Raw genomic sequence first — 57,065 nt, 5'->3', positions numbered from 1 at the left:
AAAAAAAATCGGACGCTATGAGAAATTTGGCAGCGGGGAAGAAACTTATAAAAAGTTAGAAGCCGCGATTGGAATCTTACCGATTTTAAATGTGGATTTGATTTTTAATTTTCCCAATCAAACACAAGAAATGCTTGCAAAAGATTTGGAAATTATTCGCTCACTTAAACCTAATCAGCTTACTACATATCCTTTAATGTCCTCTCCATCTGTAAAGAGCCTCATTAAACGTTCTATTGGGGAAGTGGATTTGCAAAATGAAGCAAGACTTTATGCACAGATTTTAGAAACTCTCTCTAGCGATTTTATTCCTTTATCTAGCTGGGCATTCTCGCATAAAGGCAGTGAAATTTTTGATGAATATGTTGTCAATAATGATGAATATGTTGGGATTGGTTCAGGCTCATTTAGCTTTATTGGTGGCACATTATATGTCAATACCTTTTCTCTCAAAACTTATGCGCAGAGAATCCAAAGCGGGAAAATGGGTGTAGTTAGAGAGCGCAAATATTCTAAAAAGGCGCAATTGCAATATCGTTTGATGGTAGAGCTTTTTGGGGGTGAGGCAAATATTGAGCGATTCTGGACGCTTTATGGTGTGAATTTAGAAAAAGCCTTATTTAAAGAAATTACTTTTTTATGCCTAAGTGGTAATATTTTTAAAAAAAATAATGCTTATTATCCGACACAAAAAGGAAAATATTTGTTTTTGTCTATGATGAAAGAGTTTTATATTGGAATGGATAGAGTGCGTGAAGAATCTCGCGCTATGCTAAAAGAAGAAGATATGTAAGCACACACAAGGAGACGCTTTGAAGACACTTTCACATCTTATACAAACCTTTCACACGCATTTAGATAATGGGCTAACCACAAAGCAAGCAGAAGACAATAAACAGCAATTTGGCGAAAATATCTTTAGCAAAACTCCGCCACCAACGCTTTTTAAAGAACTTCTTGAAGCTTTTAAAGAACCCATGATGCTATTGCTGCTTCTTGCGGCATTTTTGGCACTAGGCATTAACACTTATGAATACCTAACTCACAATCAAGCAAACTTTTTAGAATGTGTTGGAATCTTTATTGCGATTTTTCTCTCCATTGGAATCACATTGCTTATGGAAAGACGCAGTCAAAAAGCTTTTGAAACACTCAATGCAATCACACAAGGCAATAAAGTGCGGCTTTTGCGTGATGGCAAAATTGTGCAGATTCCACAAGAAGAAGTCGTCGTAGGAGATATTATTTTTTTAGAAAGCGGGGATAAGATTCCAAGTGATTGTGTGATTCTCCACGACCAAAGTCTTTTAAGTGATGAATCTAGCCTAAGTGGTGAGAGCGTGCCAAGCCTAAAGCATTCTTTGCAAGAAAATGAAGAAATAACAAACACAACAATGCTTTATAGGGGTTGCTTCATCACACAAGGCAACGCAAAAGTCCTATGTATTGCCACAGGCGATAACACAGAATTTGGCAAAATCGCGGCTGCTTTGGATTCTAAGCAAAAATCCACCACCCCTTTACAAGAAAAGTTAAAAGTCTTAAGCGGCAAAATCACGCTTTTTGGCGCTAGTGCTGCAATGCTTGCCTTTTTTATTCAAATAGGATTCTTTATTTTTAGGGGAGAAGTTGCATTCCAAAACATAACACAAGCTTTTATTTCTAGCATTGTTTTAATCGTCGCTTCTGTGCCAGAGGGCTTACCCACAATTGTAGCAATCTCACTTGCGCTTAATATTATCAAAATGTCCAAGCAAAACGCACTTGTCAAAAAACTTGTAGCCTGCGAAACTATCGGCTGTGTGAATATTATTTGTAGCGATAAAACAGGCACACTTACGCAAAATAAAATGACTTTAGAACATTGCTTTTTGTATAACCAAATCATCACCCCTGCTTCAAATTTCACAAACACGTCTTTAGAGATTCCATTGCAACATTTCTTAGAAAACTGCGCGCTAAATTCTACTGCTGACCTTGCGCAAAACCAGCAATTTATCGGCAACCCAACAGAATGTGCCTTGCTCGTGTATGCCCAAAAATTAGGATTTGATTATAAGCTTTTCCGCGCAGAAGCAGAGATTCTACACTCCTTTCCTTTTTCTTCACAAACAAAAAATATGACCACAATAGCGCGATTCCAAGATAGGCTAATGTGCTATTCTAAAGGCTCACCAGAGAAGATTTTGCAACAATGTATTTTGCAAGATAACCAAGATTTGCAAAGCATAAAAGAACAGATTAAATCCTATCAAGCCCAAGCTTATCGCGTGATTGCCTTTGCGCAAAAAGTGATTCCACAAAACACAGATTCTACAACTTTGGAGCGCGAAGAGTTAGAATCTAAAATGCAGTTTTGCGGATTTGTCGCGATTGCAGACCCATTGCGTGAAGATGCTTATGCGGCAATTATGGAATGCAAAAATGCAGGAATCAGCCTTAAGATTCTAACAGGGGATAACCTAGAAACCGCAAAAGCAATAGGCAATCAGCTGCATTTGCTTCATGAAAATTCTATTGCGATTGAAGCACAAGAGATTGAAAAACTAAGCCAAGATGAGCTTTTAGAGATTCTGCCAAATATTACGATTATTGCACGTTCAACGCCAAGCATTAAAATGCAAATTGTCAATGCCTTAAAAGCGCAAGGAAATGTCGTCGCACTAACAGGAGATGGAATCAATGATGCCCCTGCTTTAAAGCACGCTGATGTTGGAATTGCTATGGGGATTAATGGCACAGAAGTGTCCAAAGAAGCAAGTGATATTATCTTATTAAATGATAGTTTTGCAACGATTGTAAAAGCCGTAGAATGGGGGCGCGGAATCTATCAGAACTTTCAACGCTTTATCCAATTCCAGCTTACCGTTAATCTAAGCTCTGTGCTTATCGTGTTGGCTGCTGTTGTTTGCGGATTTACCGCGCCTTTTAGCGCATTGCAACTTTTATGGGTTAATCTCATTATGGACGGACCACCCGCACTTACATTAGGCTTAGAACCCGTCTCTAAAGATGTGTTAAACCAAAAGCCTATTAAGCGCAATTCTAATATTATCACGCGCAATATGCTATGGCTTATTATAGGCAGTGGAATCTTTATCGCAGTCATTTGTTTATTGCAATATTTTACGAATTTTTTAGGTGCGCAGGAGACGCAAAAAGGAAGCGTGCTTTTTACACTTTTTGTTGTTTTTCAGCTTTTTAACGCCTTTAATGCAAGAGAATTAAGAGAGCAAAGCATTTTTAAAAATTTCTTAAATAATCGCTTAATGCTAGGAACTTTTGTGCTAACTTTTGCCTTGCAAGTGCTTATTGTAGAATTTGGCGGAGAGGCGTTTAAAACAGAGCCTTTGGAATTGCTATTATGGTGCAAAATCATTTGTGTAGGATTTAGCGTGATTCTTTTAGGAGAGATTCTGCGCTTTTTTATGCGCTTTGGTGATAAATAAATTACACTTTGGTAACATATCCGCTTAGAATCTCGCGCACTAATCCTCCAAAATTAATTTTTAGTTTAAGCTCCTTTCCGCTTTTGCTAACTTCTAAGATTCTGCCTGCGCCAAAAATTTTATGCATAACACAATCCCCTCTTTTAAAGGAATCTGCGCTTGATTCTTCTTTTGCTTTTTCTTTAAAACGCCTAAACTCACTCACACCACTTTCACCTAAAAAGCGTGAAGGAAGCAAGCTTGCACGATTTCCGCGATAAAACCTAGAATCAACATAACTTAAAAATAACTCTTTTTTAGCGCGTGTAAAAGCGACATATCCGAGTCTTCGCTCTTCTTCAATATTGCTATCTTCTCTTACAAGTGGAAAAAAACCCTCTTCAAGCCCGATAATAAAGAGATAATCAAACTCTAACCCCTTGCTAGAATGCACACTCATACAAGAAACGCCTTCCACCCCCTTACTCTCTTTGCGCATTTCTACATCTTCTTGGTCGCTTCTTAAAGCAAGCTCATTTAAAAAATCTTCTAATTCCATTAAGGGATTTTGCTTGATAAACTCTTTATACACTCCATAAAATTCCTCAATATTACTCACTCTATCTATTGCTTCATTGCTTTGATTAAATGCTTCACAAAGCCCGATTTTTTGCTCAAATGCGTCAATAAAATGCAAACTTGATTGTTTTAAATCTTCTTGCAAACTTAGTATGATGGAGAAAAACTCTTTAATGCTATCATAGGCTTTTTTGCTAATTGCTCCCTTTAGGATTCCGCTTAACTCCCCTTGCGCAGAATCTTCGACAAAAAGACTATAAATGCTTGTTTCGTGCTTTTGTGCAAGTTGTGCAATTTTATCAAGCGTTGTTTTTCCAATTCCACGTTTTGGCTTGTTAATAATGCGCATAAGCGAGAAATCATCGTCAAGATTTATAAGCAAGCGAAAATAACTTAGCACATCTTTAATTTCACTTCTTTCATAAAAACGAATCGCCCCCACTAAAATATAGGGAATCCCAGCGCGATTAAACCCTTCTTCAAGGGAGCGCGAAAGTGCGTTTAAGCGAAATAAAATCGCAATATCTTTAGGGCTTACTCCAGAATCTAAAAGCTTTTGAATGTTTTTAACAATCTTTTGCACTTCTTCTTGCTCATCACTTGCATGCAAAATCTCTATCTTTTTGCCTTTGCTTAATGTGCTTTTTAGCTCTTTACCCAAACGCTCTTTATTGTGCGCGATGAGTTTATTTGCTGCTTCTAAAATTGTATGTGTGGAGCGATAGTTTTCTTGGAGTTTGATAATTTTTGCACCCTTAAAATGCTCGCTAAATTGCAAAATATTTTGGATATTTGCCCCACGCCAACTATAAATGCTTTGGTCATCATCACCCACAACACAAAGATTTTGATGTGTCAAACATAGGCATTTTAGCAGCAAATATTGCAAAGGGTTTGTATCTTGGTATTCATCAACCATTATGTATTGGTATTTTTGGCTCACTTCTTTTGCGATTTCTGGATTTTGCTGCATAATCTCTAAAGGCAACAACAGCAAATCATCAAAATCTACCATATTTTTTTGCAACAAAAACTCCGTATAGCGTCCATAAACTTTGGCAATATGTTTATACGTATCATTATGTGCATTTTTTAGCGCGTCATTTGGAGAGATTTGAGAATTTTTATAACGCGAAATTTCGCTAAGCACTAATGCAAGGGGAGCTAAATCTCCATTTAACTCTTTAACAATCCGCTTAGTATCATCGCTATCTGCTAAAATAAAATTTGCTTTGCGCCCTAAATGTGTGATATAAAATTTCAAAAACAATAATCCAAACTTATGAAAAGTGCAAAGCAATGGTGGGTGCATTGTCGTGCTTTTAATCATTCCCAAAGCGCGTTTTTGCATTTCGCTTGCGGCTTTGTTGGTAAAGGTAAGTGTTAGAGTATTGCTAGGTGGAATCCCAACTGTGTCAATTAAATAGGCAAGGCGCGCAGTAATCGTCTTTGTTTTACCGCTTCCAGCTCCTGCTAAGATTAAAAGTGCGCCTTCAATAGTCGTTGCTGCTTCATATTGACTAGGATTTAAATCCTTTAAAAAATCTTGCATATCTTACCTTTAAAACACAAATTATATCTAATAAATCCTATACATCACACGAATACGGATTTTAGTTTTCTCGCTTGGATAAGGATAATCTTTGTATGCGATTCTAACAGTATGCAAAGAATTATCATCAAGTAGCGTATAACCGCTTGAATGCAAGAGTTTTAAATCTGTAATATCGCCATTTGGGTGCAAATAAAATTCCAAAACATTATCCCCCTCTTGCCCGATTCTCCCGGAGATTGCAGGATATTTTAAATACCTTTGTGTAATTTTTCCAATTTTATCTAAATTGCTTCTAATAAACTTTTGCGCACTTGGGCTAAGAGAACCAAACTCGATTCCATATAAATCCTTAATCTGCTGTGTTTGCTCACTCACTCCAAAATCATAAATTGAAGGCGATGAAAGATTTTTTTCTAACGCGCTTAAACTTGCTTTGGAAGCCTTTGAAGCTTTGCTTGCTTTAGACGCTTTAGAATCTTGGCTTTGTTTTTGAGCTTGTATTACTTTTGTAGCTTCTTTAGCGGGTTTGGGGATATTTTTAGATTCCATTTTGGATTCTGCTTTTTGGGTAATGCGCGGTTTATCTTGCTGTTGTGGCTTATTTTGTTGCTCTTGCTTAGCGACTTCTTGTGTTTTAGGCTGTGGAATCTCTTTTTGCGCGTCTTGCCTTTTTTGTTCTTTTTGCCTTTTAGATTCTATGCTTGCTAGAGATTCTACACTTTCTTTAGAATCTTTTTGGGATTGTGCTTCTGCATTTTGAGACATTCTCCCTTCATGGAATCTAAAATGCTTCAAACTCACGCGCTCTCCGCTTTCGCTTCCCATTGGAGGAGGATTATAAATATTTTCAAGTTTTTCTTCAAAACGCAAAAAAACAAGCAAAAAAAGAATAAAATGTATCAGTAAAGAAAGAAAAAGGGCAACTAAATTATTTCGCATTGTTAGGGTTATCTTGCTCTAGCATATCCTTAAATGCACTTTTAATTTCATAAGAATCAATCAAAGTCGTATCATTAGAATTTAAAATGACTAAATAGCGTTTGTTATACGCTTCAAAAACAATCAATTTACTTTGCACATTAAGTGTTGTTACAGACTGCACTTCTACACTATCTTCGGATTTTTCTAAAGTTTCTTTGTTAAAGAATCTCAAAGGATTTGCGCCGTCTTTTAATCTTGGAGTATTTAGGCGATTTTTCACAAACCATAAAAAAACAAGCAACCCTAATAAAACTAAAATGACGCCAAAATATTGAACTCCATTGATTCCTTCAAGCGGAGATTTTCCTGTTTCAAAGGGGAACATTTTTTGCGATTCCTCTAAAGGTGGCAATAATAAAGAATCTTGTAGCAATGTCGCATTATTTGCAAATGCAAAGATTCCACAAAAGATTAACAAAAGATACAAAAAAATCTTCATACTGTGCTAATACTCTCTCTTGTAAGGTAATAAATAATCGCATTAGAATCTAAAATTTCATTCACACGGATTGCAAGGTTTTTTTCATACACCATAACTTCGCCCTTGCCGATAATCCGCCCATTAATAAAAATCTCTACACTCTCGCCTGCTGGCTTTTGTAAATCAATAATAGAACCTTTTTCAAACTGCAAAATTTCAGAAAGAGGAATTTTTGCAGCACCTAGCTCAGAACGGAATACAACTTCCATATCTAAAAGCCCGCCATAGTTATTAATAATCCCTTCTAAGTAACGTGCTAAATCCTCTTGTTTGGGTGCTTGTATTTTAGCAAGCGTAAATTCATCTGCTGGCATATTTTTCCTTTATAAGCGCATAAACAACGAGCAAGGCGCGCCCTCTAATGCAAAATTTAAGCAGCTATATTGTGCATCTTGAAATTCACCAAAACCAAAAACGCGCGGTGTTGTAATATTAAATTTCACATTTTCTTTCACAGCCAATACTTTTGCTAAACCAATCGTTAAATTTGCTAATTCCTGTGATAAATCACGAAGTTCCAAATCATCAGACACATTCTCTCCAAATAAACCAAACCCTAAAGATTCCAAAAATTCCTTAGATGTTACAAATGTAATAGTATTATGTGTGCCGTTTTCAAATGTAATATCAATATTTGAAAGATACCCTTTTAAAAGCTTACCTTCAACGCGCAAAGGTGTCGCGCCTACTGTATCTTGCAAAACTTGTACAAAAGCTTTTTCGATAATCAAATCCATTTTATTACCCCTTCTTTTGTAAAATTTTGCATTATAGCTAAAATTTATTAAGCTTTATGTGAGATATAGAATCTTTATTGATTTGTTTTGTAAAAATTCCACATTATTGCGTTTTTTTAATCTTATTTAGCTAGAATAAAATTTTTATTCTTTAGGAGAAAAAATGGCTTTAGATGAAAATAAGCAAAAAGCAATTGAACTCGCGATTAAGCAAATTGATAAAGCCTTTGGCAAAGGCGCGTTAATTAGACTTGGTGATAAGCCAGTCGAAAAGATTGATGCGATTAGCACGGGTTCTTTAGGATTAGATATTGCATTAGGAATTGGTGGAATCCCAAAAGGAAGAATTGTTGAGATATATGGACCAGAAAGCTCCGGAAAAACAACATTAGCACTTCAAGTTGTAGCAGAATGCCAAAGAGCTGGTGGAATTTGTGCATTTATTGACGCTGAACACGCACTAGATGTTACTTATGCCAAACGACTAGGTGTAGATGTAGAAAATTTACTTGTTTCCCAACCAGATTTTGGAGAACAAGCATTAGAAATTTTAGAAACACTTACAAGAAGCGGTGGTGTAGATTTAATCGTGATTGATTCCGTAGCAGCACTGACACCAAAAAGTGAGATTGATGGCGATATGGGTGACCAACATGTCGGACTTCAAGCACGCTTAATGAGCCAAGCTCTCCGCAAAGTAACCGGTGTAATCCACAAAATGAATACCACCGTGATTTTCATCAATCAAATTCGTATGAAAATTGGAGTAATGGGTTATGGAAGCCCAGAAACAACAACAGGAGGAAATGCACTCAAATTCTATGCAAGTGTTAGGATTGATGTGCGCAGAATCGCATCACTCAAACAAGGTGAGCAAAATATCGGGAATCGCGTCAAAGCTAAAGTTGTCAAAAATAAAGTCGCACCACCTTTTAGGGGAGCGGAATTTGATATTATGTTTGGTGAAGGAATTAGCAAAGAAGGCGAATTAATTGATTATGGTGTCAAACTTGATATTGTTGATAAAAGCGGTGCTTGGTTAAGCTATGGAGATAAAAAACTTGGGCAAGGTAAAGAAAATGCGAAAGTATTTTTAAAAGAAAACCCAGAAATCGCACAAGAAATTGAAGAAAAAATTAAAGCTTCTATTTCTATCACTGATGATTTATCAAACGATGATACAGAAGAATAAATAAGGATAAAATATGATTTATATTGATGAATTAAGCGCGCAAGAAGTTTTAGATAGTCGTGGCAACCCAACAGTCAAAGCCACTGTTTTGCTAAGTGATGGAAGTATTGCAAGCGCGATTGTCCCAAGCGGTGCAAGCACGGGAAAACGAGAAGCTTTAGAATTGCGCGACAATGAGGAGCGATTCTTAGGCAAAGGTGTGTTAAAAGCATGCGAAAATGTGCAAACAAAAATTGCAGAAGAAGTTATTGGGCTAAGCCCTTATGATCAAGCTGCTGTTGATAATCTCCTTATCGCACTAGATGGCACAGAAAACTTCTCTAATCTTGGCGCAAATGCGACTTTAGGTGTCTCAATGGCAGTTGCTCGCGTAGCAGCAAAAAGCCTAAATCTACCACTTTATCGTTATTTAGGAGGAGCAAACGCACTTACACTTCCTGTGCCAATGCTAAATATCATTAATGGAGGAAGCCACGCAGATAACACAGTGGATTTTCAAGAATATATGATTATGCCTGTTGGCTTTGAATGTTTTAGCGAGGCAATGCGCGCAAGTGCAGAAATTTATCAACACCTTAAAAAGATTCTAAAAGATTCCAAACATATTACAAGTATCGGAGATGAGGGAGGATTTGCTCCTAATCTTAAAAGCAATGAAGAGCCTATTCAAGTGATTTTAGAAGCAGTAAAAAAAGCAGGCTATAAGGAAGGTGAGCAAATTGCGATTGCACTTGATGTCGCAAGTAGCGAATTTGTCAATGAAAAAGGAATCTATTGCTTAAAAGGCGAAAATAGAGAATTATGTGCAGAAGAACTGATTGAATATTATGAAAAACTTATCGCAAAATATCCGATTGTTTCTATTGAAGATGGATTAAGTGAAGATGATTGGAGCGGTTGGGAGAAACTCACGCAAAAACTTGGTAACAAAGTGCAACTTGTGGGCGATGATTTGTTTGTAACAAATGCTAAAATCCTAGAAGAAGGAATCGCAAAAAACATTGCAAATGCAGTTTTGATTAAACCTAATCAAATCGGCACGGTTAGCCAAACTATGCAAACGGTGCGCCTTGCACAACGCAACAATTATCGCTGCATTATGAGCCATCGCAGCGGAGAAAGTGAAGATACTTTCATCGCTGATTTTGCTGTGGCACTTAACACCGGAGAGATTAAAACAGGTTCTACTGCAAGAAGCGAAAGAATGGCAAAATATAATCGCCTTTTAGCAATTGAAAATGAATTAGGATTCCCTGTTTATTTGGGTAAAAAACTCTTTAGCAAATAATGGAATCGCTAGAGTTTAAAAGGGGAGGATTCTACAAGCTTCTACCCATTTTTAGCTTTATTTTGTTGATTTGTATTGTAGGTGTGTATATTGGGAATCTACTTTTTGGCAACAATTCCTTTAGCGTTCTTTTGAAAATCAACCAAAAGGAAATGCAAATGCGTCAAGAAGTAAATCGCCTAATGCACGAAAATGCAGCCTTACAAAAAGAACTTTTTGAATTGAAAGGATTGGAACCAAAATGAAATTTTTAGCCCTTATTTTAACACTTTTCTTAACGCTACTTAATGCAGAAGAAAATACGCAACCACAAAGCACTTTGCCAGAGATTCCAACTTTAAGCATAGACGCAAATAAACCCGCTCAAGATTCCACACAAACCCCACAAAATCAAGAGCAACTCAACCCATCTGCAAGTTCCATAGAACCAACAGGCATTATGGAAAATATGGCTACGCAAGAACTCATCAACACGCAAGAAAATAACATAACTAAAAAAGTGCGCGACCCTTTTACACCTATTATCACACCAAAAGATAGCGGGCAAATCACAAATACACCTCAACTTGATTTATTTACCAAAACTGAACTTATTTTGCCTTCCACCGCTAGAAAAATTAAGAAAATCACTTTAGAATATCAAAATTTAAATGGTTCTATCACGACATTAGAAAAAGAATTAGAAGGGGATATTGATTGGCATTTTCCACTCATTCTAAGCCAAGAAGTGCAACCAAAAACACCAAGCATTCCAAATAACGAAAGCTTTTCTTTGGAGGAGTATTTTAATTTTGACATCACAAAAAATAGCATCACATTAAAGACGCATTTAGCACTGATTAGAGATTTCACACTTGCTTCACCAACACGATTGATTTTGGATTTCAAAGCTCCAAACAAAAAACCTCTTAAGGCTTCTTTTGCGCCTAAGATTCCAACTATCCCACAAGTTAGCTTAGATACACATTTGGATTTTTATCGCATTACGCTAGATTTAGATGGGCAATACAAATACAATCTTACAAAAGACACAAAAATAGGAAACTATGCGATTGAACTCTACTAATTGCGTTTTAATAGGTTTTATGGGAAGCGGTAAAAGCACGATTGCAAGGACTCTTCATCAAGCAAGTGGCGCGCTTGCTTTAGATAGTGATTTATGTATTGCATATAATGAAAACCTAAGCATTACAGAAATATTTGCACAAAAAGGGGAATCCTATTTTAGAGAACTAGAAATGCAATTTTGCACCTTTGTCGCGCAAAATTTTCAGCATACTATTATTGCTACTGGGGGTGGTATGCCTATGTTTTGCAATGTTAAAGCAATGGGAAAGGTTTTTTATCTGCATTTGGAATTTGAAACAATTTTACAACGCCTAAGTGCAGAAGAAATTGCACAACGTCCGCTTTTTCAAGACAAAGATTCCGCGTTTAAGCTTTTTAATCAACGTTTAAAAATCTATCAAGATTCCGCACACCACTGCATTAACGCAAATCAAAGTGTCCAAAATATCACACAAGAAATTTTAAGTCTTTTATGAAGATTTTAATTAGAATCCCAAATTGGCTAGGTGATGCTGTTATGGCAACCTATGCGCTTGAAATTTTATTTGCTAATTTTAAAGACGCGCATTTTTATCTCGTAGGGAGTTCTGCGAGTGTCGCACTTTTCACGCATTATCCTAATGTTTCTACTTTTGAAGATACGAGCAAAAAAGGCAGATTTAGAATCTTAAATTTATACAAACTTGCAAAAAAGATTCCACCTTGCACACTTGGAATCACTCTCCAAAATAACTTTTTATCTGCATTGTTTTTATTCTTTAATGGTGCAAAATTGCGCGTAGGATTCTCCACAGAAATGCGTAGCTTTTTACTCCACCACCACCCCAAAAAACCAAAACAAATCCATGAAGCAATGCGCTTTGCCTTGCTCATTACCACAGCAATAAAACATTGCAATCAAGATTCCAACCTTATAGAAATCCCAAAAAAACTTTATCTCAAACCCCCATTTGCGCAAATATCTCTGCCACACACTTTTGCAAATTCCAAAATTGCAGGGATTAACGCAGGAGCAGCATTTGGGGCTGCAAAACGTTGGGAAGAAGCTTATTTTGCTAAGTGCATAGAATATTTAATTGCACAAAATTATAAGATTCTTTTATTTGGTGTAGAAAGCGAGAATCCTATTAATGCTACTATCTTAGAACTTCTACCACAAGAGCTACAACATAGCCAATCTATCATTAATCTAAGCGGCAAAACGGATATTCCAAACTTAATTGCTTACTTTTCCAAACTCAACTTTCTTTTAACAAACGATAGTGGTCCTATGCATATTGCAACAGCATTAAAGATTCCAACTCTTGCACTTTTTGGTCCCACAAATGCGCAAGAAACAGCACCATTTTGCTCTAGCAATGCGCACATAATTTCACTTGAAACTTTAGGAAAAAAACTTCCTTGTATGCCATGTATGCAACGCACTTGTCCCTTTCCTCAAAACTCTAAAGACTACCACAAATGTATGCACGACCTCACACCAAACCTAGTAATTAGCGAGATTCAATCCCTTATAAGCTAATTTTAAATAGAATCGCAAGCAAAACTTAGGAGATATTTATGAGAACCCTTCAAATTGGACATTCTCCAGATGCTGATGATTTGTTTATGTATTATGCGATTGCATTTGGGTGGGTGAACCATTCTAATCTCTCTTTTAAAAACTCTGCACTTGATATTCAAACACTTAATGAAAAAGCTCTTGAAGGCGTACTTGATATTTCTGCGATTTCTTTTGGCGTATATCCTTTAGTCGTGCTTGAACAAAGCTTATTAAGAACAGGGGTTAGCTTTGGAAATGGCTATGGACCAAAACTTATTAAGAAAAAGGGTAAGAATCTCAAAAAGAACTTCAAAGTCGCTCTAAGTGGAGCACACACAACAAATGCAATGCTTTTTAGAATTGCTTATCCAGAAGCTAGAATCATTTATAAAAATTTCTTAGAAATTGAAAATGCCGTTTTAAATGGGGAAGTAGATGCGGGTGTGCTAATTCACGAGTCTATTTTGCAATATGATGAAAGTTTGGAAGTGGAAAGAGAAATTTGGGAGATTTGGCAAGAATTAAACCAGCAAGATTTACCATTACCACTTGGTGGAATGTGTATTCGCCGCTCTCTTCCTTTAAGTGTCGCAATCACTTGTGAGCAAATGCTAACAAAAGCCGTCAAAGTCGCTCTAGAAAATAAGTCTCTCCTATCAAAAATGCTTCAAGAACGCAATCTCATTCGCGTGGATTCCAAAAAGCTTGAAACCTATCTTAATCTTTATGCAAATGAAGATTCTATAACACTTAGCCAAACGCAATTAAAGGCGATTAACACACTCTTTAAAATCGGTTATGACCACAAAATCTATTCACAAATTTTGGAAGTTGAAGATTGTTTGATTCCATTGGAATATGAAGAATTTCGCAATTCTTAAAAGGGAGAAACTCCCTTTTAATATCTAGGACAAGGGGCGCAATCTCTATGTGATCCTCCTGCTCCTCTGCCATAACCTCTACTATCTTTCCATCCATTTCTTTGGTGATGATAACCTCCTCTTAACAAGCCTTTTTCACGTGCTTCTTTAACACTCATAGTATCAATACGTTTTTGCATTTCTACCCTAATAGCATCACGATATTCTCTGCGTTCTTTCAGACTCATTGCATCATGTGCATTTCTTCTTGTTTGGTGCAATTTATCATAAAAAATCTCTGCATCTTTGACTTTCATCTCTTGTGTGCGTTTATGCACTTCCATTGTAAAATCTGGATAATCTTTTGGAGCAACATCACCTGACATTTCAATCAATTTTTCATTGCTAAGCTTTGAATAATCTGCGCCAAATGCACTCATACTTAACATACCTACTGCAATAACTGAAAGCAAAAATTTACTTTTCATTTTATCTCCTTAAATTTAAGATAACGCAATTATAAAACCTTAGTATGAAGTCAATCTAAAGTGTATATAAAGAGAATGTGAAGTTTTTAGCCTTCTACTTGCATTTTATAAAGCTTTTTACGGTCGCTTGAGCTTGCGATATTGAGTTGCGCACGATATTTTGCAATGGTTCTACGCACCATTGTAACTTTAAATTTCTCTGTTGCAAGCTTTAAAATCTTACTATCACTTAGTGGTTTTTGTTTGTTTTCATTGCGAATTAATTCTGCAACAAAGTCTTTGATTGTAGTATTTGAAGTATCTTCATCAATCGCAGTTGCAAAAAAGTTTTTAAGCGGAAAGATTCCGCGTGCGCATTCTAAATATTTATTTGAAATTGCCCTTGAAATCGTGCTTGTTGCATGTCCAAACTCATCTGCTAAATCCTTTAGCGTCATTGGTTTTATTTCTCCACCTTTAAAAAACTCATATTGATATTCCACAATCATAAGCCCAATTTTATACAAAGTTGCTTTGCGCATTTCAAGCGCATCTACAAGGTCTCGCGCTTCTTTAATTTTACTTTTAATAAACGCATCTTTTATGCTATTTTTATCATCTTTTTCTTGTTTTTGAATCATAATGCTAGGATAATATTTATCATTAATTTGCACTTGAATATTATCTTTATCTTCAAGCACTAAAATATCTGGAATCACAGCAACTTCTTTTTGAAAAAAATCTAAAGCTGGCGGATTCTTAAAACTTTGAATCGCTCGCATTGCTTTTGCATATAAAGGATTTTTCTTAAATTTTGTATGTTCTTGTAAATTTTGCAAAATCTCCAAACTAAGCTCATACACATCACTTGGAACATCTAAATGGTCAAGCTGGAATTTAAAAGATTCCACCACATCTAAAGCTGCAATTCCCGGTGGCTCTAAATAAGCAAAACGCAAACGAATTTTTTCGACTTCACTTGCTGTAATACTAACTCCTAATTCCTCGCTGCATTCTTGTGCGATACTCTCACAATCTCCATCAAAATATCCTTCATTATCAAGATTTTCAATAATTTTTTTGGCAATCTCTTGAGAGTTTTTTGTCGGAAACAATGGAGGTTCAATCTGATGTAATAGCACCACTTCAAGGCTTTCTTCTTGGATACAAAACTGCTCAATCCCATCTCCTTCAGTGCTTGTCCCTTTTGCGCCGCGCATTTTTTCTTGATAATTCTTTTTTTGTAATGCACTTTGATGACTCATTACATCTGCGATTCCAGATTTCACCTCAAAATAGGGATTTTCAACACCAAAAGCATTTAATGTTTCTTCTAAATCACTCATTCCACTTTGCAAAATAGGCAACCAGCTCTTTAGCGTTGAAGATAGTTTTGCTTTTAAAGTTGCAGAAGTCTGTGTGCGTAATTTCATACTTTAAAATGCTCTCCTAAATAATGTCTGCGCACAAGTTCATTTTGATAAATTGTGCCTGCATTTCCACTTGCTAGAAGCGCGCCTTTGTTGATGACATACGCTCTATCACATACACTTAGAGTTTCACGCACATTATGGTCAGTAATCAACACACCAATCCCAAATTCTAATAACTTTTTAATAATATTTTGAATATCAAGCACAGCAATAGGATCAACACCAGCAAAAGGTTCATCTAACAAAATAAACTTTGGCTGCTTGACTAGAGCGCGCGCAATCTCAACTCTTCTTCTCTCTCCTCCACTTAGATTTACACCCTTGCGACTACGAATAGGCTCAATATTAAATTCTTCTAATAACTCTTCAATGCGCTTTTCTTGTTCTTTTTCTTCATAAAAACAAGCTTCAGCAGCAATGCGCAAATTCTCTTCAACACTCAAATCTTTAAACACGCTAGATTCCTGTGGTAAATATCCAATTCCAAGTTGCGCACGTCTATGCAAACTTAGTTTTGTAATATCTTTTCCATCAAAATGCACACTTCCGCCACTTGCATCAAGAAGTCCACAAATAATATAAAATGTCGTAGTTTTTCCTGCGCCATTTGGACCAAGCAAACCTACAACTTCACCACTTTGCACACAGATTGAAATGTCTTTTATGATTTGTGTTTTTTTGATAATTTTATTTAAATGTTTTGCTTCTAATGTGTGCATTAATGTTCCTCTATGGTATATTTGCGCTTATTCCCTTGCGTGATGATTTTAATCTTCCAAAAGGACAAGCCAATATCTTTTAGTATTTTAGCTAAATTTTCATCACCCCATTCTATAAAATGCCAACCCTCTTTTTCAATTTCTTCTAAAAATCCTAAAGCAAAAAGTGTATTTAAATCTTTTTGATAAATATCATAATGATAGATTCCATTTCCATACTCAAGTGCGGTTAAATAAGTGGGCGAAGTTACATTTGCTTCTACTCCCAAAGATTGCACCATTTCCTTTACAAGTGTCGTTTTTCCGCTTGCTAAAGTTCCACTTAACAAATAGATTCCACGATTTTTTGGTAAATCTAGCATTTCTAACAAACATGGAATCTCATTTTGGGCTAAGATTAATTCCATCAGATTTCCTAATTAGATTCCATAGAAATTGGGCGCACTTTGACTTGTTTAATATCCAAGAGTTCTTGCGCACTTTGTAATAGCGGAGATTGCAAAGCCTCTGCAACTTCCTTTTTGGCTTGCTCTTGTGGAGTTATATTGCGCTCTTGTTGCACTGCATGTAACGCAACTTGTGGAGAAAGCTCTATCGTTGAATCTATCATCTTAGATTCCATAGTTTGTGGCTCTTGTATGGCTACTTGTGATGATTTTGTAGATTCTGTGCTTTGTGGAGTGCTAGGGTTGCTAATATTTTTAATTTGTGTTTGCATTCCAAAAACTTCTAACACATAATTTTTAATAATACTATATGCGTTAATCAAACGCTCGCGATTCTTATCAACCGCTAAAGTTTCCCAAGTTAGCACAGAATCTTCAAAACTCACAAAACGCACATCTTTGGCAAAAATCTCACCTAAGTCATAATTATGAGAAGAGATTTTTTGTCCAAGCAGTGTAAAAAGGGCTTTTGCATGTTCTTGTGAGGAATCTTTAGTTGTTTGATTGTTTGTTTCTGTTGTATGCTGCGATGCCTCCACTTTTGGAATCTCTTTGTGATTTGGAGTCCCTATTTGTTGCATTGTGGAATCTTGCAAGCTCTGCGATTCTGCAATTTTTGGTTGAACATTTTGCAAAGAATTTTCTAAAATTTTAGATTCTACCTTTTGGGATTCTGTTTTTAGCTCTTGTAGTTTTGGCAAACCTTCGAAAAAGCCTTTTTCTAAATTTTCAATCGCTTTATCAATACTTTCAACTTTCAAAGCCTCAAGCATCTTAAATGCACTTAATGTCAAAACAAACTCATTTTCACAGCCTAAAAACAACAATTCTTTAGCCTGTGTGATAATCCTAAAAAAGCGGTCTATGAGCAAACTTGAATAGCGCGTATCATCACCTTTTAAAAGCCTTTCTTTTAGAAAAATGCTCATTTCATCTAAAAGCATTCCGCATTCATATTCAAAAAAACCTTCTAATGTTTGCAAAAGTGCGTTTCTATCTTGGTTAAAAATACAATCAAAAAGCAGGCTTAAACTCTCCGCATTAATCAATCCTAGCATATTTGCGCAGACTTCTGCGGTTACATTATAGTTAGAATAAATAATAGCTTGGTCAAGCAAAGTAAGCGTATCACGCAAAGAACCTGCACCGCTTCTTATGAGCATTCCTAATGCTTCTTCTTGATAAGAAATCTGCTCGTGGTTTAGAATCTTTTTTAAATGCTCAAAAATGCTTCTATCTGAAATGCGTTTGAAACGAAAATGTTGTGTCCTACTTAGAATCGTAGCAGGCAATTTCAAAGGGTCTGTTGTCGCAAGAATAAATTTTACATACTCTGGTGGCTCTTCTAAAGTTTTTAATAGCGCGTTAAATGCTTCTCGCGTTAGCATATGCACTTCATCAATGATAAAAATCTTAAAATGCCCCATATTAGGATGATATTTGGTTTGCTCAATTAAATCTCTAATATCATCAATCTTACGATTAGACGCACCATCTAATTCCATAATATCAATATGACTCATTTTGTGAGGATTTGCAGCTAAGCAGTTTGCACACTCTCCGCAAGGTTTAGAACAAGGACCTTTTTCGCATTGTAAAGCTCTAGCAAAAATTCTAGCACTAGATGTTTTCCCGCTTCCGCGCAATCCTGAAAATAAATACGCATGCGATAAACGTTTGCTATCCAATGCTAAAGATAAAGTGCGACTCACTGCTTCTTGCCCAACCAACTCTTCAAAGCTCATTGGGCGATATTTTAAAGCCAATGCTTGCTGTTCCATTCCAAATCCTTAAAAGCGTAATTCTACACTAAGCAAGCCTAAATCTTTGTTAAGGTTTTATTCTTTGTATTGTGTAATATCAGATTGAAATTTGTAAATTTTGTTTTTTAAGCGCACCAATAACCCTGTATCAATGAGTTGTCGGAATGTTTTGACAACTGTTGGCTTGCTTACTCCCACTTCTTGCACAATATCTTCATACGAACCATAAAAAATACTTTCAGAATCGCTATGTTCAATGAGATATTTAATGATTTCTATCTTTTTTCCACCCACAAAAATAGAAATTGCATTGAGTAAAACATTTTGCATTTTTAACTCACTTGCTTGAAACTTTGGTAGCACTGCGCGCAATGTCGTTTTTAAAAGCTCTTCTACATCAATAGGCTTTAGAATATACCCATCTACACGTAGCTCAATACAATCAAGCAAATAGCGCGTTTCTGTATGTGCGGTTACGACAATGATTGCAACTTCTAAGAGAGGATTTTTGCGAATTTCTCTAATCAAATCGATTCCATTTAACTTTGGCATTAAAATATCAGTAATCACTAAATCAATGTTTTCTTGTTTTAAAACCTCTAAAGCTTCTCTACCATTGTGTGCAATAAAAAGTTTATCGACATAATCTTCAAGCACCATTGATGCAAATTTTAAAATATCTTCTTCATCTTCTACATATAAGACTTTAAGGTGTTTCAAAATTTTTTCATCATTTTTGCTAATCATTGTTTCTCCTTTTTAGCACTTAATGGAATCGTGATAATAAACTGCGCTCCACAAGTCCCATCTTTTTGCTTGCAATCTTGTGCGCATTCTTCCCCTTTGCACACAATATTAAACACATCATCATAGCGCACATTGCGCACTTCGATACTTCCTTGCATTTGTTTTTCTATAATCTGTTTAGACATATATAGTCCAATTCCTGTTCCTACAGATTTGTGTTTTGTCGTAAAGTAAGGTTCAAAAATCTTTTGAATATCATCAAGTTTAATCCCGCCGCCATTGTCCATAAACAGAATCTTAACACAATCTTTTGTGCTTTCATTTTTACTTTCACTTTCTTGTGCAATTTCTACTGCAATTCTAATTCTAGCAGGCATTACCTCACGTTCTTTTAGCACATCTTCAGAATTTTTTATAAGATTTAAAATCGCTTGAGAAAACGCATTCTTATAGCCAAACAACATAATATCATCTGCGCAATCTATTGTAATTGTAATTTCATTTTGCTTTAAAAACGCATCGACTAAAGAAATAGAATCTTGGAGATTTTCTTTAAGGTTGAAAAATTCTTTATCACTTGAAGAATTAAAAAAATTTCTAAAATCTTCAATCGTTTGAGACATTCTCTTAGCGATTTTTAGCCCATCTTCTACTTGAAGTTCAATAAATTCTTGTGTTAATTTACCATTTTGGGATTTAACTTTAAACGTTTGAATCAAAAGCATTAACGCATTTAAAGGTTGTCGCCATTGGTGTGCTATATTTCCTATCATTTCCCCCATACTTGCAAGACGTGCTTGCTGATACATAATTTGGTCTTTTTTGCGATTCTCTAGCACTTCATTATCAATCATCATTTGCAAAGAATCATTTAAGTTTTGTAGCTCTCTTGTTTTTTCATTGACTTTTTGTTCTAATGTTGCATGCAAATTTTTAATATTACGCAAAATCAAAAAGCTTAGCAATATAGTAACTAGCATAATTAAACACATAATCACCAAAATAGCTTTTTGTAGCATATTGTGCAAAGTGCTGTTGCGTTCCTTTTTGATTTCTGTAAATTGCAAATTTAAATGCAAAATCAAAGAAATTTTACGATTTAGTTCGCTAACGCTTTGTTGGATTTTATCACTAGAATACTCTAATGTTTTTGGTTGAAAAATCTCTAAATACGCATAAATTGCACTCTCTAAATCTTTTAGATGCTTTTCTAATTCCAACTTTTTATGCTCTATTACACCATCTTCAACAAAAAAGTAATAAGCATTAAACAAAAGATTTCCAGAATCACTAGAATCTAATAAACGACTTTGTGATTTTTCATAGAGATTCCATTGTGTAACAATATTATCCCTCGCCCCTAAAATCTCTGCACTATTTTGTGCAGTATGCAAAAGGGTTTGTGAAACATTAATAGCATCTCTTACTTTCTCTAAATTTACCAAAGATTGACTATGCTCCATAAACAATAAATCATAATCATACTTCAAACTAAAATGATACACAAAAGAAACAAATGCCAAAGACAGCAATCCAGAAGCAATATTAAATACTAAAATGCGTGCTTTATCCGCAAGCGTAGTCCCAAAAATATGAAATATATGCAAGTATTTTCCTAAAATTAATCGTTATGCTATTTTAGCCCTACAATTTTAACACCAAAAAATGATTATTCCAAAAATCTGCACAACAAACCCTCAATTTCTCTTAATGCTTTGTTGCAAATTTTTGCATGAGTTTGATTGTTTCTTCGTCCATTTTACCATTGCGATTCTTTAAATCTTGCACAATTTGTTCCCAATCCTCTGCTTTTAGATTCTGTCCAAACTTCGCTTTAGCACTTAAAGAAGAAATCAGCACTTTGCCGACAAAAGTCCCTCTCTCTTTGCCCACAAACTGCCCTTTTTCCATACTCATTGTTTGATTGTGTGGTTCGTATTTTTGCACCAAGCGCGTTAAAATATGCTTTTTCTCCTCCAAATCCTCAACCACGCAAAACTGCCCCTCTGCAAACACAGAAAAGAAAAATTGTGTAGGAATCATTGTGTGATTCAAAAAACTTGCAGGAATATACGCATAGGGCTTAGCACAGCTAAAAGAAACTTTAGGATTGTCTTTTAACAATGCATGTTTGCGCCCTGCTTTTGCGCCATGCAAATAAATCTTGGAATCCTCATAACAAAAACTAAGCGGAATCGCATAAGGAATCGTATCTGGGATTACAAGCGTGCCAAACTCAATTTGGTTTAAAAACTTCTCCACCACCGCCAAATCTTTACAATCAAAATCACTGCGCCGCATTTTAATCCTTCTAATCTCATTTTTAGGCTATCAAAGCCAAAAATTCACCAAAACTTTGAAAATTTACTTATTTTTCACTTTTTAGATTCCAAATCTCACTGCATTAAATGTTTGCAACAAACTATCACGCATACAAAAATGGAATCATAAAGCTTGATGAAGGGGAATAGCACCAAAGCCCCTCAAAACCTCAAAGTCTGCTTTGTGCTTTTTAAAAAACTTTGAGATTCTATTTCTAGCCCCTCTTAGCCTTTTACACCTTTTTGCAATTCTAAAGCTTAGGATTCTATATCTAAGAGGGATTTGGTTGTGATTTGGATAGAAACTTTGCTTTGCTTTTCATCTTGTTGTTTTTGCTCCTCTTTGGCTTTTTTCGCCTTAGCTTCCTGCTCTTTTTGTATTTTTTCTAGGTTTTCCATAAGTTTTTCCATAAATGATTTTTCCTCTTTTTTGCTTCCGCCCTCTACTATTGACCAAGCACTTAATCCACCATCTTCACCGATAATAAATCCACTCGCTTTGACTTTAGCACCTGTTAGCGTGGTGGTTGGTTGGCTTTTTATTGTTTCGTTAATATCGTAAATTAGGGCTTCATACTTCTCTTTTGTTTCTTTGTTTGTCGCCATTTGTTGTAAGATATTTGAGCTGATTGTGAGGTTGTTTGTGCCTTGTTGTCCGCCTCCATTGATATTTAAATCTTTAAACTTGCTTTGCAAATCTCTTAAAACTTCTGCTGCACTTTGTTTTTTAAATTCTTGAGTCTTAGCATAATCGTAAGCCGCGCTACTTACCCATTCCCCATGCAATGAAACCGCCATTTTATCTCCTTTTAAAGTTTATTCTAATATCGTCAAAAAAAGCTAAAAAATAATATTTACTTTTGCTTCCAACAAAAGCAAGTAAATGCAAAATTTCATCTAACAATCTGCACTTCTCTTTCAAGTGCGATTCCAAAAGTTTGTTGCACTTTTTCTTCTGCTAAGTCAATTAGCTCCAAAGCCTCTTCAAATGTGGAATCCCCAAGATTTACTAAGAAATTCGCGTGTTTTGGGCTAAACATTAAGCTTTTATTTTTGCCAAATCGGACTCCCTTTAGCCCCACTTCCTCAATCAATCTTCCTGCAAAATCCCCTTTAGGATTCTTAAAACAGCTCCCAAAACTAGGCTCTTTTGGCTGATTTTGGCGCATTTTGGCAAAGGATTCTACAAGCTCTTGTTTAAAACCTTCTTGTTTTTTGAAAATCCCAGCAAAAATTAACCCCTGAATTTCACTCTTGCGATAGCTTAAGTTTAAGTTTTTAACATCTACAAAACTAAGCTTAGAGGCGGAATCTAATTGCAAGATTCCAAGCAATGTGCTTTTAATCTCATAGTCTTTAAGCCCTGCATTCATTTTGATAATCCCGCCAATACTTCCGGGCAATTTAGAGAGAATCTCAAAACCTCCTAAATTGTGCGCTTTAGCATAAGAAAACAATCTCCCACTAGGCGTTGCAGCACCAACTTCTAAGCAATCGCCTAAATCCTTAATGTAATCAAACGCCTTGCTTAAAGCACAGAGATTCTGCGCATTAGGGCTTATTAAAAGGTTATTTGCTTTGCCGATGATTTGGGGGGTGGTTTGCTCTAAAATCTCTTGATAATCTAGCGGGGATTCTATGTAGGTTAGCGGAATCTCTGTGCCAATTTTCACACTTGAAAATTTTGAAAAATCTATCAGTTTTTGAAACATTAAAACAGAAAGCTAGGCATTAGATTAAAGATTCTTGTCGTAAAATCCATAAGCATATTTAGCATCCAAGGCATCGTAAAGATAATCACGACAATCACAGCTAGAATCTTTGGCACAAAAGTTAATGTCATTTCGTTAATTTGCGTGGTGGCTTGAAAAATACTAATCATAAGCCCCACAACAAGCCCAACAAGAAGCATAGGAAGCGACAAAGTCAAAGTGATTTTATAAGTTTCAATAGCTAAACCCATTAATTGCGATTCCAAAGTCGCCTCCTTAAATGTTACACACTATTTATAAGAATCCCACACCATAGTAGCTTTGCCATCTTTCTCTTCAACAGCTGCCATTCCCATAATGTTATAACCACAATCCACATAATGAATCTCACCGCTAACAGCACTTGCAAGCGGGGAAAGTAAATACATTGCAGAGTTTCCAACTTCTTCAATTCCAACATTTTTACGCAAAGGAGCGTTTGCTTCATTCCATTTTAAAATAAATCTAAAATCCCCGATTCCACTTGCTGCAAGTGTGCGGATAGGACCAGCAGAGATTGCATTGACGCGGATTCCTTTTGCACCCAAATCATGGGCAAGATAACGCACACTAGATTCCAAAGCAGCCTTAGCAACACCCATAACATTATAATGCGCGACATGCTTAACCGCACCCAAATAGCTAAGCGTCAAAATGGAAGCATTCGTATTTAGCACCGGCTCAAGCTCACGACAAAGTTCAATCAAAGAATACACAGAAACTTCCATTGCAATATTAAAAGCTTCTTTGCTTGTGTCTAAAAAACTGCCATCTAACGCTTCTTTTGGAGCAAAAGCCACGCTATGAACAAGAAAATCAAGCTTGCCAAAATCTCTTGCAATACTCTCTCTTAAAGCCGCAAAATGCTCTTTTTTGCTCACATCAAGTTCATACACAAACTTAGAATCCCCAATCTCTTCAGCAATCGGGCGCACGCGCTTTTCAATTTGCTCATTCATATAGGTAAGCGCAATCGTTGCACCTTGCTCTTTACACGCTTTTGTGATTCCATACGCGATAGATTTGTTATTTGCAACACCAACAATTAAGCCCTTTTTACCCTGCATAATCATCATTGATTCCTTTTATAGAGAATTTTCTAAAATTTGGCAAAAGCTTGAAATCTCCCAACTTGCACTTCCAACAAGCACTCCATCAACACCTTCTAAAGAGAGAATCTCACGCACATTTTGTGGCTTTACGCTTCCGCCATAAAGAAGCGGAATTTTACCTAATTTTTGCTTTAAATGCGTGTGGATTTGCGTAATTTCCTCCAAAGTCGCACTCACTCCACTGCCAATCGCCCAAATAGGTTCATATGCAATAACAAGATTAGAATAGTTTAAATCAATGCCTTCTAATTGCGATTCCAAAAACTCTAAAACCGCCTTGTTTCCTTGCTGTTTAATAGTTTGGGATTCGCCAATGCAATAATAAATTTTAAATCCAAGATTGCTAAAAAACTTAAATTTCTCTGCACAAAAACTTTGCGATTCTTTAAGAATCTCTCGTCTCTCACTATGCCCAATTAGGAGCGTTTGGATTCCAAATTCTGCTAATTGCTCCAAACCAATCTCCCCTGTATAAGAACCATTTTGTGTAGGATAGGCATTTTGTGCGCCGATTTGAAAGCTTTTAAAATGATTGTCTAAAAGTGCGCTTTGTGGAGGGAAAAGCGCAATCTGGTGTGCAAAAGACTGATTTTGCGCCTTTTTTTGTGTGATAAATTTTTCCAATTCTTCACAAAAACTTAGCGTGCTTTTTCTTGTATGATTTGTTTTAAAGTTGCTTGCGATAATTTTCATATTCCCTCTTAAAATCCTTTTTTGGTATTATAGCAAATCTTAAGGAATCGCAACTCTAATTTAATACCGCAAGCTTTGTGGGTTGCGCAGTTAATTTGCAACAAATTAAGCATTCATCGCATGTAACTGATTGCAAATTTCTTCACTTCTTTGCTCAAATTTATGGCAAAGTTCTTGTAGCTGCGCTTGATTATGTGTATAATCTGAAACTTGGATAAATTCCAAAAATTCTCGTATTGCTTCATCAAAGGCAAAAATACTTTGACAAATACTTTTATCAATCATAGAATCCTCACCTATATTGCATTGTGAAGTAATTTTTGGAATCTCATTTGTAATCACTGCAGAATAAGACGCAAATTTTTTCAAAATACAATCTAGCTCAAGCAATGCGCTATGCGACCTTTTGCTAGTGTGCAAAATAGATTCCAACAACAAAGAAGCTTGACTACCCATTTGCCCAAAAGTTTCATTAAAAGAAATCATCAAATCGTTAGAAGTATTTGTAATGGTATCAATCTCTTGAACATAATCTGAAATTTCATTCATTTCTTGATTGATAACTTGTGTCGTAGAAGTAATTTCAGATGCAGTTTTTGTCGCGCGTTCTGCGAGTTTTCGCACCTCATCGGCAACAACAGCAAATCCTCTTCCATGTTCTCCAGCTCTTGCTGCTTCAATCGCGGCATTAAGGGCTAGTAAGTTTGTTTGGTCTGTAATTTCTCTAATCAAAAAAACAAAGGAATCAATCTCTTTGATTCTCTTTGAAAAGACCTCAAAAGATTGCGAAGTCTGTGCCATCATAGCAGAGAGATTGGCAAAATTATCCACAATCACTTGCACGCTTTGCATTCCAGATTTAGAGGATTCCGAGATAGATTTGGTTTCTTTAGAAGTTGCGTCCATTGTCTGAATCATTGTATTTAAACTTGTAGAAATAGAATCTAAATCTTTTTTAAGACTTATGGAGCTTTGTTTGGAGATTTGATTCACAACAAGCCCTTTTGCGCTTAACTTATCTGCTTGCTTGATAGAATCAGAGGCTTTATTAATAAGAGTCCCAACATAAGAGAAACTTCCTTTTAAGCTTTTTGTGCTGACTTTTCTGCAACAACGCTTTTCACTCGCAGCAGTTATTACTGAAGCACTCCCTCTAACAAAAGATTCCACTTGGTCTGCTAAATCATTAATTGTCCAAGAAAGATTACCTAAAGCTCCATTATCTCTAATATTTGTGATTCTAGCTTCCAAGTTTCCAACAGAAAGTTGTTCAACACAATTTGTAATTTCTTTGATATACGCATCGCGTCTAAAACCAGCAATTAAAGTCATAGTGCAAGCAATTATACCTAGTGCGAAAATGAAAAATTCTAATAAAATATGAATATTAAGAAGTTCAATCACAAATAATAAAACAAAAATGGCGATAAAACAATAATTAAAATACCGCGAATATCTATAAAGATAATACGAATTCTTCATAACTTACTCCTTTTTGTGCTAGAATTTGCTCTAATTTTTCTTGGCTTTTTTGGATTCCCCCTTTGTGTTCAATCTCTAGCAATTCTTTATAAAGGGCTTGAATGGCTGCTTTAGCTTCTTCTGTTGGCTTAACCCTAATAGAATGATAGCCGACAATCTCTCCTTTGCCGTTAAATGATGGCGTAACAAATGCTTTCACCCAATAATACGAGCCATCTTTTGAAAGATTTTTCACATACGCGACAATTTCTTTTCCATTTTGGATAAAATCCCACAGAAATTTAAAAATGATTTTTGGCATATCTGGGTGTCGTATTATGTTGTGGGGCTTACCCAAAAGCTCTTTCTCTGTGAAACCCGAAAGTTTTATAAAGATTCTATTTCCATAAAGAATTTTTCCTTTTAAATCTGTTTTGGAAACAATGATTTTCCCCTCATTAAACTGCCTTTCAATTTGATTTGGTGTGATTATTTTTTTCATCATGCCATCCTAAAAACACTAAAGTAGCCAACGACAATAAATCTAAGATTCCTTAACCCAACCTAAAACTTTATCCCGTAATGCTATAAATGAAACAATAGTATATTCAAAAATTATTAATAAACATTAAATAGTAATGACAAAAATTGAAATATTAGAAATTTTAATACCATTCCTTTAAGAAGATTCCTAATTTTATGTTTGTATTTTCTAACAAAGTCTTAGAATAAACCTTATCTATAAAAAATTGCAGAGGGGTTTAAAAGCAAAAATGAGTTTTAGCAAGTGCTTGTATGCACTCAAAAATCTTATCAAAATCCACTCCATACGCACGCGTATCGCCAATAGTTGTAAAAAAGTTGGTATCACCAATATAACGCGGAACAAGATGTAAATGCAAATGCTCTGGAATCCCAGCTCCACCTGCACGCTCAATGTTCATTCCCATATTTACACCGCTTGCACCAAATTCCTTTAAAAGCGCGATTCCTTTTTGTGCAAACTTTTGTAAATGTAGCCAAATCTCTAAATCCAAAAACTCTGGAGAAGGTGTATGAATATGAGGGATAATCAAAAAATGTCCGGGAGTATAAGGAAATTTGTTCATTACACAAAAAATCTTATCATCGCGATAAAAAATACGATTTGCAAAATCAGCTTGCTCTATGGATTCTTGTGATTTTTGGGATTCTTGCGTATTTGTGCATAAATCAATCCCTTTAGAAATTGCACAAAAGACACAAATATCTTTCTTGCTACCAAAGTATTCGCTGCGCCATGGTGCATAAAGATAATCCATAACACTTCCTTTACATTCTTTTAAATATAGCTTGGTGCATCATTTGCAAAGAGAATTAAATCTCCACTGCTAGTAGTAGATTTTAAAATATGCTCAATATGTGTTTTATCTTTTAAAAGAATCTTTTGTGTGTTATGGATATTTTCGCGCAAGAGATTTGCATTAAGCTCACCTGTAATAATCGCCAAATCAAAAACTTCATCAATAGCTTCTGCAAGTTTTATATTAGATTCTTTTGAACTTTCTACAAGTCCGGGTGTAACAATAATTTTTTTACCCATATGTAAAGAAGAAAGTCGTATTGCTTCAAGCATACCATCAATATTTCCATTATAACTATCATCAAGAATAATTTTACCATTCACAACAATTTTACTCAGGCGATGATTAATAGGTTCGAGTTTCTGTATGCGTGCAACTAGACGCTTATTATCAATCCCCAAATCACTACCAACAGCAATAGCAGCACTCATATTAATCACATTAAAAGCACCTAAAATAAGTGTTTGAAACTCTAATTTCTCCCCTGCAACATCAAGAGAAAAGTTTGTTCCTTTAAGTGTTGCTTCGATTTTTCTTGCATTGTTTGGAAAATTAACAACAGGCGCAAAGCAATTTTGTGGCTGAATATTCTCCTTATAAATGTAGGCTCTACTTAAACGCTTACTCTCTAAAATTTCATATTTTGCTTGATAAATATTTTCAATGCTCTTAAAATATTCAATATGCGCTTCTCCAATCTTTCCAACCACAACAATTTGTGGCGCAAGTAATTCTACAATTTCTCTAATATCACCACTTCCTCTAGCTCCAGCTTCTACCACATAAATATCTGTCAAGGGGGAAAGATTTTGATTAATATCTGCGATGATTCCAGTTAGCGTATTAACACTACGAGGAGTGGAATATACCTTGAAACTCTCTTGCAACACTTGAGCGAGGAAGTTTTTAAGGCTCGTTTTACCATAGCTTCCAGTAATTGCAATAATCGTAAGATTTGACATGCTCTCTAGCTTATCTTGTGCTAGCTTTTTATAACGATTTAAAAGTATCTTTTCTGTCAAAGACGAAATAAAAATAGAAATAAAAAGCGGTAGCAAATAAATACTTTGTGTAATAATAGAATGCTCATCTACACTTAAAAGCAAAAGCTCGTTAAACACAATAAAAACAATATAAAATCCAAAGAATCGTAGAATCCTGCTTGTCAAAATTAGCTTTTTACTAAGATTAAAAATCCATATTCCAAGCCCTATAAGATAAACATAAATTCCAATATAAAAATAAACATCATTTGGAATCAAAACAAAATACAGTATAGGAAAAACAAAATAATATAAATGCCACCTTTGCTTATGATGCTTAAAAAGAACGCGAGAAATCTTGTAGTGATACCACTGAAGATTTGCCATTGCATAATATCCCAATGCGACAAGAAATATCCAGCGTGTTGCTATTACAAAAATATCAATATTTTGCAAAAATAAATCCTTGAAAGTAAAATTGCATAATTTTAACAAAAAAATCAATGAAATTATCTATATTTATATCCCAAGCCTAAAAACTTAAAATTTACAATCTATCTGACATCTTAGTTATTCAAAATGCACTATTTCAAACTCTTCAAAGAGAAACAATAACTTCAAAATTGTGGTTTTATTATAGAAAATACTTTATTAAATTAAGAAATTTTGCCATAAAATTTTAAAATTTGTAGCTCAAAACAAAAAATACAAAAGATTTAGAAGATAACACTTTACACCTCAATGTAAAGTGTTACAAAAACTAGAGGTTATTTTCTAGGAGATTTTGTTCTTGCATTGCCTTATAAATACTATCATAAGCTCTAAGCTCACTCTCTCCCACCTTAATCCACTGATTTAAGCCTTCCATCTGCATCATTTTTGCAATCACAGGATTATCTTTTTTGGCATTTTGACTAAGGAGCATTTGGCTAAAGGATTCCATAAGCCCTGTATCAAAATCTAGCAACACAGAAAAATTACAATGGCAATATCCGGGACTTGTCCAAAAACTTTCAATATCAGGATAACTCCCTTCTTCTAAGATTCGAATCCAAGTGCTAGAACCAATACTGCCTGCATCAAGATTTCCAGCCTTTATTTGCTCTAAAATATCAAATTCACTTCTTCCGGTATCTCCATGTTTGCCTACATCGCTATTATGACGCACAACAGATAAACTAGAATATTTTAGTGTATTACTCTTTCCCCTGCCACATGCATCCGGAGAATCAAATTCTTGTAACACAACATCTTGTGCGCATTCTTTTTGTAAATAATACAATCCCATAATCGCTGCTTGCGCAGAATCCATAGAACCCAAACCAAATTTTCTACCCTTTAAATCTGCAATATTTTGGATTCCACTCCCTTTTTTACATACGAATTTAGTTGTAAAATTTACATCTGTATCACGCATTATTAATGCCTTTGCTTTCCCGCTTGTTGCATACAAAGTGCGAATCCAAGCGACATTTGTATTCCAAGCAATATCAATATGTCCCTTTAAAAGCGCATCAACTTGCCTTTCATAGTTGCTAAAAAGCACATAGTCTAATTTACACCCAAAAGCTTCTGCATTTTCATTCGCATAATCCCTAATAATATCCCAAATAGGCACAACCTTAGGGTCATACGCGACTGCTCCTAGTAGTAATGTTTTCATCATTTTCCTTTATTTTGTAATTGCATCACCTAGCCAAATTTTTAACACATCAAGACTTGGTGCCATAACTTGTGAAGCAAGCGCATCACGCATATAACGTTCTAATGGCAAGAGCTTGCTATAAGCTTTTCCACCACCTAAACGCATTGCAAGCGTGCAAACATCTATCACATTATGTGTTGCATTAATGCGTGAAGCAAAAATTTTAGAAACAGCATCTTCGCAACTATTATCAAAACTCTTTGCCGCATCAAGAGCTAATGCGATTCCACTTTGCACCTTGGCATACATGTCCGCTAAATGAATTTTTACGAGTTCCACATCACTAAGAGAAGTTTTATTTGTGTATTGTCTTGTTTTTGTGTGATTAAGCGCACAATCATACGCAGCTTTTGCAAGCCCACTATACACTGCTGCAAGCCCTGTAACAAAATACATTAAAATAACACCTGCTGCACTCTCACCCTCACCCTCTTTTCCGATTCTTAAATCCTCACTAACATTCACGCCATTATATTGCACCGGTTTTGAAGCATTGCCGCGCATTCCTAAGCCATTCCATACATTTTCTTCATGAAAAAGATTTTTAGAATCCTTATGAACAAGCCAAATATTCTTTGTTCCCTTATTTTGACAAGAGTTTGTATAAGTGAGATAATAATCTGCGTTTTGCGCAGAAGTTACAAAACTTTTACGTCCTTTTAGGATTCTATTTTTCCCATCAATTTCTTCTGTAATATCTGGTTCGCCAAAATGCGTTCCAGAGCCACTTTCACTGAATGCAAGTGCTAATGCAATCTCTCCTTTGGAGATTTTTGGCAAAAATTCTTGTTTTAAGCTTTCAGAGCCTATTGCACAGAGTCCAGCCACAGAAGTATTGTGCATCATATAACAAAGTGCAGTTGTTGCACAATATTGTGCCAAAGCATAACAAACTTGTGTGTGTTCAAAATTTCCACCACCTAAACCCCCATATTCCTTTGGCACCAAAAGACCCATATAGCCTTCTTTACGCAATGCGTCATATGCGGCTTTTGGGAATTTCCCATGCTCATCAGCTTCTTTTGTCAAGGGTGCAACATATTCCTTGCCAAAGGAATATGCGGAATCTAAAATTGTTTCTTTGTTTAGCATTTAAGCTCCTTTTTTGTCGAATAATCATACAGATTTCAAGGATATAAATCCTTTGGGATAGCTCAATTTGCGCCATCACAAAAGATTTTAGATTCTACATAAAATTTGGCGTGTGTGATTTGCTTAGCTCTCTTGCAAGATCTTCATCAATTCCGCACTCTACTAGACGCTTAGTGCGATTTTCTTCCATTTTGTGTTTTAACTCTTCTAGGGCTTCAAAACCTTTTTTTATAGCATTTGGCATATCTCCTCCACCAGCAATTACTGCTAAAGATTCCAATAACAATGTAGACTCTCCACTTGACTCATCTAAATAGCGTCTACGCTCTAAAACAGAACGTTTTAATAAGAAGATTTTGTTGGGATTACTACTTAAGCTTTGCTTAATATGTGTCATTCCATAAGCCACATGACGCATCTCATCTTTTCTTGCAAGGCGCAAAAGCTTTTTTGTGGGCGCATCTAGGATATGCTCTTCTAAAAAATATAATAAATCTACAAAAGTTCCTTCACCCATAATATGCAACAAAAAGCTAGATACAAAATAATTTTCCTCACGAAAAAGCGTATAAAGGCTCTGCTGTGTTGTGAGAGTAGAGTATTGCAATCCTAAACCCGTTGCCTTTGCACGCTTAATAAAAACTTCGATATGCCTTGCTTTATCGCCAATAATACTAGAGAGAAGCAAAGGCACTTCTGTATAATAAGGAGAAATTTTTGACAAAAATTTTGAAGGCACATAAAGGGCAGAAAACTCGTTTTCTACAAGGTAAGTCATCACTTGCGCAATAGCAAATTCTAATGTCTTTTCATAAGTTGGAATCGCATTCCACTCAATCTCACTTGTTGCATTCCACTGTGCTCTCTTGGCATCTTCATAAAGTCGCGTTAGATTTTCACTCCAAATGCTTTCTTTGTTGTTTAATATAAAATCATATTCTGGGCTTGCCACTTGAGGCAAAGAATCTCTTGCAGTGAGTCCAAAGTTACTAGGAGAAGTGGATAATATGGAATCCGTTTTCAAAGGTTGAAAAGCATTTTGAGATTGTTTTAAAAGCAAGTAGGAAAAACAATGTTTTAAGGGGGCTTTTTGTAAAAATTTTTCACCTTTTAAACAGCACCACGCGCTAAGTTCAGATTCTAAATTATCAAAATCACTCACCACTTCAATGCTTGAGTTACTCTCAGCAAGCAAGAAAGCATTTTCAAGTCGCACAAAAAAGAGTTTTCCTAAAGGAATTTCTCCCATAAATATTGTATTTGTAGGCATTTTTGACATCTTAAGATAGATTGTAGCGCGAGCTATGGGGCTTTTCATACAGAAAACAACATGAGGCAAATGTAGCCAAATAGCCTGAATTATAGCATATTTTAATAAAATGTAAAATTTAACTAGTTATGGTTACAAATACAATCATTCCTTAGAATACTTATATTTCCTTGAAAATTATATTTTTTTTAGATATAATAAGAGCTTTTTAAGCTTAAATATTTATTTTAATTTGAGGTTGTTCCAAAATGAAAGTTTTTTATATCCTGCTTTGTTTCTTTACCTTTAGTTATGCACAATTCGATGATTTAGGCTATGACATGCGCAGCGAAGATGTGCTAAAAACCTTTGATGTTGAACCTGAATTTTTGAATAATACCTATTTTATTGATGTGAAAAATACTTTTTTTGGCGATAAACATCAAGATTATCTACTGACAAGATTTAAAAATGGACACGAGTTTATTCCAACACTTAAAGAAATGTTTTTAAAAGAAGGGATTCCACAAGAATTTTTATATCTTGCAATGATAGAATCAGGTTTTTCACTCACAGCAAGATCTAGCAAACGTGCAACTGGAATGTGGCAGTTTATGCCTAAAACAGCGCAATCTTTGGGACTATCCATCAATGCGCAAATTGATGAACGCAAAGACCCTATTAAATCCACACAAGCTGCTATTGCTTATTTAAAAGGTTTAAAGGCATCTTTTGGGAAATGGTATCTAGCTGCTATTGCTTATAATTGTGGTGATGGGCGCTTAAGAAAAGCAATAGAAAATGCAGGTAGCGACTCGCTAAGTGTGCTATTAGACCCAGAAGAAAAGTATATTCCGCTTGAAAGCCGCATGTATATCCGCAAAATTCTTTCTGTTTCTTTGCTTTTTCATAACATTGATACACTAAAAACAAATGATTATGATTATTTTTTAAATCGTGGAGCAAATTCCCTTTTGGCAACTATTGAAGTAGCTCCTGCTACACCGCTTAATCAAATCGCCTCCAAAGCTGGAATCTCTCTTAATGAGCTAAAACGTTATAATCCACAATTTAAACGCGCAATCACACCAACCTTTGCAAAAACTTATCATGTGCATTTGCCTTATCAATTCTTAGCGCAATATAAAGAAAACACTCAACATCAAGAGCTTAAAATTAAGCCTTATCTTGTGCATCGTGTCGGCAAAGGAGATACTATTTATTCTATTGCTAAGCGTTATGGCGTTCCAAGCAAACAAATCACACAATACAATGGAATCAAAAATACTAGCGCGCTTTCTATCAATCAAGAAATTATGATTCCGCTTAATAAGGGATAAAATGCAAATTTATGGAATCATTTTAGGAATTTTTACAGCACTTTTGCTGCTAAGTGGTTGTAGCTCCAAAGGGACAAATGTTACTTATAATGGAGGTGCTCCAAACTATGGCACAATGAATAATAGCGCACAATCACAAAAAGCCACAATGCGCCCTTATCAAATTAATGGCAAATGGTATTACCCTACAACAGTAACACTAGGGGAAAGCTATGATGGAATCGCAAGTTGGTATGGACCTAAATTTCATGGCAAAAAAACTTCTAATGGAGAAACTTATAGTATGCATGCACACACTGCTGCGCATAAAACTTTGCCAATGAATACAATCGTGCGTGTAACAAGCAAAGAAAATGGACGCTCGACAATTGTGCGTATTAATGATAGGGGTCCTTTTGTTGCAGGTAGAATTATTGACCTCTCCAAAAGTGCGGCGCAAGATATTGATATGATGGGAAAAGGAACAGCACGCGTGCGCGTGGAAGTTATTGGCTTTAATGGGACAATCTCAAATTCCCTTCCGCTCAATCAAGAAACTATTGCAAATAGTGAATACAAAATTGCCACGACACAAAAAACAATGCAGCTTTCACAATTTCTTGTCCAAATTGGCGCATTTAGGCGCAAAGAAGGCGCACAAAGCTATCAACAAAGCAATTCTGAAATTCATGGATACCCAGCAATCATTAAAGAATATATGCTAGATGGTGCGCCTATTTATCGTGTTATGTTAAGTGGGTTTAAGAGCGAAGCAGAAGCAAGAGATTTTATTGCTTTACAAAAAATTACCGGTGCGTTTATTACCACAGAATAGCTAAGGTGAGATTATGCAAACACTAACACGCAACACAAAAGAAACACAAATCACCGCTTCTTTGGAAATTTATGGGGACGGTAGCGGAGAGATTCAAAGCGAAATTGGCTTTTTTAACCATATGTTGCAATCTCTTTGCAAACACGCAAATTGGAATCTCAACCTTACTTGCAAAGGAGATTTAAAAGTAGATTTTCACCATAGCGTAGAAGATTGCGGAATCGTGATTGGAACATTGCTCAAGCAAGCACTTTTTCCTATTAGCAAAATAGAACGCTTTGGCAATGCAAGCATTGTTATGGACGAAACGTGTGTAGAATGTGATTTAGATATTAGCAATCGCCCTTTTTTGGTTTTTGAGATTCCACTTTGTGGAAAGGTTGGAGAATTTGACTGCGAGCTAGTCGAAGAGTTTTTTCGCGCAGTTGTATTTAATGCTGGACTCTCTGTGCATATTGTTGCAAAAAGAGGAAAGAATCAACACCATTTAATCGAAGCTACTTTTAAAGCTTTTGCAGTTGCATTACGTAGGGCTTGTGTAAAAAATAATGCACTTGGAATCCCTAGCACAAAAGGCATATTATGATAAAACTTATCGTGTTAGATGTTGATGGCACACTTAGCAATGGAAGTATTATTTATAGCGATGAAGGAACAGAAATTAAGGCATTTAATGTCAAAGATGGTTTAGGGATTGCTGCTTGGATTAAATTAGGAAGACAAGTTGCAATCATAACAGGCAGAAAATCCACGCTTGTAGAAAACCGCGCCAAAGAATTAAATATTACTTACCTTAAACAAGGGATTAAAAACAAAGCGCAAGCTTTAAAAGAGATTTTAACAGAAGCAAACATTACATTAGATGAAGTCGCAATTATTGGTGATGATTTAAATGATTTAAGTATGTTAAAACTTGTCAAACACTCTTACGCTCCAAAAGATGCAGTAAAACTTGTCAAACAAAATGTGCGCAAAGTTTTAAAACAAAAAGGGGGGGAAGGTGCAGTTAGAGCAATGATTGACAAGCTTATCAAAAAAGAAAATTTAGAAGTAAAACTCTATGAACTCTTTGCCTAATCCTTTAAAATCCTTTCAAAGCGCGCAATTAGTAACACTATTTTTCGTTGCTTTGTGTGGATTGAGCCTAACAATGGTTCTACTTCTTAGCGCAAAACAAGCAAAAATTGCTGATGCACAACAAAATATTACACGCTTTGAAATTTTTAATTTTGCATATTTTAAAATCACAGAAAATGGCGTAAGCACTATTGCAAATGGTGAAAAAGCACGCGAAAATGCAAACAAAGAAAATGAGTTGGAATCTATCCAAGTAAAAAATCTCAATAATAAAATACAAGAAAATTTACAAGCCGATTTTGCCCTATATAGCAACAACAATATTTTCTTTCCACAAGGAGTGGATTATAGTCATGGTAAAACTAAATTTTGGAGTCAGCAAGCTCGCTATTATTTAGATTCCAGAAACTTAGAAGGAATCGGAGAGTTTGTTATTTCAGACAAAAGTGCCTTCGTTCGTGGGAATAATGTTGTTTATAAAAATGAAAAAGTTTATGCTAAAAATATTCATGGGATTTTAAGGACAGAAAAATGAAACTCTTAATTGGAATCCTATTTTTTGGACTTTTTATGTTTGCTGATGAAATTGAAGTAAGCGCACAAGAATTTATTGGAGATGAGAAAAAAAGGCTAACGCAACTCAAGGGCAATGTAGAAATCAAACGTGCAGGAGATAGATTAACTGCTAATGAAGCCTTTGTTTATCTTGATGCAAATAATCGTCCAAACAAAATGCAAGCACTTGGCAATGTGCATTTTTGGTTTAATCTAAAAGATGGACGCAAGATTGAAGGAGAATCCAACGAAGCACTTTATTTTCCCGACACACAAGAATATCAGATTGTAGGCAATGCGATTGTCAAAGAAGAAGCAAAGAACAATGTTGTGCGTGGTGATAAAATCATAGTCCGACACAATGAAGGTTATATTAACATTATAGGCAATGAAAAAAAACCTGCACGCTTAATTTTTAAACTAGACAAAGAGGAATGATGCAAGCTTTTAACCTAAAGAGCGCAAACTTTCTAACTTCAGCGCAAAATCTCTCCCAATGCCCCCCTCCCATACTTTCAGAAGTGGCATTTCTAGGACGCAGCAACGTAGGAAAAAGCACGCTTATTAATCTTTTGTGTAATCAAAAAAATCTAGCAAAAAGCTCCTCCACTCCGGGAAAAACACAACTTATTAATTTTTTCTTAACACAATGGTGCAAAAATTTGCCACAAGACTCCACAAAACAGGAAGCTTTAAAGCTAATGTTTGTTGATTTACCCGGATTTGGTTATGCAAAAGTTGCCAAAAGTCAAAAGGAATTATGGAATCGCAATTTGGTAGAATTTTTACGCAAAAGGGATTGCATTAGATTATTTGTGCATTTAGTCGATAGCAGACACCCAAATTTAGAAATTGATTCTAATCTTGTCGCTTTTGTGGGACAATTTTTAAGAGGAGACCAAAGATTTGTGCAAATTTTTACAAAATTTGATAAACTCAATGCTAGCGAACAAAACAAGCTAAAAGCCACATTTCCTAACGCGCTATTTTCAAGCTCTTTAAAAAAGCAAAATACTCCAAAAATTGCAGATTTTATTATAGAAAATACTTTAGGATACACTCTATGATTATTACACGACCCGTATTAAGCGATATTGAAACAATGCGTGAAATCGTGCGTCCAGAAGTTGAACGCGGAATTATTTTAGAACGCAGCATAGATGTTATGGCAAATATGATTCGCTCTTACCGCATAGCATGGGAAGAAAAATCTTTATTAGAATCCACCCCTAAACCCAAAAAATTAACCCTAGAAAATAAGCCCTTAAGTGCATTAAAAAATCCTGTAATGCTCGGCTTTTGCGCCTTACATTTACATTCAATTACTCTAGCAGAGATTAGAAGCTTAATTGTTGCCCCTTTTGCGCAACGTTTAGGAGTCGCTTCTGCGCTTATTACAGATTGTCAAAGGGAGGGAAAAATGCTAGGTGTAAAAGAAATTTTAGTGCTAACCTATAAACGTGCACTTTTTGAAAAACTCAATTTTATAGAAATCAGTAAAGACAAGATTCCAAATCAAAAAATATGGGCGGATTGTATCTTATGCAAACATTTTCCACTATGCGAAGAAATAGCACTGATAAAAGAAATCTAAGAATCTTTTTCTTAGCAATTTTCTTTATTTTTTATGTTGCAACTACTGATATTTACTATTTTTTGCCACCCCTTTTTGGAATTGCTTATGTCATTGCACAAGAAAAATATGAAGAACAATCCTTTGGAATCTTTTATTTTTTAGTCCCATTTTTTCTCTATTTTGAAGCAAACAAAGGATTGCCGCTATTAAGCACTTTATTATTTATCGTCTTTTCCTTTAAGATTTTGCTTCCAAAATTCCGCAAATTCTTTGGATATAGCAAAATCTTTATTCCTCTTTTTATCTTCTATGCTTATTTTGGATATTTTGCATTTTTATACTTTTTTGGCTGGTTATTTGATGCCCCAACCCCACAATTTTCTTGGTTTTTGGCACTATATGCAGCAATAGAAGTCATTTTAATTTGGTTTTTCTTATGGATTTTATAGATGAATGCACGTATTATTTTAATTTTTAGTATTTTTATTCTCTTTTGGTTTGCACTCCTGATTAAAATCTTTAATATTAGCATATTAGAACACAGCAATTTTGAAGAGCAAGCAAGCAAAAATATATTACGTCAAGAGCCAATTATCCCTATTAGGGGACAAATCTTAGACCGCAATGGACTCCCCCTTGCTACAAATACTGTTGGTTTTGATATTTCTTTACCACCGCGTCTTTCTTTACGCACGAATTTACCATTGTTAGAGCAAGAAATAGAAAAACTTTTAGTCCTCTTTCCAAAATACTCTAAAGAAGAGCTCATCAAAAAATATCATCAAAAAGATTCTCCTTATAATCACGAATTTATCTCTGTAATTGACTTTGTAGAACATGATACGATTCTAAAACATTACCCAAAACTTAGTCAAAGTAGCTCATTACGCGTCATTCCACTTGCACGCCGCTTCTATCCTTACAAAACTACTGCTTCACATGTTATTGGCTATGTTAGTCGCGCCAACAAAACAGATATAGAACGACAACCCATCACAAAATATACAGGAAATATCGGAAAAGAAGGGCTAGAGAGACAATATGACACTTTTTTGCAAGGGGAGCTAGGCGAACGCGTTGTAAAAGTTACTGCGCTTAATCAAGAAATGGGGGTGCTCTCCCATAAAGAAGCTATTGAAAATCACAACCTTGTTACAACTCTTGATATTAGACTCCAAAGCGCAATGGATTCTATTTTTGAAGACAAAAATGGTGCTGCAATTGTTATGGACGCACACAATGGCGAGATTCTAGCAGCAGGGAGTTATCCAGAATATGATTTAAACCATTTTGTGGGTGGAATTTCTTACGAAAATTGGAATGCGCTACGTGATAATCCTTATAAACCACTCATTAACAAGTTTATTAATGGATTGTATCCGCCCGGCTCTGTAATAAAAATGGGAATGGGGCTAGCACTTTTAGAATATGCAGATATTAACGAAAAAACCGAAATTAAAACTCCCGCTTTTATTGAATTAGGCGGAAGAAAATTCCGTGATTGGAAAAAAGAAGGACATGGCAGCGCGGATTTATATAAGGCAATTAAACGCAGCGTAGATGTGTATTTTTATATTTTAGCCCAACGCACAGATTTTGAAAATATTGCTAATGTGCTAAGAAAAATGGGCTTAGGAGAAAAAACAGGCGTAGATTTACCCAACGAATTTATCGGTATTGTCCCAAGTCCAAGTTTTAAGAAAAAACGCTATAAACAAGATTGGTATGCAGGCGATAGCATCGTTAGCTCTATTGGACAAGGATTATTTCTAACGACACCTTTACAAATTGCAAATTACACCGCTTTAATCGCGAGTGGCAAACTTCCAATTCCACATTTTGTAAAAGATATAGGTCAAAATCCTATCAATAAAGAACCAAGAGACGTTTTAAACGCATTTGAACAAAGTAAGCTCCCTGCTTTACGCGAAGGAATGCGCCAAGTATGCAGCCAAGTTGGTGGCACAGCAAACTATGCAACAAGAGAATCGAGAGCTTATCTTGCTTGCAAAACCGGGACAGCACAAGTTATTGGAATCTCGCAAGAAGATAAAGCAAGAATCAAAGAAGCTGATATGGATTATTTTCACCGCTCTCAAGCATGGATTACAGGATTTTTACCTGCTGACAACCCCCGCTATGTTATTACAATAATGGTCGAACATGGTGGAAGCGGAAGTGGGACTGGCGGTCCTATCCTTGCAAAACTTTCTAACGCACTTATAGATTTAGGCTATGTCCAACCTTATAAAAAAGATTCCAAACCACTAAACGCAAATGATATGCAATTTGAACTAGAAGCAGAATAGGTGGAGAAAAAATGGAACAAACAATTCAAGCACTAGGGCAGCCCTTAAAAGACAAAAACATTGCTCTAGGCGTGTGTGGTAGCGTAGCAATTTACAAAAGCTTAGAACTTATAAGAATCCTGCAAAAGCTAGGAGCAAATGTGCGCGTGGTAATGAGCAAAGGCGCGCATAATTTTTTAACCCCCCTACTCTTTGAAGCACTCTCGCACCATAATGTGCTAACACAAGATACACAAAGTTGGGGAGAGATTCCACATAACCACATTGAGATTGCTACTTGGGCAGATTTATTTCTTATTACCCCTTGCACAGCTAATACACTTAACAAAATCGCTTATGGAATTGCTGATAATGTCTTGCTGGAGAGCTTTTTAGCTTTTGATAAACAAAAACTCATTGCCCTAGCAGCAAATACAAAAATGCTAGAAAATCCTGCAACTACAAAATCTTTAGAGATTCTACAAACAAGAGAAATCACGCTCATTGCTTCACAATGCAAAGAACTCGCTTGTCAAAGTATCGGCAATGGTGCGCTAGCTGAACCTTTGGAGATAAGTTTTGCTGTTATACGCGCATTTTACAAAAATCCTTTTTGGGAACAATGCCGCGTGTGTGTAAGTGGTGGAGGAAGCAAAGAATCCATTGATGCTGTGCGCTATCTTTCTAATTATTCTAGTGGAAAAATGGGAGCAAGCCTAGCATTAGCAGCATATTTTTTAGGAGCAGAAGTAGAGTTTATAAGCACGCAATTCCCCTTTATCTTGCCTTTAGAGATTCAAAAACAAAATGTGGAATCCACACAAGATTATTTACAAAAAATCATAGCTTGGCAAACAAAAAATCATGCAAAAAATGCGCAAGCTTTTTTATTTATGAGTGCTGCAATTAGTGATTATATCCCCAAAAACCCCTCAAGAGAGAAACTAAAAAAACAAGATATAGGAGCAAATTGGAATCTGTCTTTACAAGAAAATCAAGATATTTTAGCTACACTCAAAAAAACCCAAAAAACCATTGGCTTTAAATTAGAATCCAAAAATGGAATTGAACATGCAAAAAAAACTTTAAAGACAAAAGGATTAGATGCAATTTGTCTAAACACAATCACGCAAGACCATAATCCTTTAAACGCAGAAAATAATCAACTTTTATGGATCGCCAATACATTTGTCAAAGATTTAGGATTCTGTGATAAAGTAAGCTTAGCATTTAAAATCTTAGAAGAGGCACGCCATTTATGATAAAGCAATTGCACCAATTAGCCCAAGTGCAAAATACCTTACAAAACTCCTCAAAAACAACACAATTTAACGCTACATTGCCAATTAAACTTGAAGTAATGGAAAAGTTACAAGGAATCCGCTATATGCTAAAAGTGGGCAATACTGCAATGGAGACAAAAAGCCTAAAAGAGCTTCAAGTTGGCGGTAAATACTGGGCAATGATGGGGCGAGGAAGCACGGGTGCTATCACGCTTTCTAATCTCATCAAGCAACCCAATCTACTAAAAGATTCCAATGTGCCTTTAAAGCTTAATGAAAAAACATTAGAACAATTTTTGCGCAATAGTGATAATCCCTTTGATATTATGAAAGGTTTTTTAACAGACCGTCTTGCGAATGCAGAATCTAAATGGGAATTTGCTTTTCTTAGCCATATGCTAATGTCTTTAAAACACAAGGTTTTGACAATCCCACTTCATTATGATGATGAAAGTAAAAATGGCTTTATGCAGCTTCGCAAAAAACGTGTGCAAGAACAAGAGTGTTTAGAGTTTTATTCTGTATTTTCTAATCTTGGAGCAACTTGGGGCTTACTATGGGATTTTAAAGAAGGGGTGCGCTTAGATATTAGCGTTATGTATGAAAGTGTCGCAAATCTCTTACGCAGAAATTTAGATTCTCTCGCTTTTATCAAAGAAACGCATATCAACATCAATAGCAACATTGTGCCACTTTATGATTTTAGCGATTCTTTGTTGGATTTAGAGGGTTAAATGCCAAAACATTTAGCAATAATTATGGACGGAAATGGCAGATGGGCAAAACGCCATTTACAAGCAAGAACCTTTGGACATAAAGCAGGAGCGCAAAAGATTCAAGAAATCACAGAGTTTTGCGCCAAATATGGAATTACACACTTAAGCTTATACGCATTTTCTACGGAAAATTGGAAGCGCCCAAAAGCAGAAGTGAATTTTCTAATGCGCTTGCTTGAAGAATATTTGGATTCCAAATTTTCCACCTATTTGGAAAATAATATCATTTTTAAATCTATTGGCGATTTAAGCATTTTTAGCCAAAGCCTACAACAAAAAATCCAACATTTAGAGCAAGAAAGTCTAAAACAATGCAATGGTTTAACGCAAATTTTAGCTTTAAATTATGGGTCGCAAGATGAATTGCGCCGCGCATTTTTAAAACTCTCTAAAGAGATGCTTAGTATTGATGCGATTGAAAATGCACTTGATACAGCTGGGATTCCAAATGTTGATATGCTAATCCGCACAGGCGGAGAAATGCGCCTTTCTAATTTTTTGTTATGGCAGAGTGCTTATGCAGAATTATTTTTTACAAAAACACTATGGCCAGACTTTAGCAAAGAAGAATTAGAATCTATGCTTTTAGAGTTCAAAAACCGCAACCGCCGTTTTGGGGGATTATAAACCTACGCAAAAAGCATAAATTTTGCTACAATCACAAAAAAGGATTCCAAAATGCTTATAGACACTAAACTCCAATACAGATACACATCTAGTTCTATCCGCCCTTTACAAGTCCAAGAGTATTTTCCACTTCAAATTACACATAGCAAAACGCTTTTAAATCATCCTATAATTTGCCCCCCCCCCCCGCAGAACACAAAAAAAGCAAGATTTAAACAATCTCTTAAAATCTTTGAGAGATGATTTTAATAAACAATCCAAATCCCTCCACAAACAATTAAAACAACGTGGAATCCAAGAAGAGCTTGCTTTTTATCTCTATCTAAATGACTTTATCCACAAGACCAAACACTACACGCCAAGAAACACCACAGAAAATGTAATCTTTAAAAACCTATATGAATATTTTACTAAGCTAAAATATGGACATTGCGGACAAAAACCCTATGCACTTTATATGCTGCTAGAACATTTTGGTATGGAATCACGTGTGATTTCTTATAGTGATATTAGAGGCTGGGCGCATGCATTTTTGGAAGTCAAAACGCATAATCAATGGCAAATCCTAGACCCAACTTTTAATGTCTTTTTTAACATCGGTGTAGAAGATATTATCCAAAATCCCTATTGCGAACGCAAAATTCTAAGTCTATATTCTAATGAGTTTTACACAGATTCCACGCAAGATTATGAAGATTTCATACGCACAATTATTGATGAAAATACTCACACGACCATTAAATACAACAGAGAATGGTTTATGTTTATGGGATTTTACTCCTTTGTTCCTCCGATTTTTACATTTCATATTAACAAGCCAGAGCAACATTGCCTTTATGATATAAGGCAGGATAATCGCTACCAGTTCATCTAAAAAACTTAAGCTTTCAAAAAAAGAAATTTTTGCCAATTATAATTTTGCTTATGTTAAAATCCTCAGAATTTAATAGAAGGTTTAAAAATGCTACGATTTGCACCAAGCCCAACAGGTGATATGCACACGGGAAATTTGCGTGCTGCTATATTTAATTATATTCTCGCTAAACAACGCAATGAGAAGTTTTTACTTCGCATTGAAGATACGGATACAGCGCGCAATATTGAAGGCAAAGATAAAGATATTATGTTTTTGCTCACTCTTTTTGGAATGAGTTGGGATAATCTTGTCTATCAAAGTCATAATTTTGAACGCCACCGCCAACTTGCAGAATATCTACTCCAAAAGGGAGACGCATTTTATTGTTATTGCACTAAAGAATTTCTAGACAAAAAGCGTGAGATTGCGAAAGAAAATCACCAAGCATTTCGCTATGATGATGCGTGGGCAGAGCTTGAAAAAGACAAAAATCCACATCCTGTTGTGCGCTTAAGAGCACCAAAAGAAACAATGGGATTCCACGATGAAATCAAAGGTGATATTACCTTTGCTCCCAATGAAATTGATAGTTTTATTATTCTAAAAGAAGATGGAATCCCAACTTATAATTTTGCTTGTGCTGTTGATGATATGCTTTATGATATTGATTTTATCGTGCGCGGAGAAGACCATGTCAGCAATACACCAAAACAAATGCTAATCCACAAATATTTAAGTTATGAAAAGTCTGTTAAATTTGCACATTTACCGATTATTCTAAACGAAGAAGGAAAAAAAATGAGCAAACGCGATAATGCTTCTAGTGTGCAATGGTTGCTAGATTGCGGATTTTTGCCACAAGCTATTGTGAATTATCTCGTGCTAATGGGAAACAAAACACCTTGTGAAGTTTTTACCTTGCAAGATTGCTTTACGTGGTTTGATATTAGAAAAATTGCTAAAGCTCCGGCGCGTTTTGATATTGATAAATTAAAATTCCTAAATCGTGAGCATTTTAAACGCCTTAATGAACAAGACTTAGCAGTGCTTTTAGGCTATAAGGATTCCGCTATTGGCGCATTGGCTAAACTTTATTTACAAGAAGCAAGCACGCTTAATGAAATTCGAGAAAAAGTAGATTTTATTTTTGCCAAAAAAGCACTTTTGCTAGAAAATCTCCAAAATGATACAAAAGCAGAATCACTAGAGATTTTGGAATTTAAAGACGCGATACAAACACTTCAGCAAACACTTTTAGCAATGCTAAAAGAACAAGATTTTAGCAAAGCAGAATTTGAAACATTTAAATCTGAAGCAATGCAAAAAAGTGGCTTAAAAGGCAAAAGCTTCTTTAAACCCTTGCGCTTCTTGCTTACAGGACACACACATGGACCAGAACTTAGCGACTTATTTCCGATTCTGCGTTTATACTTAAATGATATTTTAAGGAACTAAAAATGGTTGTAAGCACCTTCATTCAAGCATTTGCACAAATCTTAAGTATGGCAATCAACATTTATATTTGGGTAATTATCATCGCTGCACTAATCTCTTGGGTGCGTCCAGATCCCTACAATCCAATTGTTCAGATTCTAGCTAGACTCACTGAACCACTCTATGCGAAGATTAGACGCATTATTCCAACGCTTATTGGCGGCGTAGATTTAACACCTATTATTGTTATTTTGGCACTAAAATTTATTGATTTATTTGCTGTGCAGTTGCTTTTTCAACTAGCACATAGCTTCTAAGGAGAAATGATGCAAAAACTTATTCTATTTTTAATCTGTCTGAATCTTGCCTTTGGAGCTCAAACACCTCCACAAGCTCAACACAAAAACCAACAAAATGTTACTATTGGTCAAAACATTACGCTAGATTATCTTAAACAACAACCTGCTGGAATCTCTCGTGATTTTTACATTTGGCTGTTTTTACAACAAGATATTAGCCCAAAAGAGGCAAAAGAAGCCTATAATCTCGCGACACGTAAAAATACAAAACTTTTTGGGCTTTATTTTAAAAAGGGAGACAATAAAACTCTCTCTCGTCAAACGATTTGCCAACGCATGAGCTTAGATAGACTCCTAAAAGAAGATGCAAAATGTATTGCTCTTGCCCTTACGACAAAAAAAGCAGAATCGCTAGATAAAAAAACTCTAAAAAGAATCTCGGATAATGTGAAACCTCACAATGCAAAACTCTCCAAAAATTTACAGATTCTAGCGTCTAAAAGCCCTTTCAAAACACTCATTACACAAGATGCACAAACATTTGCTAGCTTTTATTTTTCTATCTCACCAGCTTATCGCAACCACTTAAATTTTAAAATCCCAAATGAGACGATAATCAAGCTAATTCAAGAACGCAATAATAGTTTTAACCGCGCTCTTAAACATATCATTTTATCGCCAAATCTTAGCACTTTTAATGCTTCTTTAACAACGCTTGACCCACAAAGTATCATCAATACATTAGATGCAGAAACATCTTTTTATTTAGGGTTAAATGCAATGCATCACCACAAAAAAAATCAAGCACTCACTTATTTTCTCCATTCTAAAAAACTATCTAAATATTCTTTTAATAAAAATCGTGCAACTTTTTGGGCATTCCTAGCAAGCAACAATACACAATATTTACAAGAAATTACAAAATCCAAATCCGTAGATATTTATACATTAGCGAGTCTTGAAATGCTACAAGAAAATCCTAATTTTAATATCATCTATGATGTTCCAACAAGAGAAAAAAGCGCGGATTGGGATTTCAAGAATCCTTTTGAATGGGAGAGAATTAAAGATTCCTTTAAAAGCCTTAAAGCTTCTAATAAGGATTCTGCAAAACAGCTTTTATTAAAAACTAATAATGCCGAAACAAAAGCACATTATGTATGGTTATCACGTGATTTTAACAAAGAATATTTTTTAATGCCTTATAAAGAGGTATTTTCTAATTTTTCAAATGATAAACAAGCTCTACTTTATGCTCTTGCAAGACAAGAAAGCTTATTTATTCCAACAGCAATTTCTACTTCTTATGCGTTAGGACTTATGCAGCTTATGCCCTTTAATGTCAAAGCTATAGCAAAAGAACTTAACCAAGAACAAGAAGTAAGTTATTTAGATATGTTCAATCCTGCTATTAATGTGCCTTATGCGGAATATTTTACGCGCCCTCTCGTTAGGGAATTTAACCATCCCTTATTTATTTCTTACGCATATAATGGGGGACCGGGTTTTACTAGACGACTATTGGCAAAAAACTATCTCTTCAAAAAAAGCAATCCATTAGATCCTTGGTATAGTATGGAGATGATTCCCTATGAAGAATCACGTGTTTATGGGAAGAAAGTGCTTGTAAATTATGTGATTTATCAAAGACAACTAGGAAAGGAAATTAATATTTTAGACCTTTTGCATCAAACGCTAGTGTATTAATTATTGTCCATTAAATGCAAGAATCGCAGAACCCCAAGTTAGCCCTCCACCAAAAGCGTCCAAAAGAAGCTTTGAACCTTGTTTGATTCTGCCTTCTTCATAAAGTTCGTTGATTGCCATAGGAATAGAAGCTGCGGAAGTATTACCATATTTTTGCACAGTTAATGCAATTTTTTCCTTCGGGAATCCTAATGCCTCACCAACAGCAGAAATAATCCGCAAATTTGCTTGATGAGGAATAAAAAAATCAATAGAATCTTTACTCAACGCATTTTTTTCTAAAATCTCTACCACATCTTGTGTTAGGGTTTTTACAGCAAGCTTAAAAATCTCATTACCCTTCATTTTGATAAATTGCAAACGCTCTTGTAAAACTTTATCATTTGTAGGATTACGACTTCCACAGCCCGGAGTCATCAGGAAGTCTTGATATTGCCCATTTGAAGCACAATTTACATCTAAAATACTAAGATTCTTATCATCTGTTGTGCCAATCACTACTGCTCCTGCTCCATCACCAAATAAAATACAAGTGCTTCTATCTTGCATATCAGTAATACTTGAAAGCTTTTCTGCTCCAATAACCAAAATATTCTTATGCGCTCTTGATTCAATAAGAGATTTTGCTAAATAAATTAAATAAATAAATCCGCTGCATGCTGCCGAAATATCAAAAGCAGGTTTGCCAATAATCCCTAAATTATGCGCTACTACACAAGCAGTAGATGGCATACAAAAATAATCTGGAGAGATTGTAGCAACAATTATCGCATCAATATCACTAGGTTTTAAATTTGCACGAGCAATCGCTAGTTTTGCTGCTTTTGTTGCCAAATCACTTGTTGCTTCATTTTTTTCTGCGAAGCGGCGCTCCTTAATCCCTGTGCGTTTGGTAATCCATTCATCACTTGTATCTACAATTTTAGAAAGATCATCATTTGTAACAATTTTACTTGGAATATAAGCACCAATGGATTTAAGGCTTGCATATATAAGTTTTTCCATCGGTTTCCCCTTCTTAATTTCTAAGTTGCTCTAATGCAATTTCGATATTATGATTTACATTATTTTCAACTGCTGAAATTGCTTGAAATACAGCATTTTTCATCGCCTTTGCGTTACTCTTTCCATGACAAATGATAACACTTCCATTAACACCCAAAAGCGGTGCTCCACCATATTCAGCATAATCAATTTGCTTTTTAAGTTTTTTAAACACATTTTGCATAAATAATGCACCAAATATTCCAATAGGTGAAGCCTTGATATGTTTTTTTAGCAAAAAAGAAATAGAATTTGCAACTCCTTCACTTGCTTTAAGCACGGCATTTCCAACAAATCCATCACAAACAATAACTTCTACATTACCATCAAAAATATTATTTCCCTCTACGTTACCTATAAAATTTTCGTGCTTTTTTAGAAGCTCAAAAGCAGTTTTTGTTATTTCATTGCCTTTGCTTTCTTCCTCACCATTTGCCAAAAGTCCAATTCGCACTTTGGGATAATTTAAAATTGCTTTTGCATATTCATAACCCATAACACCAAATTCAAATAAGTTTTCAGGCTTGCAATCTACATTTGCTCCTGCATCTAACACTAAACTTTTGCTTCCATCAATGCGTGGCATTAACGTGCAAATCGCAGGACGCAAGACATTATTTAAACGTCCAATTTTAAGTGTCGCCAAACTCATCGTAGCCCCACTATGTCCAGCAGATACCACAGCATCTACTTCCTTATTTTTGAGCATTTCCATTGCAACATAAATAGAGCTTTTCTTACGCTTTAATGCGGAAGTTGCGCTGTCGTCCATCGCAATAAAATCATCACAATGGATAATTTCTATCTTCGAAAGAAAATTTGCAGGAATTAAGGGCTTAATCACTTGCGCATCACCTACAAGCACCAAAGTAAAATTACGCTCTTTTAACGCTTGCAAAGAGCCTTGCACAAGTGGCGCAGAACCAAAGTCTCCACCCATAGCATCTATGGCAATTTTCATCATTGCACCCTAGTTTTATTTGCTTTTATAATTTCCAGTAAATTTATTCATACGATGTGGCATTTTCCAAGTTCCATCTTTATCCTTTACAGGAACTGCCAATGTTAGCTTATAATGCGTTCTTCTTTTTGCCGCTCTTGTTTTACTCACGCGTCTCTTTGGTACTGCCATTTTTTACTCCTTAAAAATTAATCATCTTTTGTATGGTAATCACAGCGAATCATTTCTAACTCACCATGTAAAATTTCTTTGAAATTAATACTACTATTTTCACACTCAACTACATCTTCAAAATGCTCATTATCTAAATTAACAAAACCATCACTTAGATAAAATTCTAAAGGCTCATTGAGTGTTTTTTCATACTCTTCGCCACTAATATCACAAATTAAAGTAATACTTCCCTTTAGGATTCCGTTTAGTTTTAATAAATTAAAATGGCTATTATCATACGATAAAATGCCTTCTAATTGTGCTTTCCTATCATCACTTTCAACAAAAAATGGAATCTTTTCTCCATTTTTACAAGCTTGGAATACCTTTTGGAAAGCTAACTGCATTCAACTAGCAAATTTCTCTTGTTGCAAAGAAAAATGCAATTTCTCTTTGTGCATTCTCTAAACTATCACTTCCATGCACCGCATTTGCATCAATACTATCAGCAAAATCTGCACGAATTGTCCCAGCTGCTGCTTCTTTTGGATTTGTCGCACCCATTAATTCACGATTTTTAGCCACTGCATTTAATCCTTCAAGAACCATTACAACAACTGGACCGCTCACCATAAAATCTATCAAATCATTAAAGAAAGGACGTTCTTTATGCACAGCATAAAAGTCTTTTGCGTCATTTCTACTCAGTCGTATTTTCTTCATTGCAGCGATTCTTAAGCCATTACTCTCAAATCTATCAACAATTTTCCCAATCACATTTTTTTGCACTGCATCAGGTTTGATAATGGATAATGTTTGCTCCATTGCTACTCCTAAACCACGCTTTGTGGAATTTTTAAAATTTAAGGGCAACATTATATTAAATTAAACCTACATTTTAGTTTAAAACCACAAATTGTTAAAATTTTTAAAATCTGCTAGGAGGCTTGATTCCTAGAATACGCAATCTTCGGTAGAATCTCTCCACTCCAAATTGTGCTTTCTTATCTATCTTATAAGACAAAACTTTAAGATAATTTAAAATTTCTTGTTTTTTAATTCCACTTTTAAATTCTGCATTTTTCAATATATAATAAGGAATTTTAACGCGCTTTTTTGAAAATGCCTGCATCATTTTCTCATAGAACGTATAATTTTCTTTCACACATAACCTGCCAAATACAAAAGGCAAATGTTCATTTGCTACCCATTTTTCTCCCATATCAATATATGTTTTATCTCCAACTTTTTCTCGCTTTAATACTTCAAATAATGCTCTATCTCCAATTAATACACGACCTTTTAAGCCTAACACTTTTAAAAGCGCATTTGAAGTTGCAGATTGATAGTCTTCCCCTTGCTCTTTAGGCAGACAAATTACGCTAACCACTCTTTTGCGTGCTATGATTCCAACATTTGCTGCTTTAAACTTCTCTTTTTGCGCTCTAAGTGCTGTAATAGATGAGATAAATCCAGCATCAATGCGACCAAATAAAAATTCCTTATTCAAGCGCGCAGGATAAGATTTTTTCTTATTATAAAAACATTGAAATTGTGAAGGTTTCGGATAAGTGCGCACAAAGACTTCAAAAGGCAAAAGGTTTAAATAATCAATCTTTCCAAAACGCATAAAATAAAACTTCCTTATGAATTTGCGTTATTTTAACACAACTTCACTGATTTACTCAACGACTTTTTTATGTTAAAGCATTGTTTTAATAAATATGATATAAAATTAGCACTTTACATATTAATTAAATCACTCTAACTAAAGGAAATTTTATGAATCCTTTACTTGTAGAAACTATTAAAGAATTGCCACCCCTACCGCAAACTGTTATAGAGTTGCGTAATTATGTAGATTCTAGCGGGGCAGATTTAGAAACTTCTAAAGTTGCAGCAATATTGTCAAAAGACCCTTTAATTGTAGGAGAACTATTGCGTCTTGCAAACTCTCCGTTTTATGGACTTTCTCGTCAAGTTTCAACCATTCAACAAGTTGTTTCTTTACTAGGAGCTGGAACAATTAAAAATACTGTAATGGCAAATGCAGTGCGCTCTAATTTTTCTATCAATGTTTCTCCTTATGGGTTAGACAACAATGTATTTTTAACCAATTGCTCTAAAGAAGTGGATTTTATATCAACATGGCTAAGAGAAGAAGATAAAAATCTTGCTAATGAGCTAATTCCATGTGCTATGTTATTGCGTTTAGGTATGATTTTAATTGCAGATATGTTAATAAAATCTGGCAATGCTAAGGAGTTTTTAGAAAAAAATCAAGCAAATAATTTCCAAGATGTCCATGAGTTAGAAAACCAATATTGTGGGATAGATAGCATTTCGTTTTTAGGAACTCTATTTAATTATTGGAAATTTGATGAGAAATTAATCCAAAGTATTGCTCACATTCATAATCCCCACGCAGCTTCCCAAGAGATTAAAAAAAATGCGTATGCGCTTGCTGTTACAAACTGCCTTTTTGAGCCTTATCACCCACTTAGTCAATTTAACTCAAAAAAATCTATTGCCTTAGTCAATGAAGCTATTGGGCAAGGCGTAGATTTCAATAAGGCAAACTTCTTATCTAAACTCCCAGAAGAAGCAAAAAATAACCTTACTAAAGAAGATTAAGATTCCATTTGGTTTATGCGTATTTAAGAGTTAGCACAGATAAGCAAGGCTTAAAGCCGCATGCAAGGGTAAGATTCTAGGACGTCCTAAAGGCACAAGTGGTAAAAGTCAATGGGACAAATTCCAAATTTAAGATTTTCTTTGATTTTTATCCTCCATTTTATCCAAAGAGATTCCATCAAAAAACTCACAAATATCTACCTCTAAAACTTTAGCAATTTGCAAAAGGTGTTCAATATTAAAATGCGCCCCTTTAAGACCAATTTCTGCAAAAGAAACAAGACTTACAGAATTATGCCCAATCGCCAAAGAAAGCTTAAGCTGGGAATAGTGTTTCTGTTTCCTTATCCTAGCAACATTTGCGCCAATTTGTTTATAAATTTCCTTAACTTCTTCAGGACTTAGCAACAATAATTTACCTTATGATAATAAGTTAAGTTTAATTTTATAAATTGTAAAATCTATCTTCAACTTATTATAATAAGTTATTTATTCATTAGGAGTATAAATGAAATCTTTATTGGGTTTTTGTTTGTTTGGTTTATTTATCTTAAGTGGTTGTTCATCACTTTATAATCCGCAAAGTGATGAAAAAATTAGCGTCGCAAAAGCACAGAAAGAAATTAAAGTTGGTATGAGTTCTGCCGAAGTTGTTGAAGTATTAGGCTCTCCCAATATTATTTCAACAGATGAACAAAGGCGCGAAGTTTGGGTGTATGATAAAGTCTCTACACAACAAGCCTATCAAAATACACAAGGTGGAATCGGGCTAATTTTATTGGGTGTTGGCGGTAGCAGTGGTTCCACTGCTAGAAACCAAAGAACTTTAACAATTATTGTCAAATTTGATGCGCAAAATAAAGTGCGAGATGTGAGTTATCGCACTTCAAGTTTTTAGAAATATAGGAGGATTTAGTGAAGATTGATTTAGTATTTATCCTATCTTTATGTGGAATCTTATTTTTGGGAGGTTGTGCGACTAATGCCCAAAAAATGTTTAGTCTTGATAGTTCATCATTGGAAGAAAGGCAACTGCAAACAAGAGTTTTTGAAACTAATGATGATAAAAAAATCTTTGATTCTAGCATTGCCACTTTGCAAGATTTGGAATACACCATAGAAGAAGTGGATAGAAATTTTGGAGTTATCACGGGAAACAAATCAGCCGATGCCACAGAAGCAGGACAAGTCGTAGGGGCTATATTTATGGCACTTTTCGTCTCTGCTGATGCTGCAGTAAATATGACTGACGCCACACAACATATTCGAGCAACAATTGTAATAATACCAAAACCAGCACATAAAAAGACTTATGTAAGGCTAACGATTCAAAGGGTAGTTTTTAATGCAAAAGGTGGCGTAACAAAGGCAGAAACAATTAAAGATGAGGCAATTTATCAAAAATTTTTTGAAGCACTCTCAAAATCAGTATTTTTAGAAGGACATATAGAATGAAAAAGTTTTTATTTTTAGCAGTAATTGGGGTTTTATTTATTGGTTGCGGTAGCTCAAAAAATGCAATTGTTGGCGATTTGCAAAGCGTAGAACAAAGAACCTATCAAAGCAAAACCTACGAACAACCAAAACTTTTAGTAGCAAGAGCAACTTCGGCAACTTTGCAAGATTTAGGATTTGTAATTGATAGAATCAACCTAGATGCAGGCACAATCACAGCGACAAAATATCAAGATAAATCTCAAATGCAAATAACAATCACCATTAGAGAACTTAGCAAAACCTCTACTTCTGTGCGTGCTAATGCAAGAATAGGAATCCAAAGTGTAGATTCTCCAGAAGCTTATCAATCTTTTTTTACGCATTTGGATAAAGCAATATTTTTTGAAACAGAAGGCATTTAAATGACTCCAATCTAGTTAGAATCTTTTGGATTCTAACTTATTAAAAGCTTAAATATGCCAACAGCGAAGAACAAATCACTTCCAACGTTGATAATCAAATGGAATCCCTAAATTATCGCACCATTTGCCAATTAGAAACTTCTCCACATCTTCTAAGCGATTTCCCGCATAATAGCCAAAAATTGGTGGTGCAATCCTAACACCCAATCTTGAAAGCTTGAGCATATTCTCTAGCACAATCGCACTTAAGGGCATTTCACGGGGAGCAAGGAGTAATTTGCGATTCTCTTTTATCATCACACTAGCAGCGCGCGTTAGCAAAGTGTCGCAAATCCCGCAAGCAATTTTTGCCAAAGTATTTTGCGAACAAGGAATCACAGCCATTGCCTCACAGACAAAAGAACCACTTGCGATACATTCTCCTAAACTTTCATCATCTAATAATTTTAGATTCTGCACTTTTTCAAAGTCAAATCCCACTCCGCCCTCTTCTAGCCTCAAAACCTCCTTAGAACCCTTTGAAATCACGCAATATTTTTCCATTTCAAAGGGCAAAGATTCTAAAAATCTTAACCCAAGCCTAGCACCACTTGCACCGCTAATCCCTACAATAATGCGTTTCATAATAACTTCGCCCTACCCTCTTCTAAAATCTCTACTTCATATGTTTTTTTGCCATCAATCACGCGCGCTTTTATTTTATCGCCAACCGCTCCATCTTTTTGTGCCTCAAGAGTAAATTCAAGCAAAACGCCATCTTCTACGACACCAATTAAAAGCTTATCACCCTTTTTTACCACACGCTTTGGAATCAATCTATCTCTTGTGATAATGGTATTCTTTGGAGTATAAGAGCGCACCGCAACTTTTCCCATTTCACTTTCTTGCATTAAAGGGCTGCTAATGCGTTCAAAAGGAATCCAAACTAAATGGGCATTATTGTGATTTACGCTTTGTCTTCCGCTAATTGGCTCGCTTGTTTGAATTGCTTGAAGTTTTGCATCAATGATATACTTAAAATACACTTTGCGATTCCGCGTTTGCTCACCGCTTGTTTCTTGCACCAAAATATCAAAACTTCCAGTATTGCGCTTTAGTAATTTAGGGTGAAAATCAATAGATTTAATCGCGTCTTCTTTAAAATTTACAGGGGTAACTTGCTCCAAATGGATTTCTTGGATTTGAATATTATTCTTTTTATATTCTTTTAAAAATTCCGCCAAAATATGACTTTTAATCCCATTTTGCTCCCCGCTAAATTCTCTTTTAAATGTAATAATTGGGGATTCCGCCCCAACTTCAATGCCTTCATTTTCAAACTGCGCTAAAATTTGGCTACTTTTGACTTGATAGCTGTTTGTATTGCTTGGAATCCTTAAAAGCAAAAAATTATTTTCTAATTGCGGAAACAAATCTTTTGCATAAATCTCTTGCCCTTTGAATTTATATTCCTTTGATAAAATCAAATAATCAATCCCAAAAACTCCACTACAAAAGCCTATCCCTATTATTAGTAAAAACCTTAGAAACATCATGCGCAACGCTCTAATTTTAATTTTGAAATTCTAAGCGCATTGCTCACAACACTAAGTGAGCTTAATGCCATAGCCGCCCCAGCAAATGCGGGTTGCAAAACGATTCCAAAAAACGGATAAAGCACACCCGCTGCAACAGGAATCAAAACAATATTATAAACATAGGCAAAAAATAGATTTTGACGAATATTTTTTAGGGTTGCATTTGCAAGTTCAAAAACTTCCACAATCCCCCATAAATCGTCTTTGAGCAACAAAACATCGCCAACTTCTTGCGCTAATTCTGTCGCTTGTGCAAAAGAGATTCCAAAACTAGCCCCCTTTAGAGCTAAAGCGTCATTGATTCCATCACCGACAAAGCAAACTGCCCCATTTTGCGCTAATTGTGCGATTTTATCTGCCTTTTGTTCGGGATTTACACCAGAGAAAAACTGCTCCACTCCAAGTTCTTGTGCGACTTTTGCCACACTTGCTTCATTATCCCCGCTTAAAATCACAGATTGGATTCCACGCATTTTTAAGGCTTCAATCGTGGCTTTAGCGTGATTTTTGATAGAATCTTGTAAATAAAACAATGCCAAAATTTCGTGCTCACTTCCAAGCGCAACACAATTTTCACGCGCAATTTCCCCAAGATTTGTGCCACTTTTAGATTCCACCCAATCTAGCGCACCAAAAAAATAATTCTTTGCATTAAATGTTGCTTGCACGCCTTTGCCAATTGCATAAGTTTTGGATTCCAACTTCAGCGGTGTAGAATCTTTAGCAAACTCTAAAATCGCTTTAGAAATAGGGTGTGGATTGTTTTCTTGCATTGCAAAGCTAAGCCCTAAGATAAAATCTTTGGATTGTGAGAGAATCTTAAAATCTTTGACAAGAATTTCGCCTTTTGTCAGTGTGCCTGTTTTGTCAAAAACAATCGTGCGAATCTGCTTTGCTTTTTCATAAATATCTGGAGATTTGATAAGAATCTCGGATTTTTTCGCGCGCATACTTGCACACACAATCGCCAAAGGCACAGCAAGCCCAAGCGCACAAGGACAAGAAATCACTAGCACACAAGCCGCAATGGAGAGCGCAAAGGCTAACTCGGAGCTCCAAATCCACCAAAATACAAAACTCATAAGACTAAGTAAAACCACGCTAGGCACAAACACGCTTGCGATTCTATCGGCTAATACTCCAATAGGGGGTTTTTGGGATTGTGAAAGCTCCAGCAAATCCAACATTTCATAGACGAAAAATTCATT

66 protein-coding genes (2 of these 66 running past the window's edge) are annotated in these 57,065 nt (G+C 35.4%); 31 read left to right on the top strand and 35 right to left on the bottom strand.

The features are described 5' to 3' along the window. Window positions 1-793: the 3' portion of a coproporphyrinogen III oxidase family protein gene (locus LS70_RS03100; RefSeq protein ID WP_034289884.1), read on the top strand. Its footprint begins 491 nt before the window's first position; 793 of the gene's 1,284 nt are visible here — the last part of the coding sequence; its start codon lies beyond the left edge, outside the window; its stop codon occupies window positions 791-793. Window positions 794-812: 19 nt separating this feature from the next. Continuing rightward, window positions 813-3,449, top strand: a complete 2,637-nt coding sequence (locus LS70_RS03095; RefSeq protein WP_034289881.1) for a calcium-translocating P-type ATPase, PMCA-type — start codon at window positions 813-815, stop codon at window positions 3,447-3,449. Window position 3,450: 1 nt separating this feature from the next. Here the strand turns inward: LS70_RS03095 and LS70_RS03090 are convergent, their stop codons facing one another. The 5 genes from LS70_RS03090 to LS70_RS03070 are packed head-to-tail and all read right to left on the bottom strand — an operon-like array spanning window position 3,451 to window position 7,761. Next, window positions 3,451-5,559: an ATP-dependent helicase gene (locus LS70_RS03090; protein WP_034289878.1), complete on the bottom strand. Its 2,109-nt coding sequence runs from the start codon at window positions 5,557-5,559 to the stop codon at window positions 3,451-3,453. Between the two features lie 27 nt (window positions 5,560-5,586). Then, window positions 5,587-6,501: an energy transducer TonB gene (locus tag LS70_RS03085; RefSeq protein ID WP_034289876.1), complete on the bottom strand. Its 915-nt coding sequence runs from the start codon at window positions 6,499-6,501 to the stop codon at window positions 5,587-5,589. Further along, the gene (locus LS70_RS03080; RefSeq protein WP_034289873.1) at window positions 6,491-6,982 is read right to left on the bottom strand and encodes a hypothetical protein; all 492 of its coding nucleotides are present in this window, start codon (window positions 6,980-6,982) and stop codon (window positions 6,491-6,493) included. The genes LS70_RS03085 and LS70_RS03080 overlap by 11 nt, the downstream gene beginning before the upstream one ends. Continuing rightward, window positions 6,979-7,338 (bottom strand): flagellar motor switch protein FliN, encoded by a 360-nt coding sequence (gene fliN, locus LS70_RS03075; RefSeq protein WP_034289870.1) that lies wholly within the window; start codon window positions 7,336-7,338, stop codon window positions 6,979-6,981. Before fliN ends, LS70_RS03080 begins: the two co-directional genes overlap by 4 nt. Window positions 7,339-7,347: 9 nt before the next feature. Continuing rightward, a complete protein-coding gene (locus LS70_RS03070; RefSeq protein WP_034289867.1) occupies window positions 7,348-7,761 on the bottom strand; it encodes a hypothetical protein in 414 nt (137 codons plus the stop codon). A 163-nt stretch (window positions 7,762-7,924) separates the two neighbouring features. Between LS70_RS03070 and recA the strand changes: the two genes are divergently transcribed. Genes recA through LS70_RS03035 form a run of 7 tightly spaced genes read left to right on the top strand, consistent with a single transcriptional unit; the run spans window position 7,925 to window position 13,733 of the window. Beyond that, entirely contained in the window at window positions 7,925-8,953 is a 1,029-nt protein-coding gene (gene recA / locus LS70_RS03065; protein ID WP_034289863.1) for a recombinase RecA, read from the top strand. Between the two features lie 13 nt (window positions 8,954-8,966). After that, window positions 8,967-10,241, top strand: a complete 1,275-nt coding sequence (eno, locus tag LS70_RS03060) for a phosphopyruvate hydratase (RefSeq protein ID WP_034289860.1) — start codon at window positions 8,967-8,969, stop codon at window positions 10,239-10,241. Further along, the gene (locus tag LS70_RS03055; protein ID WP_201273955.1) at window positions 10,241-10,486 is read left to right on the top strand and encodes a hypothetical protein; all 246 of its coding nucleotides are present in this window, start codon (window positions 10,241-10,243) and stop codon (window positions 10,484-10,486) included. Before eno ends, LS70_RS03055 begins: the two co-directional genes overlap by 1 nt. Next, window positions 10,483-11,307, top strand: a complete 825-nt coding sequence (locus LS70_RS03050) for an AMIN domain-containing protein (protein WP_236096430.1) — start codon at window positions 10,483-10,485, stop codon at window positions 11,305-11,307. Before LS70_RS03055 ends, LS70_RS03050 begins: the two co-directional genes overlap by 4 nt. A 19-nt stretch (window positions 11,308-11,326) precedes the next feature. Further along, window positions 11,327-11,785 carry a shikimate kinase gene (locus LS70_RS03045; protein ID WP_236096429.1) on the top strand — a complete coding sequence of 153 codons (459 nt, stop codon included), beginning with the start codon at window positions 11,327-11,329 and terminating at the stop codon, window positions 11,783-11,785. After that, window positions 11,782-12,831 (top strand): lipopolysaccharide heptosyltransferase II, encoded by a 1,050-nt coding sequence (gene waaF, locus LS70_RS03040; RefSeq protein WP_034289852.1) that lies wholly within the window; start codon window positions 11,782-11,784, stop codon window positions 12,829-12,831. Before LS70_RS03045 ends, waaF begins: the two co-directional genes overlap by 4 nt. Before the next feature lie 38 nt (window positions 12,832-12,869). Further along, a complete protein-coding gene (locus LS70_RS03035; protein ID WP_034289849.1) occupies window positions 12,870-13,733 on the top strand; it encodes a menaquinone biosynthesis family protein in 864 nt (287 codons plus the stop codon). Window positions 13,734-13,750: 17 nt separating this feature from the next. Here LS70_RS03035 and LS70_RS03030 read toward each other — a convergent pair whose 3' ends face one another. The 20 genes from LS70_RS03030 to LS70_RS02935 form a co-directional block, all read right to left on the bottom strand. Next, on the bottom strand, window positions 13,751-14,200 hold the full coding sequence (locus LS70_RS03030) for a DUF1104 domain-containing protein (protein ID WP_052083395.1): 450 nt from the start codon (window positions 14,198-14,200) through the stop codon (window positions 13,751-13,753). 86 nt (window positions 14,201-14,286) lie between these two features. Then, complete coding sequence (locus LS70_RS03025) at window positions 14,287-15,612, bottom strand: RNA polymerase factor sigma-54 (protein ID WP_034289846.1); 1,326 nt, start codon at window positions 15,610-15,612, stop codon at window positions 14,287-14,289. Beyond that, window positions 15,609-16,331, bottom strand: a complete 723-nt coding sequence (gene lptB, locus LS70_RS03020; protein ID WP_034289843.1) for an LPS export ABC transporter ATP-binding protein — start codon at window positions 16,329-16,331, stop codon at window positions 15,609-15,611. Before lptB ends, LS70_RS03025 begins: the two co-directional genes overlap by 4 nt. After that, window positions 16,331-16,738 carry a tRNA (adenosine(37)-N6)-threonylcarbamoyltransferase complex ATPase subunit type 1 TsaE gene (tsaE, locus tag LS70_RS03015; RefSeq protein ID WP_034289840.1) on the bottom strand — a complete coding sequence of 136 codons (408 nt, stop codon included), beginning with the start codon at window positions 16,736-16,738 and terminating at the stop codon, window positions 16,331-16,333. The genes lptB and tsaE overlap by 1 nt, the downstream gene beginning before the upstream one ends. A gap of 8 nt (window positions 16,739-16,746) precedes the next feature. After that, a complete protein-coding gene (locus LS70_RS03010) occupies window positions 16,747-18,558 on the bottom strand; it encodes a DNA polymerase III subunit gamma/tau (RefSeq protein ID WP_034289835.1) in 1,812 nt (603 codons plus the stop codon). A 57-nt stretch (window positions 18,559-18,615) separates the two neighbouring features. After that, window positions 18,616-19,287, bottom strand: a complete 672-nt coding sequence (locus LS70_RS03005) for a response regulator (protein WP_034289832.1) — start codon at window positions 19,285-19,287, stop codon at window positions 18,616-18,618. Then, window positions 19,284-20,894 carry a sensor histidine kinase gene (locus LS70_RS03000; protein WP_138109319.1) on the bottom strand — a complete coding sequence of 537 codons (1,611 nt, stop codon included), beginning with the start codon at window positions 20,892-20,894 and terminating at the stop codon, window positions 19,284-19,286. Before LS70_RS03000 ends, LS70_RS03005 begins: the two co-directional genes overlap by 4 nt. 100 nt (window positions 20,895-20,994) lie before the next feature. Beyond that, window positions 20,995-21,588 (bottom strand): pyridoxamine 5'-phosphate oxidase family protein, encoded by a 594-nt coding sequence (locus LS70_RS02995; protein WP_034289827.1) that lies wholly within the window; start codon window positions 21,586-21,588, stop codon window positions 20,995-20,997. 278 nt (window positions 21,589-21,866) lie between these two features. After that, entirely contained in the window at window positions 21,867-22,406 is a 540-nt protein-coding gene (locus LS70_RS02990; RefSeq protein ID WP_034289825.1) for a DUF6033 family protein, read from the bottom strand. 95 nt (window positions 22,407-22,501) lie between these two features. Further along, complete coding sequence (locus LS70_RS02985) at window positions 22,502-23,320, bottom strand: UDP-N-acetylmuramate dehydrogenase (RefSeq protein WP_034289822.1); 819 nt, start codon at window positions 23,318-23,320, stop codon at window positions 22,502-22,504. Then, on the bottom strand, window positions 23,320-23,586 hold the full coding sequence (gene fliQ, locus LS70_RS02980) for a flagellar biosynthesis protein FliQ (protein ID WP_034289819.1): 267 nt from the start codon (window positions 23,584-23,586) through the stop codon (window positions 23,320-23,322). The genes LS70_RS02985 and fliQ overlap by 1 nt, the downstream gene beginning before the upstream one ends. A gap of 24 nt (window positions 23,587-23,610) precedes the next feature. Further along, window positions 23,611-24,435, bottom strand: a complete 825-nt coding sequence (gene fabI / locus LS70_RS02975) for an enoyl-ACP reductase FabI (protein WP_201273954.1) — start codon at window positions 24,433-24,435, stop codon at window positions 23,611-23,613. A gap of 9 nt (window positions 24,436-24,444) precedes the next feature. Continuing rightward, entirely contained in the window at window positions 24,445-25,164 is a 720-nt protein-coding gene (locus tag LS70_RS02970) for a triose-phosphate isomerase (protein WP_034289813.1), read from the bottom strand. Between the two features lie 105 nt (window positions 25,165-25,269). Then, window positions 25,270-26,646 carry a methyl-accepting chemotaxis protein gene (locus tag LS70_RS02965; RefSeq protein ID WP_034289811.1) on the bottom strand — a complete coding sequence of 459 codons (1,377 nt, stop codon included), beginning with the start codon at window positions 26,644-26,646 and terminating at the stop codon, window positions 25,270-25,272. Next, window positions 26,621-27,127, bottom strand: coding sequence for a PAS domain-containing protein (locus LS70_RS02960; protein ID WP_034289808.1), 507 nt, complete (start codon window positions 27,125-27,127; stop codon window positions 26,621-26,623). Before LS70_RS02960 ends, LS70_RS02965 begins: the two co-directional genes overlap by 26 nt. Window positions 27,128-27,386: 259 nt before the next feature. Beyond that, window positions 27,387-27,926, bottom strand: coding sequence for an HIT family protein (locus LS70_RS02955; RefSeq protein ID WP_034289805.1), 540 nt, complete (start codon window positions 27,924-27,926; stop codon window positions 27,387-27,389). 20 nt (window positions 27,927-27,946) lie between these two features. After that, entirely contained in the window at window positions 27,947-29,407 is a 1,461-nt protein-coding gene (locus tag LS70_RS02950; RefSeq protein ID WP_034289803.1) for a Mur ligase family protein, read from the bottom strand. Window positions 29,408-29,711: 304 nt separating this feature from the next. Beyond that, entirely contained in the window at window positions 29,712-30,614 is a 903-nt protein-coding gene (locus LS70_RS02945; protein WP_034289798.1) for a phosphate/phosphite/phosphonate ABC transporter substrate-binding protein, read from the bottom strand. A gap of 9 nt (window positions 30,615-30,623) precedes the next feature. Beyond that, window positions 30,624-31,748, bottom strand: a complete 1,125-nt coding sequence (locus tag LS70_RS02940; RefSeq protein ID WP_034289795.1) for an acyl-CoA dehydrogenase family protein — start codon at window positions 31,746-31,748, stop codon at window positions 30,624-30,626. 94 nt (window positions 31,749-31,842) lie between these two features. Next, on the bottom strand, window positions 31,843-33,018 hold the full coding sequence (locus LS70_RS02935) for a ferritin-like domain-containing protein (protein ID WP_034289792.1): 1,176 nt from the start codon (window positions 33,016-33,018) through the stop codon (window positions 31,843-31,845). A 248-nt stretch (window positions 33,019-33,266) separates the two neighbouring features. Between LS70_RS02935 and LS70_RS02930 the strand changes: the two genes are divergently transcribed. The 18 genes from LS70_RS02930 (at window position 33,267) to LS70_RS02845 (ending at window position 47,629) form a co-directional block, all read left to right on the top strand. After that, window positions 33,267-34,337, top strand: a complete 1,071-nt coding sequence (locus tag LS70_RS02930) for a lytic transglycosylase domain-containing protein (protein ID WP_034289789.1) — start codon at window positions 33,267-33,269, stop codon at window positions 34,335-34,337. Window position 34,338: 1 nt separating this feature from the next. Beyond that, a complete protein-coding gene (locus LS70_RS02925; RefSeq protein ID WP_052083394.1) occupies window positions 34,339-35,151 on the top strand; it encodes a septal ring lytic transglycosylase RlpA family protein in 813 nt (270 codons plus the stop codon). 13 nt (window positions 35,152-35,164) lie between these two features. Then, window positions 35,165-35,737, top strand: a complete 573-nt coding sequence (hisB, locus tag LS70_RS02920) for an imidazoleglycerol-phosphate dehydratase HisB (RefSeq protein ID WP_034289786.1) — start codon at window positions 35,165-35,167, stop codon at window positions 35,735-35,737. Next, complete coding sequence (locus tag LS70_RS02915) at window positions 35,734-36,228, top strand: KdsC family phosphatase (protein ID WP_034289783.1); 495 nt, start codon at window positions 35,734-35,736, stop codon at window positions 36,226-36,228. The genes hisB and LS70_RS02915 overlap by 4 nt, the downstream gene beginning before the upstream one ends. Further along, window positions 36,212-36,763, top strand: a complete 552-nt coding sequence (locus LS70_RS02910) for a hypothetical protein (RefSeq protein ID WP_034289780.1) — start codon at window positions 36,212-36,214, stop codon at window positions 36,761-36,763. The genes LS70_RS02915 and LS70_RS02910 overlap by 17 nt, the downstream gene beginning before the upstream one ends. Beyond that, window positions 36,760-37,221 (top strand): LptA/OstA family protein, encoded by a 462-nt coding sequence (locus tag LS70_RS02905; protein ID WP_034289777.1) that lies wholly within the window; start codon window positions 36,760-36,762, stop codon window positions 37,219-37,221. The genes LS70_RS02910 and LS70_RS02905 overlap by 4 nt, the downstream gene beginning before the upstream one ends. Beyond that, window positions 37,221-37,850 carry a ribosome biogenesis GTP-binding protein YihA/YsxC gene (gene yihA, locus LS70_RS02900; RefSeq protein WP_081949774.1) on the top strand — a complete coding sequence of 210 codons (630 nt, stop codon included), beginning with the start codon at window positions 37,221-37,223 and terminating at the stop codon, window positions 37,848-37,850. The genes LS70_RS02905 and yihA overlap by 1 nt, the downstream gene beginning before the upstream one ends. Then, window positions 37,847-38,377 (top strand): GNAT family N-acetyltransferase, encoded by a 531-nt coding sequence (locus LS70_RS02895; RefSeq protein ID WP_034289771.1) that lies wholly within the window; start codon window positions 37,847-37,849, stop codon window positions 38,375-38,377. The genes yihA and LS70_RS02895 overlap by 4 nt, the downstream gene beginning before the upstream one ends. Beyond that, window positions 38,344-38,808 (top strand): hypothetical protein, encoded by a 465-nt coding sequence (locus tag LS70_RS02890; RefSeq protein ID WP_236096428.1) that lies wholly within the window; start codon window positions 38,344-38,346, stop codon window positions 38,806-38,808. Before LS70_RS02895 ends, LS70_RS02890 begins: the two co-directional genes overlap by 34 nt. Beyond that, on the top strand, window positions 38,809-40,668 hold the full coding sequence (gene mrdA, locus LS70_RS02885; RefSeq protein WP_034289764.1) for a penicillin-binding protein 2: 1,860 nt from the start codon (window positions 38,809-38,811) through the stop codon (window positions 40,666-40,668). An 11-nt stretch (window positions 40,669-40,679) separates the two neighbouring features. Then, on the top strand, window positions 40,680-41,909 hold the full coding sequence (coaBC, locus tag LS70_RS02880) for a bifunctional phosphopantothenoylcysteine decarboxylase/phosphopantothenate--cysteine ligase CoaBC (RefSeq protein WP_034289762.1): 1,230 nt from the start codon (window positions 40,680-40,682) through the stop codon (window positions 41,907-41,909). Next, a complete protein-coding gene (locus tag LS70_RS02875; RefSeq protein WP_034289759.1) occupies window positions 41,906-42,664 on the top strand; it encodes a hypothetical protein in 759 nt (252 codons plus the stop codon). The genes coaBC and LS70_RS02875 overlap by 4 nt, the downstream gene beginning before the upstream one ends. Continuing rightward, window positions 42,665-43,333 carry a di-trans,poly-cis-decaprenylcistransferase gene (locus LS70_RS02870; RefSeq protein ID WP_034289755.1) on the top strand — a complete coding sequence of 223 codons (669 nt, stop codon included), beginning with the start codon at window positions 42,665-42,667 and terminating at the stop codon, window positions 43,331-43,333. It abuts the gene before it with no gap. A 51-nt stretch (window positions 43,334-43,384) separates the two neighbouring features. Further along, window positions 43,385-43,576: a hypothetical protein gene (locus LS70_RS02865; RefSeq protein WP_138109318.1), complete on the top strand. Its 192-nt coding sequence runs from the start codon at window positions 43,385-43,387 to the stop codon at window positions 43,574-43,576. Next, a complete protein-coding gene (locus tag LS70_RS02860) occupies window positions 43,566-44,207 on the top strand; it encodes a transglutaminase domain-containing protein (protein WP_138109317.1) in 642 nt (213 codons plus the stop codon). The genes LS70_RS02865 and LS70_RS02860 overlap by 11 nt, the downstream gene beginning before the upstream one ends. A gap of 87 nt (window positions 44,208-44,294) precedes the next feature. Continuing rightward, window positions 44,295-45,644, top strand: coding sequence for a glutamate--tRNA ligase (gene gltX / locus LS70_RS02855; protein ID WP_034290404.1), 1,350 nt, complete (start codon window positions 44,295-44,297; stop codon window positions 45,642-45,644). A gap of 2 nt (window positions 45,645-45,646) precedes the next feature. Further along, window positions 45,647-45,940 carry a YggT family protein gene (locus LS70_RS02850; protein WP_034290406.1) on the top strand — a complete coding sequence of 98 codons (294 nt, stop codon included), beginning with the start codon at window positions 45,647-45,649 and terminating at the stop codon, window positions 45,938-45,940. Window positions 45,941-45,949: 9 nt separating this feature from the next. After that, entirely contained in the window at window positions 45,950-47,629 is a 1,680-nt protein-coding gene (locus LS70_RS02845) for a lytic transglycosylase domain-containing protein (RefSeq protein WP_081949829.1), read from the top strand. Here LS70_RS02845 and LS70_RS02840 read toward each other — a convergent pair whose 3' ends face one another. The 6 genes from LS70_RS02840 to LS70_RS02815 form a co-directional block, all read right to left on the bottom strand. Then, a complete protein-coding gene (locus LS70_RS02840; RefSeq protein ID WP_034290408.1) occupies window positions 47,630-48,634 on the bottom strand; it encodes a beta-ketoacyl-ACP synthase III in 1,005 nt (334 codons plus the stop codon). A 13-nt stretch (window positions 48,635-48,647) separates the two neighbouring features. Then, window positions 48,648-49,637, bottom strand: a complete 990-nt coding sequence (gene plsX / locus LS70_RS02835; protein WP_034290410.1) for a phosphate acyltransferase PlsX — start codon at window positions 49,635-49,637, stop codon at window positions 48,648-48,650. A 12-nt stretch (window positions 49,638-49,649) separates the two neighbouring features. Continuing rightward, entirely contained in the window at window positions 49,650-49,805 is a 156-nt protein-coding gene (gene rpmF / locus LS70_RS02830; protein ID WP_034290412.1) for a 50S ribosomal protein L32, read from the bottom strand. 17 nt (window positions 49,806-49,822) lie between these two features. After that, window positions 49,823-50,194 (bottom strand): hypothetical protein, encoded by a 372-nt coding sequence (locus LS70_RS02825; RefSeq protein WP_034290414.1) that lies wholly within the window; start codon window positions 50,192-50,194, stop codon window positions 49,823-49,825. A 4-nt stretch (window positions 50,195-50,198) separates the two neighbouring features. Next, on the bottom strand, window positions 50,199-50,612 hold the full coding sequence (ndk, locus tag LS70_RS02820) for a nucleoside-diphosphate kinase (protein ID WP_034290482.1): 414 nt from the start codon (window positions 50,610-50,612) through the stop codon (window positions 50,199-50,201). A gap of 103 nt (window positions 50,613-50,715) precedes the next feature. Beyond that, on the bottom strand, window positions 50,716-51,417 hold the full coding sequence (locus LS70_RS02815; RefSeq protein ID WP_034290415.1) for an MqnA/MqnD/SBP family protein: 702 nt from the start codon (window positions 51,415-51,417) through the stop codon (window positions 50,716-50,718). A 152-nt stretch (window positions 51,418-51,569) separates the two neighbouring features. Here LS70_RS02815 and LS70_RS02810 point away from each other — a divergent pair, with 152 nt between their 5' ends. Further along, window positions 51,570-52,421 (top strand): HDOD domain-containing protein, encoded by an 852-nt coding sequence (locus LS70_RS02810; RefSeq protein WP_034290417.1) that lies wholly within the window; start codon window positions 51,570-51,572, stop codon window positions 52,419-52,421. Between the two features lie 129 nt (window positions 52,422-52,550). On the opposite strand, the gene LS70_RS02805 is transcribed toward LS70_RS02810, so the two are convergent. Then, window positions 52,551-52,832, bottom strand: coding sequence for a helix-turn-helix domain-containing protein (locus LS70_RS02805; protein WP_236096427.1), 282 nt, complete (start codon window positions 52,830-52,832; stop codon window positions 52,551-52,553). Window positions 52,833-52,929: 97 nt separating this feature from the next. On the opposite strand from LS70_RS02805, the gene bamE reads away from it, so the two are divergent. Genes bamE through LS70_RS02790 form a run of 3 tightly spaced genes read left to right on the top strand, consistent with a single transcriptional unit; the run spans window position 52,930 to window position 54,280 of the window. Beyond that, complete coding sequence (gene bamE / locus LS70_RS02800) at window positions 52,930-53,319, top strand: outer membrane protein assembly factor BamE domain-containing protein (RefSeq protein WP_034290419.1); 390 nt, start codon at window positions 52,930-52,932, stop codon at window positions 53,317-53,319. Between the two features lie 17 nt (window positions 53,320-53,336). Then, entirely contained in the window at window positions 53,337-53,876 is a 540-nt protein-coding gene (locus LS70_RS02795; protein WP_034290421.1) for a hypothetical protein, read from the top strand. Further along, window positions 53,873-54,280: a hypothetical protein gene (locus LS70_RS02790; protein ID WP_034290423.1), complete on the top strand. Its 408-nt coding sequence runs from the start codon at window positions 53,873-53,875 to the stop codon at window positions 54,278-54,280. Before LS70_RS02795 ends, LS70_RS02790 begins: the two co-directional genes overlap by 4 nt. Window positions 54,281-54,355: 75 nt before the next feature. On the opposite strand, the gene LS70_RS02785 is transcribed toward LS70_RS02790, so the two are convergent. From LS70_RS02785 to LS70_RS02775, 3 genes are all read right to left on the bottom strand, one after another. Next, the gene (locus LS70_RS02785; protein WP_201273953.1) at window positions 54,356-54,904 is read right to left on the bottom strand and encodes a UbiX family flavin prenyltransferase; all 549 of its coding nucleotides are present in this window, start codon (window positions 54,902-54,904) and stop codon (window positions 54,356-54,358) included. Next, the gene (gene flgA / locus LS70_RS02780) at window positions 54,901-55,746 is read right to left on the bottom strand and encodes a flagellar basal body P-ring formation chaperone FlgA (RefSeq protein WP_236096426.1); all 846 of its coding nucleotides are present in this window, start codon (window positions 55,744-55,746) and stop codon (window positions 54,901-54,903) included. Before flgA ends, LS70_RS02785 begins: the two co-directional genes overlap by 4 nt. A 65-nt stretch (window positions 55,747-55,811) precedes the next feature. Further along, window positions 55,812-57,065 carry the 3' portion of a heavy metal translocating P-type ATPase gene (locus tag LS70_RS02775; RefSeq protein WP_034290427.1) on the bottom strand. 888 nt of this gene lie beyond the right edge of the window, so only the last 1,254 of its 2,142 coding nucleotides appear in the window; its start codon lies beyond the right edge, outside the window — the gene reads right to left on this strand; the stop codon is at window positions 55,812-55,814.

Origin of the sequence: Helicobacter sp. MIT 11-5569, from assembly GCF_000765695.2 — a bacterium.
GTDB lineage: Bacteria > Campylobacterota > Campylobacteria > Campylobacterales > Helicobacteraceae > Helicobacter_D.
Note: the sequence above shows the minus strand (reverse complement) of the source record. Positions and strands in the feature narration are given on the sequence as shown.

Coding starts and splice junctions, on each gene's coding strand:
- LS70_RS03090 (WP_034289878.1), bottom strand. CDS start 5,559: ATGCAAGATTTTTTAAAGGATTTAAATCCTAGTCAATATGAAGCAGCA.
- LS70_RS03085 (WP_034289876.1), bottom strand. CDS start 6,501: ATGCGAAATAATTTAGTTGCCCTTTTTCTTTCTTTACTGATACATTTT.
- LS70_RS03080 (WP_034289873.1), bottom strand. CDS start 6,982: ATGAAGATTTTTTTGTATCTTTTGTTAATCTTTTGTGGAATCTTTGCA.
- fliN (WP_034289870.1), bottom strand. CDS start 7,338: ATGCCAGCAGATGAATTTACGCTTGCTAAAATACAAGCACCCAAACAA.
- LS70_RS03070 (WP_034289867.1), bottom strand. CDS start 7,761: ATGGATTTGATTATCGAAAAAGCTTTTGTACAAGTTTTGCAAGATACA.
- recA (WP_034289863.1), top strand. CDS start 7,925: ATGGCTTTAGATGAAAATAAGCAAAAAGCAATTGAACTCGCGATTAAG.
- eno (WP_034289860.1), top strand. CDS start 8,967: ATGATTTATATTGATGAATTAAGCGCGCAAGAAGTTTTAGATAGTCGT.
- LS70_RS03055 (WP_201273955.1), top strand. CDS start 10,241: ATGGAATCGCTAGAGTTTAAAAGGGGAGGATTCTACAAGCTTCTACCC.
- LS70_RS03050 (WP_236096430.1), top strand. CDS start 10,483: ATGAAATTTTTAGCCCTTATTTTAACACTTTTCTTAACGCTACTTAAT.
- LS70_RS03045 (WP_236096429.1), top strand. CDS start 11,327: ATGGGAAGCGGTAAAAGCACGATTGCAAGGACTCTTCATCAAGCAAGT.
- waaF (WP_034289852.1), top strand. CDS start 11,782: ATGAAGATTTTAATTAGAATCCCAAATTGGCTAGGTGATGCTGTTATG.
- LS70_RS03035 (WP_034289849.1), top strand. CDS start 12,870: ATGAGAACCCTTCAAATTGGACATTCTCCAGATGCTGATGATTTGTTT.
- LS70_RS03030 (WP_052083395.1), bottom strand. CDS start 14,200: ATGAAAAGTAAATTTTTGCTTTCAGTTATTGCAGTAGGTATGTTAAGT.
- LS70_RS03025 (WP_034289846.1), bottom strand. CDS start 15,612: ATGAAATTACGCACACAGACTTCTGCAACTTTAAAAGCAAAACTATCT.
- lptB (WP_034289843.1), bottom strand. CDS start 16,331: ATGCACACATTAGAAGCAAAACATTTAAATAAAATTATCAAAAAAACA.
- tsaE (WP_034289840.1), bottom strand. CDS start 16,738: ATGGAATTAATCTTAGCCCAAAATGAGATTCCATGTTTGTTAGAAATG.
- LS70_RS03010 (WP_034289835.1), bottom strand. CDS start 18,558: ATGGAACAGCAAGCATTGGCTTTAAAATATCGCCCAATGAGCTTTGAA.
- LS70_RS03005 (WP_034289832.1), bottom strand. CDS start 19,287: ATGATTAGCAAAAATGATGAAAAAATTTTGAAACACCTTAAAGTCTTA.
- LS70_RS02995 (WP_034289827.1), bottom strand. CDS start 21,588: ATGCGGCGCAGTGATTTTGATTGTAAAGATTTGGCGGTGGTGGAGAAG.
- LS70_RS02990 (WP_034289825.1), bottom strand. CDS start 22,406: ATGGCGGTTTCATTGCATGGGGAATGGGTAAGTAGCGCGGCTTACGAT.
- LS70_RS02985 (WP_034289822.1), bottom strand. CDS start 23,320: ATGTTTCAAAAACTGATAGATTTTTCAAAATTTTCAAGTGTGAAAATT.
- fabI (WP_201273954.1), bottom strand. CDS start 24,435: ATGATGATTATGCAGGGTAAAAAGGGCTTAATTGTTGGTGTTGCAAAT.
- LS70_RS02970 (WP_034289813.1), bottom strand. CDS start 25,164: ATGAAAATTATCGCAAGCAACTTTAAAACAAATCATACAAGAAAAAGC.
- LS70_RS02965 (WP_034289811.1), bottom strand. CDS start 26,646: ATGAAGAATTCGTATTATCTTTATAGATATTCGCGGTATTTTAATTAT.
- LS70_RS02960 (WP_034289808.1), bottom strand. CDS start 27,127: ATGAAAAAAATAATCACACCAAATCAAATTGAAAGGCAGTTTAATGAG.
- LS70_RS02955 (WP_034289805.1), bottom strand. CDS start 27,926: ATGGATTATCTTTATGCACCATGGCGCAGCGAATACTTTGGTAGCAAG.
- LS70_RS02945 (WP_034289798.1), bottom strand. CDS start 30,614: ATGAAAACATTACTACTAGGAGCAGTCGCGTATGACCCTAAGGTTGTG.
- LS70_RS02940 (WP_034289795.1), bottom strand. CDS start 31,748: ATGCTAAACAAAGAAACAATTTTAGATTCCGCATATTCCTTTGGCAAG.
- LS70_RS02935 (WP_034289792.1), bottom strand. CDS start 33,018: ATGCCTACAAATACAATATTTATGGGAGAAATTCCTTTAGGAAAACTC.
- LS70_RS02930 (WP_034289789.1), top strand. CDS start 33,267: ATGAAAGTTTTTTATATCCTGCTTTGTTTCTTTACCTTTAGTTATGCA.
- LS70_RS02925 (WP_052083394.1), top strand. CDS start 34,339: ATGCAAATTTATGGAATCATTTTAGGAATTTTTACAGCACTTTTGCTG.
- hisB (WP_034289786.1), top strand. CDS start 35,165: ATGCAAACACTAACACGCAACACAAAAGAAACACAAATCACCGCTTCT.
- LS70_RS02915 (WP_034289783.1), top strand. CDS start 35,734: ATGATAAAACTTATCGTGTTAGATGTTGATGGCACACTTAGCAATGGA.
- LS70_RS02910 (WP_034289780.1), top strand. CDS start 36,212: ATGAACTCTTTGCCTAATCCTTTAAAATCCTTTCAAAGCGCGCAATTA.
- LS70_RS02905 (WP_034289777.1), top strand. CDS start 36,760: ATGAAACTCTTAATTGGAATCCTATTTTTTGGACTTTTTATGTTTGCT.
- yihA (WP_081949774.1), top strand. CDS start 37,221: ATGCAAGCTTTTAACCTAAAGAGCGCAAACTTTCTAACTTCAGCGCAA.
- LS70_RS02895 (WP_034289771.1), top strand. CDS start 37,847: ATGATTATTACACGACCCGTATTAAGCGATATTGAAACAATGCGTGAA.
- LS70_RS02890 (WP_236096428.1), top strand. CDS start 38,344: ATGCGAAGAAATAGCACTGATAAAAGAAATCTAAGAATCTTTTTCTTA.
- mrdA (WP_034289764.1), top strand. CDS start 38,809: ATGAATGCACGTATTATTTTAATTTTTAGTATTTTTATTCTCTTTTGG.
- coaBC (WP_034289762.1), top strand. CDS start 40,680: ATGGAACAAACAATTCAAGCACTAGGGCAGCCCTTAAAAGACAAAAAC.
- LS70_RS02875 (WP_034289759.1), top strand. CDS start 41,906: ATGATAAAGCAATTGCACCAATTAGCCCAAGTGCAAAATACCTTACAA.
- LS70_RS02870 (WP_034289755.1), top strand. CDS start 42,665: ATGCCAAAACATTTAGCAATAATTATGGACGGAAATGGCAGATGGGCA.
- LS70_RS02865 (WP_138109318.1), top strand. CDS start 43,385: ATGCTTATAGACACTAAACTCCAATACAGATACACATCTAGTTCTATC.
- gltX (WP_034290404.1), top strand. CDS start 44,295: ATGCTACGATTTGCACCAAGCCCAACAGGTGATATGCACACGGGAAAT.
- LS70_RS02850 (WP_034290406.1), top strand. CDS start 45,647: ATGGTTGTAAGCACCTTCATTCAAGCATTTGCACAAATCTTAAGTATG.
- LS70_RS02845 (WP_081949829.1), top strand. CDS start 45,950: ATGCAAAAACTTATTCTATTTTTAATCTGTCTGAATCTTGCCTTTGGA.
- LS70_RS02840 (WP_034290408.1), bottom strand. CDS start 48,634: ATGGAAAAACTTATATATGCAAGCCTTAAATCCATTGGTGCTTATATT.
- plsX (WP_034290410.1), bottom strand. CDS start 49,637: ATGATGAAAATTGCCATAGATGCTATGGGTGGAGACTTTGGTTCTGCG.
- rpmF (WP_034290412.1), bottom strand. CDS start 49,805: ATGGCAGTACCAAAGAGACGCGTGAGTAAAACAAGAGCGGCAAAAAGA.
- LS70_RS02825 (WP_034290414.1), bottom strand. CDS start 50,194: ATGCAGTTAGCTTTCCAAAAGGTATTCCAAGCTTGTAAAAATGGAGAA.
- ndk (WP_034290482.1), bottom strand. CDS start 50,612: ATGGAGCAAACATTATCCATTATCAAACCTGATGCAGTGCAAAAAAAT.
- LS70_RS02815 (WP_034290415.1), bottom strand. CDS start 51,417: ATGCGTTTTGGAAAGATTGATTATTTAAACCTTTTGCCTTTTGAAGTC.
- LS70_RS02810 (WP_034290417.1), top strand. CDS start 51,570: ATGAATCCTTTACTTGTAGAAACTATTAAAGAATTGCCACCCCTACCG.
- bamE (WP_034290419.1), top strand. CDS start 52,930: ATGAAATCTTTATTGGGTTTTTGTTTGTTTGGTTTATTTATCTTAAGT.
- LS70_RS02790 (WP_034290423.1), top strand. CDS start 53,873: ATGAAAAAGTTTTTATTTTTAGCAGTAATTGGGGTTTTATTTATTGGT.
- LS70_RS02785 (WP_201273953.1), bottom strand. CDS start 54,904: ATGAAACGCATTATTGTAGGGATTAGCGGTGCAAGTGGTGCTAGGCTT.